Here is a 57487-nt window from a genome sequence, read left to right on the forward strand (position 1 = left end):
CTGTGGGAGCGGGCTTGCTCGCGAATTCGGTGTATCAGCCACCAAATTCATCACTGACCCACCGCCTTCGCGAGCAAGCCCGCTCCCACAAAAATCAGCCCCCACAGAGCGGAAACATAGGCGGCCATCACTGAAATAACGGGTATGTACACACCCTCAACCCAACCCAATCTGCTCCCTGGCCACCTTCACAACATTCTCAACAGTAAACCCAAACTTCTCCTGCAGCTTGGGCAGCGGTGCCGAAGCGCCAAAGCTGTTCATCACCACCTTGGCTCCCGTCTGCCCCACGTAACGATCCCAGCCCAAAGGCCCAGCCTGTTCCACCACCACCCGCGCTTTCACCGCCGGTGGCAAGACGCTGTCGCGATACGCCTGATCCTGATCCTCAAACAATTCCCAACTCGGCATCGACACCAATTGCGCCGCCACACCGTCTGCCTTCAGTTGCTCATAAGCCGCAACCGCCAGGCTGACCTCGCTGCCCGTCGCCAGTAACAGCACTTTCGGATCTTCGCCACTGGCCAATACATAGGCGCCCTTGGCCGCCCCGGACGCGGCCGCATATTTCGTACGGTCCAGCGTCGGCAGCGCCTGGCGCGACAGCACCACACAACTCGGCCGATGCGTCTGCGCCAGCGCCACTTTCCACAGCTCCAGCGTTTCATTGGCATCGCCCGGGCGCAACGTCAGAAGGCCGGGTGTGGCGCGCAATTGGGTCAAATGCTCGATCGGTTGGTGCGTTGGCCCATCCTCACCCACGCCAATCGAGTCATGGGTGAACACAAATATCACCGGCAATTCCATGATAGCCGCCAACCGGATCGACGGTTTCATGTAGTCGCTGAACACCAGGAACGTCGACGTGTAAGGCCGCAGGTACGACAGCGCCATGCCATTGGCAATCGCGCCCATGGCGTGCTCGCGAATACCAAAGTGCAGGTTGCGCCCGCTGTAGTCATCAGCACTGAAGCGCCCGGCGCTGTCGAAAGTGAGGTTGGTTTTGGTCGAGGGCGACAAGTCCGCCGAACCACCGAGCAGCCAAGGGATGTGTTGGGCGAAGGCATTCAGCACTTCACCGCCCGACGCACGACTGGCGACGCCCTTGGCGTCCGCTGAATAACTCGACAACCCGCCCTGCCACTGCTCCGGCATTTCCCCGGCGCGCATGCGGCGCAGTTCGTCGGCGAGTTCCGGTTCGTGTTGTTCGAGCTGCGCCAAGTGCCCGGTCCAGGCCTCATGCAGCGGCTGGCTTCGCTCAAGCAGCGCGTCACGCAAGGCGGTGCGGGCCTCGTCCGGCACCAGAAAGCTGGAATCTTCCGGCCAGCCGTACGCCGCCTTGGTCAGGCGAATTTCTTCCTCGCCCAATGGCTCGCCATGGGCGGCAGAGGTGTTGTGTTTGTGCGGTGAGCCGTAGCCGATCACGCTGTCGACCACAATCAGGGTCGGCGCGCCGGTATTCGACTGGAAGGTCTCCAGCGCCGTGCTCAGGGCCTGCAAGTCATTGGCATCGGTAACGTGCAAGGTGTGCCAGCCGTAGGCCTGGAAACGCTTGATCACATCTTCACTGAACGCCAGCTCGGTGTGACCCTCGATGCTGATGGTGTTGTTGTCGTAGATCCAGCACAGGTTATCCAGCTTCAGGTGCCCGGCCAGCGACGCGGCTTCGCTGCTGATGCCTTCCATCATGTCGCCGTCACCGCACAGGGTGTAGACGTTGTAGTCAAACAGCACCCTGGCGTCGCGATTGAAACGCTCGCCCAGCCAACGCTCGGCCATGGCCATGCCAACGCTGTTGGCGCAACCCTGACCCAAAGGGCCTGTGGTAGTTTCCACGCCGGTGGTCATGCGGTATTCGGGATGGCCCGGGGTCTTCGAGCCGGCCTGCCGGAATTGCTTGATGTCGTCCAGGCTGATCGCAGCGGCGCCGGAGCGCGTGCCGTGAGCGTCAATTTCCACCACACCGGCCAGGTGCAGCAGCGAATACAACAGCATGGACGCATGCCCGACGGACAACACAAACCGGTCACGGTTGGGCCAGTCGGGATGCTCGGGGTGGTAACGCAGGAAACGACTCCACAGCGTGTAGCCCACCGGCGCCAGGCCCATGGGCGTGCCTGGGTGGCCGGAATTGGCCTTTTGCACGGCGTCCATGGCCAGGGTGCGAAGCGTGTTGATGCATTGGGTGTCGACAGCGGTGGCAGCGTGAGTCATGAAACCGGTCTCCCTCGGGTGGCGATTTACAGTGGAGGGCAGGGCGCGGCAAAGGTTTGATTCGATCGCCTGCACTGCGACGAACGGGGATGGATTGATCTCGAACATGACAAGACCCCGTTCAATGGTCTAGCTTCAAGGGCGTAGTCCATTGATCAACATGCGGAGGTATTCCATGCCAGTGAAACACGACCTGTACCAGGATTTGGGGTTGAGCAAGGACGACGTTCACAAACGCAGGGCGGACGATAAACGGCTGGATTCGCTGCTGACTCAATATGACGCCGCCGACGCAGATGTGCTCAAGGCAGAATCGGCCAGTGCCAGTGATGAAGACGTGGAGAAGCTTAAGAAGAAGCGCTTGTTGATCAAAGACAAGGTTGTGGAGCAACTGGGTTAGGGGACGCCCAGGGTCCTACACAGGTAGAAACATTTGTTCAGAATTGTCTGAGGGACAGGGCGCTTTTGACTGAATATGATGCGCCCCGTCCACCTGGCTCTGGGGGCTGTTTCGGCGCAAGGATTGCGCTGTTGAGCCAGGTGGGCCTCGCTATTTCACGCCAGCAGCGCCCCGGTGCATTCGGCTATCGAGCGCTGCTGTGTCTCGGCATACAACGTTAATTCATCAATCGTCTGACGGCCCAGCGCCTTCTCGAACTGCGCCCGGTTTGAATTGGCCGCGTAGTGACTCTGCGCCGCGTCGCCCAGGTTCGATTGAAAAATCCCCGCCGCGCTCACCGGCAGAAAATCTTCATACACCAACGGTTCCACATCGACGTGGCTGGCCGCGATCAGCGCGTCCAGCGTGCGCGGTTGGTCCCGCGTGCCGCGTGCCGCCAAGCCTCTTTCGGTGACGAAGTAGCGGAAATACGCCAATTCCTGTTCACGCATCTGCGCGTAGTCATCAGGAAAGGCCTCGAAGTGCTGCTCCATCAATTGCGTGTAACGCGCGGCGTTGCCCTCATTCGGGAACGCGCCCAGTTCGTCGCGCGCGGCGTTCAGTAGCCTGTCGTACAGCGCGCGGCCTTTGGGCGTCAGCGCCACACCGCGTTGTTCGATTTCGCCAAAGCGCGCGCTGTGGCTGCCTTTGGCGTCAGTAAATGCGATGGGCTCGTCGAGGGCCTTGAAGCTGGTCTGGCGCAGCAGGATCGGGCAGTGGCGGCGCGGCGGGCCTTCGATCACCGCTTTTGGCGTGATGCCTTTGCCGGGCATGGCCGCCTGGACCTGGTCGATATCCAGGGTACGCGGGGTCAGGTGGTTGATGTGCGGGCCTTTGAAGGCGACCACGTCGGCGATCAGCCGATGCTGGTCGCTCAGTTGCTGATACTGCGCGCCGGTGACGGTGGCGGTGTGATGCCAGCGGAAGGTTTCCAGGGCCTGGCGGATAAATTCATCGGCATCTTCAGCGTTGAGTCCACCGTCCCTTTCAGCACTCTCGATCAAGGCCAGGGCGGCGGGCGTGAAGATCGAGCGCTTGGCCAGGGCGCTGTCGGCAAAGGCGCGCAGTTCAGGGTTTTCGATCAGTTCCAGACGCAACAGCGAGGTGAACACGCGAAACGGGCTGGTGTTCAGTGCGTGTTCATGCACGGCGCGAAAGGCGGTGGAATGCACCGGCACGCCCGCTGGCGTCAGGTCGTAATACCCCACGGGCTGCATGCCCATGACCGCAAACAAGCGGCAGAGGGTGGCCAGTTCCGCAGCGGTACCCAAGCGGATGGCGCCGTGGCGTTCCATGTCCAGTCGGGTGATTTCCCCGGTGCGTTGCAGGTGCTGGGCCAAGCCCTGATCGCTGGCCAAAACCCGGGCATTGGTGTCGGCCACCAGCGCCATCAGCGCGCCGTAAAGTGGAACTTCATCTCGGTACATGTCGGACATGGCCCTGGAGAAGCCTTTACGGATGTCATCGGGGCTGACAAAAGCGGCGGTTGGCATAGAAAAATTCCTGAACGCGGTAGAGAGGGGCGAGACCGTTCTCTGGATTTTGTTGGGCTGTGCGCCTGTGTGCAAACGAAGAATCCTCAGGACTTCATTCTGCAAATGAATGAAATGACGCAAATATGACAAAAAACGCCGGACGAGAAATTTCATTTTTCAGGGCTGTTTCTAAAAAAATCTTCACGAGGTGCGCCGAGGTCGTCATGAAACAATCGTCACGTTTGTTAGGGATGAAAGCTGTTCTGCACACAACGCACATAAAAATATGTTTAGGGGCCGTCGTTAATGAAAATTTCTACACTGGCGTTATCCATCACCGCCGCCTTGCTTGCACAACAAGCGTGCGCCGATGATTTTGGACTCGGCTCTCTGGGCACAGGTACCGGTCACAGCGGTTTCCTGGAAGACAGCCACGCAGCGATCAGCTCGCGGTCCATGTACTACAGCGCAGACAATCGTTCGGGGACCAGTAACGATTTGCGCGAAGCTGCAACACTGCTGCGTTTTGACTACAAATCCGGCTACACCCAAGGCACCCTCGGCGTCGGTTTTGACGTGATGGCGTTCGGCGCTCTGCGCCTGGACGGTGGCGATGGCCACGCCGCAGGCCCAGGCCTGGCGGGTAATGGCAACAGTTTCTTCCCAACCAAAAACAACGGCACCGAGCCGGCTGATTCCTTCGGCCGTGCTGCAGGTAACGTGAAGTTCCGCATCTCTCAGACCGAGTTGCACGTCGGTGGTGGTTTGGCCCCGGTGCTGCCTATCCTGGTGTCGAACGACAGCCGTGTTGCGCCGCAGACCTTTGACGGCGGCATCCTGACTTCCAGCGACATCCCGAACGTGACCTTCACCGGTGGTGAACTGAACCGCGCCGAAGGCCGTGCTTCCAGCAACTCCACAGGCTTGAGCGTTGCCGGCGGCACCCGTGACAGCGACAGCTTCAAGTTCGGTGGCCTGGACTACAAACCGTTCGGTTCGTCCGACAACGCCATCGCTAAAAACCTGACGTTGCAGTACTACTACGCCAACCTGCAAGACTTCTACAAACAGAACTATTTCGGCCTGGTTCACCTGCTGCCGCTGGGCAACGATCAGTCGTTCAAGACTGACCTGCGCTACTTCGACAGCACCAGCGACGGCAAGAACGGCTCGGCGGGCTACGCGTTCAACAACAACGGCGGCTATGCCAAACACGCCGGCGAAGTGGACAACAAAACCTACAGCGCCGCGTTCACCTACCAGTTGGGTGGCAGCAGCCTGATGCTCGGCCACATTGGCGTGAGTGATGACGGTGGCTTCGTCTGGGTCAACCAGGGCAGCATCGCCGACCCACAAGCACAAGGCGCGGGCGGCAGCGACTTCTACCTGTTCACCGACGCCGTGGTGGGTCAGTTCTCCCGCGCGGGCGAGCAAGTCAACTTTGGTCAGTACACCTATGACTTCAAGGCCTACGTACCGGGCCTGAAAGCATCCATCGCCTACCTGGACGGTACCGACATCAAGTCCAAAGTGGCGGGCGGCTCCGATCAGAAAGAAAACGAAACCGACTTCCGCCTGGATTACGTCGTGCAGCAAGGCCCCCTCAAGGGCTTCGGCACCACCTTCCGCACCGGTACTTACAAGGGTCACAACACCGGGACCGCCGATCAGGACCAGACTCGCCTGATCTTCAACTACACCTACGCGATCTTCTAAGACCGCGCGGGACGATCTCCCCCTCTGGAGAGCTGGAAAACTGAAGGCCGCCTAAACAGCGGCCTTCAGTCTTTTTGGCACACGGGTAACTCTTCATGTGCATCCGGGGGTGGATGGGTTTTACACTGGCCGCCACTGTGTCAGTGATGGAGGACCCGATGCCGGCCACGCCCACCCACATCCTCGAAACGATCGAAGGCCAACGCCTGGCCACCCCGGACGCCGAACGCTGGCGCGAGTGGGGCCCTTATTTAAGTGAACGTCAGTGGGGCACGGTGCGCGAAGACTACAGCGCAGACGGCGACACCTGGACGTACTTCCCCCATGAACATGCCCGCAGCCGCGCCTACCGGTGGGGCGAAGACGGCCTGGCCGGTTTCAGCGACAAGGCGCAACGCTGGTGCCTGGGCCTGGCCCTGTGGAACGAGCGCGACGCGATCATCAAGGAGCGTTTGTTTGGCTTGAACAACGCCGAAGGCAACCACGGTGAAGACGTCAAGGAACTGTACTTTTTCGTCGATGGCGTGCCGAGCCATGCCTACATGCGCATGCTCTACAAATACCCGCACGCCGCCTTTCCCTATGCCGACCTGATAGGCGAAAACGCCCGGCGCGGCCTGGAAGATGCCGAGTACGAAGTGCTCGACACCGGCGTGTTTGAAGACAACCGCTATTGCGATGTCAGCGTTGAATACGCCAAGCACCAGCCTGACGATATTTTCATGCGGGTCACCGTGCACAACCGTTCCGACCAGCCGACACGCCTGCAGGTGCTGCCCCAGTTGTGGGCGCGTAATGACTGGAGCTGGTTCGTTGACGCCACCAAGCCACGGCTGACGCTGGACGGTGATCAGGTGCTGGCCCGTCATCACGAACTGCCCGATCGCCACTTCAGCGCCTGGGGCCAGGACGGCGTGGAATGGCTGTTCTGCGAGAACGAAACCAACTACCCGAAGCTGGATGGCCAACCGACGCCCGGCCCATTCAAGGACGGCATCAACGATTACGTGGTGGACGGCGTTCAATCGGCGATTCGCCGCGACGCGGGCACCAAGGTGGCGGCAAGGTTCACCCTCGCACTGGCGGGCCAGGAAAGCAAAACCCTCTACCTGCGCTTTGCCCCTACGGATGCGCCCGAGGTCAACGCGCGCAAGCTATTCGAGACGCGCCGGCAGGAAGCTGATGACTTCTACGCAGCCCTGCAACAAGGCATCGCCGATCATGATGCGCGCAACGTGCAGCGCCAGGCCCTGGCCGGTTTGCTGTGGTCCAAACAGCTCTACTATTTCGACGTAAACCAATGGCTCGACGGCGACCCGGCCCAACCCGCGCCGCCGCCTGAGCGGCTGCATATCCGCAATACCCATTGGCGGCACCTGTCGAACTTCGACATCTTGTCCATGCCCGACACCTGGGAATACCCGTGGTACGCCTCATGGGACCAGGGCTTTCAGGCGGTGGCGATTGCGCTGATCGACCCGGGCTATGCCAAGCAACAATTGTTGCTGCTGGTGAAAGACCGCTTCATGCACCCCAACGGCCAGTTGCCAGCCTATGAATGGCGCTTTGACGACGCCAACCCGCCGGTGCATGCGTGGGCCAGTTGGCGCGTGTATCAGCAGGACAAAGCGCTGACCGGCGTAGGCGATATGGATTTCCTCGAACGGATTTTCCATAAACTGCTGCTGAATTTTTCCTGGTGGGTCAACCGCAAGGACGCCGAAGGCCGCAACCTGTTTCAGGGCGGCTTTCTGGGCCTGGACAACATCGCCTTGTTTGACCGCTCGGCCACGCTGCCGCCGGGCTATCAGTTGGATCAGGCCGACGGCACTGCGTGGGTGGCCGCCTATGCGCTGGACCTGATGCGCATCGGCCTGGAACTGGCCAAGCGCAATCCGGTGTACGTGGATATCTCGGTGAAGTTTTTCGAACACTTCCTCTATATTGCCGGCGCCATCAACCGCGTCGACGACAATGCCGAAGGCTTGTGGGATGAGCAGGACCTGTTTTTCTACGACGTGCTGCACCGTCCTGACGGCCAGAACGAGCCGGTGCGCCTGCGCTCCATCGTCGGCCTGATGCCGCTGTTTGCGGTGCTGGTGCTGGAGCAGCGTGAACACGAAGGGCTGGAGGGGTTGCGCGAACGCTTGTTGGGCTTTATGAAACACCGGCCGGACCTGGCCAAACTGGTGTCGCGCTGGAACGAGCCGGGGCAGGGCAACCGCCTGTTGCTGGCGCTGTTGCGGGGCGAACGTACCAAGGACCTGCTGCGGCGCATGCTCGATGACACCGAGTTCTTGTCGGCCTTTGGTGTGCGCTCCTTGTCCAAGTCGTTCGCCGAGCAACCGCTGGCGCTCAAGATGAACGGTGACACGCTCTGTGCGCGTTACCAGCCCGGCGAATCCGATTCCCGCCTGTACGGCGGCAACTCTAACTGGCGTGGGCCGTTGTGGATGCCGGTGAACTACATGTTGATCGAATCGCTGCGTGAGTTTCACCGGTACTACGCGGATAACTTCTCGGTGGAGTACCCGACGGGCAGCGGTTACCTGGCTTCTTTGGAAGAGGTGGCGGACAGCCTCAGTCAACGCCTGACGCGATTGTTTCTACGCGATGAAAACGGCGTGCGGCCGTCGATGGCGGGGTATGCGCAGTTGGAGGCGGATCCGGCGAGTCGCGATCTGGTGTTGTTCCATGAGTATTTCCATGGGGAAACCGGGCGAGGCTTGGGGGCTTCGCATCAGACGGGATGGACTGCGTTGGTGGCGTTGTTGCTGCATATACCGTTCAAGGCGTGAATCGGGTAAATTCGCCGGCCCAGCCCTTACAAGGATGTAGATCATGGCGAATAACGCCACTGCGTTATCCCCCGTCAAACTCTTCAGCGCCTTGGCGATTGGCGCCAGTGTTTTAGTTGCGTACCTGTACGCTGGCGGCGCCAGTGCAGGCTCGACGAGGGCAATGTGCCTGGAGTGTCAGGAGTCCAGCAGCGCCGATGCGGCGAAGTGGGTCAAAAATGGTACCTACCGTCTTGACGCCGTTACGCTTACGGATGACGAAAAAGAGTTGGAGGTAGACCCTGATTCGTTGCGCAAAATGACCCGGATCAAGCCGCCACTCCTCAGCGCCAGTGAAAATGATGCGCTGGTCGAACAAACCATCCGTGCAATAGACAATTTCGGTGAAACAGGCGATTCCACGGTGCTGGAAAACCAGTGGCCTGAACTGACACGTCGAGCACGCTACGCTTATAGCTTCTTCATGACGGCTGACCAACCGATTGACTGCTACAACGTGTATGTGCGCGTGGGCCGCAACAAATACTTGGTTGTGGTTGGCCGGGACTTGGAGTCCGGAGAATTCAAGTGGAGACCGGGTGAGGGGATGCTGATTAACCGCTACGGCACGGAAGGCAAGCCCGTGTACCTGGAGGAGTTCCAGAAAGTCGACGCTGCTGTGGGCCGCTGATTGGTTATCCTGGGCCTGAAATGAAAAATCCCGCCATTGGCGGGATTTTTTTTGAACGCGCTGTTATCAGGCCGGGAACAGTTCGCTCAGCTTCATCGCCAGCATCATGTCGCCTTCAGTGCGCAGTTTGCCGCCCATGAATGCCTGCATGCCATCGGTCGAGCCGTCGACGATGCCTTCCAGGGTTTCGCTGTCCATGACCAGGGTCACTTGGGCGTCAGGGTTTTCGCCTTCTTGCAGTTCGCAGGTGTTGTCTTTAACGACCAACGAGAAGTTTTTGGTGTCGTCGATGCGGAAACCGAAGATCAGGTCCAGGCCATCAGCCGCGGCCGGGTTGAATTTGGCTTTCATTGCTTCTACAGCTTTGGCTACGTCAGTCATGGTTTCGATCCTTTTGGGTAGAGTCCAGTGACCTTGGGGTCACGGTTGGCCGCACATCATCGGAAAGTGATGAGCTGCGGCGCCTTCAACAGCTGCAAGTGGGTATGACTGTTGAAGGAAGCCAGGGTCACCTCGCGACCACGAAATTTCAGCTGGTTGAGCGAGGTGTTAACAATTTGCCAGTTCAGTTCGAAGGCCTGGGCGGCAGGCATTCGGGTCAGCAGGTGGAGCAGGGCGGTAATAGTGCCGCCGGAGGTAAACACGGCGATCTTGTCGGCGTTATCCGCCGTTTCCAGAATGCGTTGCAGGCCGCCCTGCACGCGCTCTACAAACCCCAGCCAGCTTTCCAGCCCCGGTGGATCATACGTGCCGGCCAGCCAGCGTTCGATGATCAGGGCGAAAATGCGCTGGAATTCGCTGCGGTTCTGCGCGCCATTACGCAGCACGTCCACGGCGTGGGGTTCAGTGCTGAGCAGGTCGGGGAGCAGGGCACGAATAATCGCTTCGGCGTCGAATTCGTTGAAGGCGCTGTCGACTTCAAGGGGCGGTACCGGCAGGCCAAGGGCGGCGTACTGATCGAAGGCGGCGGCGGCGGTGTGCTGCTGGCGACGCAGGTCGCCGGCGATGCAACGCTCGAACGTCAGGCCCAGGTCGGCCAGGTGACGACCGAGCACCTGCGCCTGTTCCACGCCGACGGGCGACAGGACGTCATAGTCGTCTGCACCGAAGGAGGCCTGGCCATGTCGAATCAGGTAGATGCTGCCCACGTCCGTTTTCCCGGTACGTTGAAAGTCTGGCGAGGTTAGGAGGATGCCTGCGAGCTGTCAATGAAAAAACATACGCTTGTTTTAAAAGCCCGTTAGAGCCCCTTTGGTGGCGGTTTGATGACTGGCTGGAACGCCGTGCCCTCGGTATGCTGGGGCGATCCGCGCCTGGCGCACTGCATTTGTAAGGAGAAATATGGATTTTTTGGCCGAATACGCGAGCTTTTTGGCGAAGACCGTCACCCTGGTGGTCGCTATTCTGGTGGTACTGATCAGCTTCGCGGCCCTGCGCAGCAGAGGTCGTCGCAAATCCGCCGGCCAATTGCAGGTCAGTAAGCTCAACGACTTCTACAAGGGCCTGCGTGAGCGCCTGGAGTCGAGCCTGCTCGACAAGGACCAGCTCAAGGCCCTGCGCAAATCCGAAAGCAAAACCGAAAAGAAAAAAGGCAAGAACAAGCCCGAGGCCAAGCCACGGGTGTTCGTGCTGGATTTCGACGGCGACATCAAGGCCTCGGCCACCGAAAGCCTGCGCCATGAAATCACCGCGCTGCTGAGCCTCGCCACACCCAAAGACGAAGTGGTACTGCGCCTGGAAAGCGGCGGCGGCATGGTGCACAGCTACGGCCTGGCGTCTTCGCAACTGGCGCGTATCCGCCAGGCGGGCGTGCCGTTGACCGTGTGCATCGACAAGGTCGCAGCCAGCGGCGGCTACATGATGGCGTGCATCGGCGAGAAGATCATCAGCGCACCGTTTGCGATCCTCGGTTCCATCGGTGTGGTCGCGCAGTTGCCCAACGTGAATCGCCTGCTGAAAAAGCACGATATCGACTTCGAAGTGCTCACCGCCGGTGAGTACAAACGCACCCTGACCGTGTTTGGCGAAAACACCGAGAAGGGCCGCGAGAAGTTCCAGGAAGACCTGGACATCACCCATCAACTGTTCAAGAACTTCGTGTCGCGTTATCGCCCACAGCTGGCGATCGACGACGTAGCGACCGGCGAAGTGTGGCTGGGGGTTGCAGCCCTCGATAAGCAATTGGTGGATGAGCTGCAAACCAGCGACGAATACCTGGCAACCAAGGCCAAGACCGCCGAAGTGTTCCACCTGCACTACGCCGAGCGGAAAAGCCTGCAAGAGCGCGTGGGCCTGGCGGCCAGCGGCTCGGTGGACCGAGTGTTACTGACCTGGTGGAGCCGGTTCACTCAGCAGCGTTTCTGGTAGTCAAAGAACGTAGTTAATCCCTCTGTGGGAGCGGGCTTGCCCGCGATGGCGGTGTGTCAGTCAATCTATTCATTGGCTGGCACACCGCATTCGCGAGCAAGCCCGCTCCCACACCGGTTTTGCACAGGCCTTTGAGTACAGATTTTGTAATAGTTTTGCGTTGTGGGAAATTTGTGTTTCGGTTGTACGATTTGAGTCCTTTTTGCCATTGCAGGACTTGCATGAACACCCTCTCGGAGCCTCCCAGTGGTCTTTCTCCAAGACATCCGCTGCCGCTGTTCCCGCTGAAGCACCCCGTATTCCGATTGCTAACCTCTTCCCGGTCCACTGATCGCGTTTTGCCGTGTCCGGCATTCTGAAAAAATTATAAAGAGACTCTCTAAATGGAATGGTTAGCGGACCCGACGGCCTGGCTTGGCCTGTTGACGTTGATTGTGCTGGAACTGGTGCTCGGCATCGACAACCTGGTGTTTATCGCGATCCTGGCGGACAAGCTGCCGCCAGAGCAGCGCGACCGTGCGCGGCTGATCGGTTTGTCCCTGGCACTGCTGATGCGCCTTGGCTTGCTGGCGAGTATTTCCTGGCTGGTGACCCTCACTCAGCCGCTGTTCGAGGTGTTCGACAAGAGCTTCTCGGGCCGTGACTTGATCATGCTGTTTGGCGGCGTGTTCCTGCTGTTCAAGGCCACCATGGAATTGCACGAGCGGCTTGAAGGCCATGTGGCCCAGCGCAGCGGCAACGTGGCGTACGCGATGTTCTGGCCGATCGTGGCGCAGATCGTAGTGCTGGATGCGGTGTTCTCCCTTGATGCGGTGATTACTGCCGTGGGCATGGTGGACGAACTGGCGGTGATGATGATCGCGGTGATTGTGTCCATCGGCCTGATGATTGTGGCGAGCAAGCCGCTGACCCGTTTCGTCAACGCGCACCCGACCGTGATCATGCTGTGCCTGGGCTTTTTGATGATGATCGGTTTCGCGCTGACTGCCGAAGGCTTGGGTTTTCATATTCCCAAGGGCTACCTGTACGCGGCGATTGGTTTCTCGATTCTGATCGAAGTGTTTAACCAGATCGCCCGTGCCCGTCGCAAGAAGTCGGCGCAAGGCACGTTGCCGGTGCGTCAGCGTACGGCCCACGCGGTCATGCGCTTGCTGGGTGGCCGCAGCCTGGCCGTAGAAGGTGTGGATGATGAGGTGGCCGATTTGCTCGGCGAGCCGGATGCGAACCAGGGCCCGTTGTTCGATCGACGCGAGCGCGTGATGATCAGCGGCGTGCTGCAATTGGCCGAACGGCCGATCCGCACCTTGATGACACCTCGGGCCCAGGTGGACTGTATTGATCTGGCGGACGATCCCGACACTATCCGCCTTAAATTGATGCATTCGTCCTATTCCCGGCTGCCGTTGATCCGCAACGGTGCTGTCGATGAACCCTTGGGTTTCGTGCATAAAAAGGAGTTGCTCAAGGAATATCTCGCCGGCAATGAACCCAATCTCGAGCATTTGGTGCGTCGGGCAATCAACCTGCTGGAGAGCTTTTCGATCCTCAATGCGCTGGAGCAGATGCGCCAGGAGTCGACCCACATCGCCTTTGTGATCAACGAATTCGGTGACTTCATGGGCGTGTTGAGCATGACCGACATTCTCGAATCCATCGCCGGTGAGCTGCCGGACGCCAGTGAAATCGAAGGGCCGGATATTGTCGAGGAGGGTGAAGGGTTTCGCGCCAACGGTGCCTTGAACCTGAACCTGATTTGCCAGCGTACGGGCTTCAAGACACTGCCCAGCGAGGATTACCAGACGCTGGCGGGTTTGGTGATGAGCTTGCTGGACCGTTTGCCAAGGGTAGGCGACAGCCTCGAGCATGAAGGCTGGCGCCTGACGGTGGCGGCGGTGGAGGAGCGGCGGGTGACGCAAGTGGTGTTGGCGCCGGTGTAACCGGGCCTGAATCAACTACCAATAGACTGGAAGGACAGGAAGCGCTGTGCCCAACAGGTGGTGGGAGAAAATTTCCCCCAGGTACTCTACTCGGTCTTCCGGGTGGCCGATTCCCAAGTACCTTTTTTCCTCATCGCCATTTTTGTACACCACAAGGGTAGGTGTCCCGATGTCTCCCAGAGCCTCGATTTTCGGAGTTTGTCCCACATCCAGAATGATGACTCTCACCCTGCCGTCATAGTCTTTGCTAACGAGCTCAAAGCATTTGTTGGCGCCTTGGCACGCTGCGCAGTACTCGGAAACAAACAGCACAAATACCCACGGATCCTGTTTTACGATCTTCCAATACTCGTCGGGATGGTTGAGGACCGTATTTGCCACTCCCATGGTGATCTCCTTGCACGCGTAGCGAAATGTTGCTTTCGGGTACGCTAAATCCAGAGATCACCCCCGTCTACTGTCAACTTTGACAGGTAGCCCTGTTCAGGCGTCGCTGCCGCGCTCCACGCGTTCGCGCGCCTTGCGTGCCTGGCTCGCACACTTTCTGTATTCCTCATTGTCCCTGGAGGCCTTGGCCTTGCGATAGCCGTGGTGGTTCTGGCTGGTGTAGTTGGTGCTGAAGGCTTCCTTGAGCTTGCGCAGTTCTTCCTTGCATTCACGGCGGTCTTTACTCGCCGACGCATTGCCAGCGACACACAAACAGATCAGGAGGAGGGCGAGGCTCGGTTTCATCGGGGCGCGATCCTTATCGACAGGGATGTGCAAAGGCTAGCCCAGCGCCGGAATTTTTCCACGCCCAGGCGCGCACCCGGAAGGTGCGCAGTAACACCGGTTTTGCGCACTCAATCGGGGCTGTCACCGAGGTCTGGGGCTTTGGGTAGCATCTCTGCGCTGCGCGATGACTTGTCGCCTTATGGCGCATCAATATTTATCCCGTTGATTTTTAAACGCTTTATACCTTTCATATTTTTCTGTTACTGCGTGTGGCACACTTTCTGCTGTCTATTCCGTTGTTACATACTAAGTTCCGGTATAGCGGAATACACAACTCCTGGAGTGCTTGTCATGCATCACCGACCTTCCGTGTTTAAAGCGTGTGTTTTTCTCTTCGCCGCATCGGCTTCCCTCGCAAGCGTTGCGCACGCGGCGGACAGCAAGCTCGATGATGTGCTCAAGCGTGGGCATCTCATCGTGGGTACAGGCAGTACCAATGCGCCGTGGCACTTCCAGGGAGCGGATGGCAAGTTGCAGGGTTTTGATATCGACATCGGCCGCATCGTGGCCAAAGGCTTGTTCAACGACCCGAGCAAGGTCGAGTTTGTGGTGCAGTCTTCCGACGCACGCATTCCCAACCTGCTGACCGACAAGGTCGACATGAGTTGCCAGTTCATCACTGTCACCGCCAGCCGTGCGCAACAGGTTGCCTTTACCCTGCCGTACTACCGCGAAGGTGTGGGCCTGCTGCTGCCGATCAACAGCAAGTACAAGGAAATCGAAGACCTGCAAGCCGCCGGCGACGGCGTCACCGTGGCCGTGCTGCAAAACGTCTACGCCGAAGAACTGGTGCACCAGGCACTGCCAAAGGCCAAGGTTGATCAGTACGACAGCGTCGACCTGATGTACCAGGCCGTGAACTCCGGCCGCGCCGATGCCGCTGCCACCGACCAGTCCTCGGTCAAGTACCTGATGGTGCAGAACCCAGGCCGCTACCGCAGCCCGGCTTACGCCTGGAGCCCGCAAACCTACGCGTGCGCCGTCAAGCGTGGCGACCAGGACTGGCTGAACTTCGTCAACACCGCGCTGCATGAAGCCATGACCGGTGTGGAATTCCCGACTTACAAAGCCTCGTTCAAGCAATGGTTCGGTGTGGACTTGCCAGAACCTGCGATCGGTTTCCCTGTTGAATTCAAGTGATGTGTAAACCGGGGGCGCAGCGTGTTGCGCCCCGTTTCAGGTACTGCCGACCATGAACTATCAGTTGAACTTTGCCGCCGTGTGGCGCGATTTCCCCAGCTTGCTGGCGGGGCTCGGCCTGGGCCTCGAGCTGGCCCTGCTGTCGATCGCCATTGGCTGCGTGATCGGCTTGATGATGGCGTTTGCCATGCTGTCCAAACACCGCGCGCTGCGAATCTTCGCCTCGGTGTATGTGACGGTGATTCGCAATACGCCGATCCTCGTGCTGATCCTGTTGATCTACTTCGCACTGCCGTCGCTCGGGATTCGTCTCGATAAAATCCCCTCGTTCATCATCACTTTGTCGGCGTACGCCGGTGCCTACCTCACCGAAGTGTTCCGTGCAGGGCTGCTGAATATTCCCAAGGGGTTGCGTGAAGCCGGGCTGGCCATTGGCTTGGGCGAGTGGCGCATCCGCGCGTACATCACCGTGCCGGTGATGCTGCGCAACGTGCTGCCGGCGCTGTCGAACAACTTCATTTCGCTGTTCAAGGACACCTCGCTGGCGGCCGCGATTGCGGTGCCGGAGCTGACCTATTACGCCCGCAAGATCAACGTCGAAAGCTACCGGGTGATTGAAACCTGGATGGTCACGACCGCGCTCTACGTGGCTGCCTGTTACCTCATTGCCATGCTGCTCCGTTACCTGGAACAGCGTCTGGCGATCCGTCGTTAAGGAGGGGTTTGCATGTACGAGTCCCCCAGCTGGTTGCATGAGTTGTGGATCGCCCGGGATACCCTGTGGGCGGGCTTTCAAACCAGTGTGTATGTGTCGGCGCTGGCCATTATTTTCGGCACCCTGATCGGCATCGTTGCCGGGTTGATCCTCACCTACGGCAAGTTCTGGATGCGTGCGCCGTTTCGCCTGTATGTCGATTTGATCCGCGGCACGCCGGTGTTTGTGCTGGTGCTCGCGTGTTTTTACATGCTGCCGGCGCTTGGTTGGCAAATCACTGCATTCCAGGCCGGCGCGGTCGGGTTGACGCTGTTCTGCGGCTCCCACGTGTCGGAAATCGTGCGCGGCGCACTGCAAGCCATTCCCCGTGGGCAACTGGAAGCGGGCAAGGCGATTGGCCTGACGTTCTACCAGTCCCTGGGCTACGTGTTGTTGCCCCAGGCGCTGCGCCAGATCCTGCCGACCTGGGTCAATTCCTCCACGGAAATCGTCAAGGCCTCGACCCTGCTGTCGGTGATTGGCGTGGCCGAGTTGCTGCTGAGTTCCCAGCAAGTGATCGCGCGCAATTTCATGACCCTGGAGTTCTACCTGTTCGCCGGGTTTCTGTTCTTTGTCATCAACTACGCCATCGAGTTATTCGGGCGCTACATTGAAAAGCGGGTGGCCTTGCCATGAACCAACCTCAAAAAGAACAACCGCTGCTGAACATTCGCGGCCTGCGTAAACAATACGGTCAGGTGGAAGTGCTCAAGGGCGTCGACCTGTCCATGCAGCGCGGCAACGTGGTGACGTTGATCGGCTCCAGCGGCTCGGGCAAGACCACGCTGTTGCGCTGCGTCAACCTGCTGGAAGAGTTTCAGGGCGGGCAGATTACTCTGGATGGCGAGTCGATCGGCTACAGCGAGATCGCCGGCAAACGCGTGCGCCACCCTGAGCGAGTGATCTCCCAGCACCGCGCGATGACTGGCATGGCGTTCCAGCAATTCAACCTGTTCCCGCATTTGACGGCGCTGCAAAACGTCACCCTGGGCCTGCTCAAGGTCAAGAAAATGGGCAAGGACGAAGCGGTTGCATTGGCCGAAAAATGGCTGGACCGCGTAGGCTTGCTGGAGCGTCGTAACCACTTTCCCGGCCAACTCTCCGGCGGCCAGCAACAGCGAGTGGCAATTGCCCGCGCCATTGCCATGAACCCAAGCCTGATGCTGTTCGACGAGGTCACCTCGGCCCTCGACCCGGAACTGGTGGGCGAAGTACTCAGCGTGATCAAGGGCCTGGCGGAAGAGGGCATGACCATGTTGCTGGTCACCCACGAAATGCGCTTTGCCTATGAAGTGTCCGACAAAATCGTGTTCATGAACCAGGGCCGCATTGAAGAGCAGGGCAGTGCGAAGGACATCTTCGAACGCCCGCAATCGCCACGCCTGGCAGAATTTTTGAAGAATATTCGTTTTTAATCAGGAGTTATTTTTATGAGCATTACTCGTTACGGCACCGGCAGCACCGCCGGCGGCGGCCAGCCTCGTCCTTTCGCCCGTGCGGTGGAAGCAGACGGCTGGCTCTACGTCTCGGGCCAGGTGCCAGCGGTAGACGGTGAAATCATCAACGGCGGCATCGTCGAGCAAACCCGCCAGACCATGCGCAACGTGGTGGCGATTCTCGAAGAAGCCGGCTACGAACTCAAAGACGTGGTGCGCGTGGGCGTATGGCTGGAAGACCCACGCGACTTCTGGAGTTTCAACAAAGTCTTCGGCGAATACTTCACCCCCGAACACGCCCCGGCGCGTGCCTGTGTGCAGGCCAACATGATGGTCGATTGCAAGGTCGAGATTGATTGCGTGGCGTACAAGAAAAAAGGCTAAATGCCAGGCTGTGAAAGCCACAGTAGATCTAATGTGGGAGCTGGCTTGCCTGCGATAGCGGAGTGTCAGGCAACCCATGTGTGACTGAACCACCGCCATCGCGGGCAAGCCCGCTCCCACAGGGTTTCACTGTGCAGCATTACCACTTTGACCGGACCGACACTGCCATGACCGAAGACACCATCAAACGCCGCGCCAAAGGCCTCGACCGTGCGTTCGATATCCTCGATTTTCTCAAGGAGATCGGCCAGCCCCTGCGCCCGAATGATATCGCCAGCGGCATCGGCAGCCCCAAATCCACGGTCTACGAACTGGTTGCCTCGTTGCTTGAGCGACGCATCCTCGAAACGGTGGGCAAGGACGGTCACGTCTACCTCGGCCGCCAGCTGTACTTCCTTGGCCAGGCGCACCTGCGCCATTTCGACCTGACCCGCGAGGCCGATTTTGCCTTGCAGGAAATCGTCAGCCAAACCCACGAAACCGCACAAATGTGCCTGCTCAACGGGCGCAAATACACGGTGGCGTTGATGCGCGAGGGCGAGCGGCATTTTCGTATTTCCTCTGATATCGGCGAAAACGCGCCCATCCCGTGGACCGCCTCCGGGCGCCTGCTGCTGGGGCACCTGAGCGATCAGCAAATCATCGACCTGATCGACTACGAGGACTTCATTCTGCCAGACGGCCAGCGTTTGCCGCTGGAGACGTTCCTGGCGCAAATCCGTCAGGCCACCCTCGATGGCTTCTTTTCCTTCGACAGCGTGGCCGACACCTTTACCCATTGCTTTGCCGCCCCGGTACGGGACGCGCACGGCGTCAGCATTGCGACCTTGTGCATCGTCGCCCCGCGCGCCGACGCGATCAAAAATTACAACGACTATCGCCGGGTGTTGATCGACAGCGCCAACAACCTGGCCCGGCGCATTAACGAATAGGAGTTTTCCATGTCTGCCTTCAACGCCGTTGAAAAAGGCGCCGCTGCCGTTGGCGCGTATCTGGTCCGTGACGTCAGCCTGCCGGCCCTCGTGCTGCACCGCGACGCCCTGGAACACAACATTCGCTGGATGCAGGACTTTGTCAGCAAGAGCGGCGCAGAACTCGCACCCCACGGTAAAACCAGCATGATGCCGGCGCTGTTTCAGCGTCAGGTCGAGGCGGGCGCCTGGGGCATTACCCTGGCCAACGCGGTACAAACCCGTGCCGCCTATGCCGGCGGCATTCGCCGCGTATTAATGGCTAACCAACTGGTCGGCGCGCCGAACATGGCGTTGATCGCCGACCTGCTGGCCGACCCTGATTTTGATTTCCACTGCATGGTCGATCACCCGGACAACGTCGCCGACCTGGGCTTGTTCTTCGCCGCCCGTGGCCTGCGCCTGAACGTGATGATTGAGTACGGCGTAGTGGGCGGCCGTTGCGGTTGCCGCAGCGAGCAAGAAGTGCGCGACCTGGCCAAGGCCATCAAGGCCCAGCCAGCGTTGGCCCTCACTGGCATCGAAGGCTACGAAGGCGTGATTCACGGCGAGCATGCCATCAGTGGTATCCGTGCTTTCGCCGCCAGCCTCGTGCGGTTGGCGGTGGACCTGCAAAACAATGGTTCTTTCGACCTGCCCAAACCGATCGTTACCGCGTCGGGTTCGGCGTGGTACGACCTGATCGCCGAATCGTTCGAGGAACAAAACGCCGCTGGCCGCTTCCTCAGCGTATTGCGCCCAGGCAGTTACGTGGCCCACGACCACGGTATCTACAAGGAGGCGCAATGCTGCGTCCTCGACCGCCGCAGCGACCTCAACGAAGGCCTGCGCCCGGCGCTGGAAGTCTGGGCGCATGTGCAATCGCTGCCCGAGCCTGGCTTTGCGGTCATTGCCCTGGGCAAACGCGACGTGGCTTATGACGCGGGTTTGCCGGTGCCGCTCAAGCGCTACAAGGCGGGCGTTGTGGCGGCTGAAGGCGATGACATGACCGCGTGCAAGGTCACGGCGGTGATGGACCAGCACGCGTTCATGACCGTGGCGGCGGGCGTGGAGCTGCGTATCGGCGACATCATTTCGTTCGGTACTTCTCATCCGTGCCTGACCTTCGACAAGTGGCAAGTGGGTTGCCTGGTGGATGAGCAGTTGCAGGTGGTTGAGTCCTTGCATACTTGCTTCTAGACCGAGTCGTGGCCATCGCAGGCAAGCCAGCTCCCACATTTTGAGCGCTGAATACAGTTCAAATGTGGGAGCTGGCTTGCCTGCGATGGGGCCCTCCAGAACACCCGAGACAACAACCATGACCACCCAACCGCGCATCGCCCTCATCGGCGAATGCATGATCGAACTGCAACACCGCGCCGACGGCAGCCTGCACCAAAGCTTCGGCGGCGACACCCTGAACACGGCCGTCTACCTGCGCCGTGAGCTGGGCGACAGCGCCAGCGTCGATTACGTCACCGCCCTGGGCGATGACAGTTTCAGCGACGCCATGTGCCAGCAATGGACCGACGAAGGCCTGGGCATTGGCATGGTCCAGCGCCTGCCCGGCCGCCTGCCGGGCTTGTATTGCATTCAGACCGACGCCAACTGCGAGCGCAAGTTTCTCTATTGGCGTAACGAAGCGGCTGTGCGCGACTGCTTCACCACGCCAGCGGCTGAGCCGATCCTGGCGGCATTGCCGGGCTACGACGTGGTGTATTTCAGCGGCATCACCCTTGCGGTGCTGGGTGAAGTTGGCCGCGAGCGGTTACTCAACACCCTGATTGAAACCCGCAGGCGTGGCGGCAAAGTGGTGTTCGACAACAACTACCGTCCGCGTCTGTGGGCCAGCGTTGAAGTGGCGCGCGCGGCGTATCACGCCGTCATGGCCGAGGTGGATATTGCCTTGCTGACCGAAGATGACGAGCGCGCGTTGTTTGGTTATGAAGACAGTGAGCAGGTGTTTGCGGCATACCCGGCGATTGCCGAAGTGGTGCTCAAGCGTGGCGCGGATGCGTGTTTGATTCGCTGCGCGGGCGAGCGCTTCGGCGTGCCGGCGCTGAAGGTCGAGAAGGTGGTGGACACCACGGCAGCGGGGGATTCGTTCAGTGCGGCGTATGTGGCCAGTCGGATCCAGGGCGGGTCGCCGGAGCAGGCTGCATTGGCGGGGCATCGGTTGGCCAGCCGTGTGATTCAGGTGCCGGGGGCTTTAATTCCCAAGTGAATGGCCGCCTCTGGCGGATCGCGGGCAAGCCCGACTCCCACAGTTTGGCGGGTGTACACCGCCCAATGTGGGAGCTGGCTTGCCTGCGATAGCAGTCTCAAGCCAGGGCCTCAATCGCGGTAAAACACCTGCACCAGGTGATACCCAAACTTGCTCTTGATCGGCCCATGCACCACCCGCAACGGCTTCTTGAAGATCACCGCATCAATCGCCCCGACCATCTGCCCTGGCCGCACCTCGCCCAAATCTCCACCGCGCTTGCCGGACGGGCAGGTGGAATACTTCTTGGCCAACACATCAAAGGCTTCGCCCTTGGCGATGCGCTGCTTGAGCTGTTCGGCTTCTTCGCCGGTTTTTACCAGGATGTGACGGGCTTGGGCTTTCATCTTGTTACCTTGCAACGCTCAAACGGAAGGGCGCGCGAGTATGCCTGAACTCACTCGACGACGTTGATCATGCTGCGGATTTTCGTCGCCAGCAGGTCGATGGAAAACGGCTTGGCGACCATGTCCATGCCTTCTTCCAGAAAGCCCTGACGCTCAGCGGCTTTTTCGGCGTAACCGGTCATAAACAACACGCGCAAGCCGGGGCGATGCTGGCGGGCGATCTCGGCCAGTTGCCGGCCGTTCATGCCCGGCAGGCCGACGTCGGTCACCAGCAAGTCCACGCGCAAGTCCGACTCCAGCAACGGCAGTGCCGTGCGCGCATCGGCCGCCTGGTGCGCGGTGTAGCCCAGTTCATCCAGCACATTGACCACCAGCATGCGCACCGCCGGGTCGTCCTCGACCACCACCACCGCTTCGCCGGCCAGCGCCAACGGTACGTCGCTGGAGTGGGCCGGCAAACTGCTTTCCAGCGCGGTGCCGTGCAAACGCGGCAGATACAGGCGCACGCAGGTGCCTTGACCGGGTTCACTTTGAATCGTCACGTGGCCACCGGATTGCTGGGCAAACCCATAGATCATCGACAGCCCAAGGCCCGTGCCCTGGCCAATCGGCTTGGTGGTGAAGAACGGGTCGAACGCCTTGGCCAGAATCTTCGGCGCCATGCCGGTGCCGTTGTCGCATACGCCGAGCATCACGTAGTCACCGGCCTTCACCGGCTCCAGGGTGCTGATGTCGGTGCCGTCGAGGTAGCTGTTGGCGGTTTCAATCAGGATTTCGCCGCCATCGGGCATGGCATCACGGGCGTTGATCACCAGGTTGAGCAGAGCGTTTTCAAGTTGGCTGGCGTCGGTGTTGACCGGCCATATGTCGTGGCCCAATTGCACCTTGAGCCCGATGTGCGCGCCTTTTGTGCGCCGGAACAAATCCTCCAGTGACACCACCAACTGGTTCGGGTCGAGCGGGCGACGGTCCAGCGACTGGCGCCGGGAAAACGCCAGCAGCCGGTGGGTGAGGGCGGCGGCGCGGTGGGCGGAGGACACCGCTGCGTCGGTAAACCGACCGATTTCGTCGCTGCGCCCGGCGGCGATGTAGCGCTGCATCAGGTCCAGGCTGCCAATGATGCCAGTGAGCATATTGTTGAAGTCATGGGCAATGCCGCCGGTGAGCTGGCCCACTGCTTCCATTTTCTGCGCATGGCGCAGGGCATCTTCGGCGCGCTCGCGCTCGAACATCTCGTTTTGCAGGCGTTCGTTGGCCTCCGCCAGCGCCTGGGTGCGCTGGGCTACGCGTTCTTCAAGGTTTTCGTTGAGGTGGCGCAGGGCTTCTTCGGTGAGCTTGCGTTCGGTTTCATCGATCACAAAGATGTAAAAACCGTTCACCGAGCCGTCGCTGCTGAAGCGCGGCAGGTACTTCATCAGCGCATGGCGCGGGCGACCGTCGCGGTGTGGCGTGATGGTCATGAAGCTGCAGGCCTTGCCCCTGAGTGCGGCGGCGATCTTGTCTTCGCGCCCGGAATACACGTCATCGCCCAGCACTTCGCGGATGGTCTTGCCGTACAGCTCCTCGGGCGTCATGCCGTACCAGTCCAGGTACGCGCTGTTGTTCAGGCGAAAACGCTGTTCGTGGTCGACATAGCCGATCAGCACCGGCATGGCGTTGATGATCAACTGCAGCTCGGTCTGGCTTTGGCGCAGGGCCTGTTCAGTGTGCTTGCGATCGGTCAGGTCCAGCGCGGCACCCAGAAACCGCGCCGGGCGGCCCTGATGATTCTTATAGCACCGGCCTCGGGCGAACACCCAGCGCACCTGGCCGTCGGCTTGCAGCAGGCGATATTCTTCAGCGTATTCGGTGCCAAAGGTGATGCAATGCTTGATGCTGCGCGCCACCGTGCCGCGGTCTTCAGGGTGCACGCCTTGCAGGTAGTCGCTGATGGGCAAGCGGCCGGCGTCACTGGGGTCGACGCCATGCAGGTAGGCGAAGTGGGCGTCGGCGATAAAGTGGTCTTCACCGATGTCCCAATCCCAGGTGCCCACTGCATCCGTGGCGGCCAGCGCGAGTTGCAGGCGTTGTTCGGTATTGTGCTGGGCTTTCAGGCTGTCTTCGGAGCGCTGTTGCAGTTCAAGGGTTTTGCTGCGGCGCTCGTTGGTTTCGATGGCCGTGACCAGGATGCCGGCCACGTTGCCACTTTCATCGCGGACCGGGCTGTACGTCAGGTCGAGCCATATTTCGGTGTCGCGGTTATTGCGCTGCAGGACGAAGCGCTTTTCGCTGAACGTGCGCACCTGGCCGCCGAGGACCGCCTCATAGACTGGTGCAGTAAAGCTTCGCAGCTCCGGCCAGGTTTCATGCGTTGCCTGGCCCATGGCCGCAGGGTGCTTGTTACCTGCCAGCACGGCAAAACTGTCGTTATACAGTTGGGTGAGTTGGTCGCCCCACAGCAGCAGCATCGGCATCGGCGAGTGGACGACAATGTCGACCGCCGTGCGCAGGCTTTGCGGCCAGTCATTGGCCTCACCGAGTGGGCTTTGCGCCCAGTTCAGCCGCGCGATCAAGGCGGCAGCGCTGCCGGTGGATGTTCCATTCATGAAAAAGCCCTACGCGTAACGCTTTGAAAAATGACAAAGACCGATTATCCCGCGAGTCGGGAACGGCTGACTACCCCCGAAAAATAGCATGACTTGGGGCATTTTCTTCAAATGAGTGCGCCAGCGCTGAAGCCTTTCATCAAAACGCCCAACTGTAGGAGCTGGCCTGCCTGCGATGGCGGCGTGTCAGTTGGCTAATGTGTTTCTGATACACCGCCATCGCAGGCAAGCCAGCTCCCACATTTTGATCCGCTGTGTGTTGGACATCGGGGTTTACTGGGCCAGCCACCCGCCATCGATGTTCCACGCCGCGCCGCGCACTTGGGCGCCGGCTTCGCTGCACAGAAACAGTACCAGTTCGCCCAACTGCGGCGGCGTCACAAACTCCAGCGATGGCTGCTTCTCTGCCAGCAAATCCTGCTGCGCCTGCTGTGGGTCCACGCCTTTGGCCACGCGGTCATCAATCTGCTTCTGCACCAGCGGCGTCAGCACCCAACCCGGGCAAATCGCATTGCACGTCACATTACTGGTGGCCGTCTCCAGCCCTACCACTTTGGTCAACCCGATCACCCCATGCTTGGCTGCCACATACGCCGCCTTGCCCACCGAGCCCACTTGGCCATGCACTGAAGCAATGTTGACGATACGTCCCCAACCCTTGGCTTTCATGCCCGGCAAACTCAAGCGCGTGCTGTGAAACACCGAAGACAGGTTGATCGCGATAATTGAGTCCCAACGCTCAGCAGGGAAGTCTTCCACGGCGGCCACATGCTGGATGCCGGCGTTGTTCACCAGAATGTCCACGCCGCCGAACTCACGCTCGGCGTAGGCGATCATGTCGGCGATCTGCGCCGGGTCGCTGACGTCCGCCGGGTGATGCCCAACCTTGACGCCAAGCGCCTGCACCTGGGCGACTACCGCGCTGGCGTCGCCGAAGCCGTTGAGGATCAGGTTCGCCCCGGCCTTTGCCAGGCTCAGCGCGATGCCCAAACCGATGCCGCTGGTGGAGCCGGTAACCAGAGCCGTCTTGCCGTTCAATGTCGTCATAAAAACCTCACACAATGCCGGTGGCGTAGAAAGTACCAATCACCACGAAGGTCTTGATGATCGTGATGCCTAAAATAGCCTTGCAGGCTTCGCGGTGGCGCAAACCGGTCACCGCCAGCAACGTGATCACCACGCCGTTGTGGGGCAGGGTGTCCATGCCGCCGCTTCCACAATGGAACGCGCCTACATAGGCATATGCGCCGCTGCCAAAAGCTCTTTGGTGTAGGCATGCTGCGGTGCTTCAAACACATCATGGCTGGCGCCGCGCTCCACCACCTTGCCGTCCTTGATCACGATCATGTCGTGGGCCATGGCACGCACCACGGCCAGGTCGTGGCTGATAAACAGGTAGGTCAGGCCATACTTTTCCTGCAGTTCGCGCAGCAGCGCCACCACTTGTTTCTGCACCGTGCGGTCCAGCGCGGAGGTGGGTTCATCCAGCAGCATCAGCGCCGGCTTGAGCACCAGCGCGCGGGCGATCGCAATGCGTTGGCGCTGGCCGCCGGAAAACTCGTGGGGGTAACGGTGGCGGCTGTCGGGGTCGAGGCCGACGTCCTTGAGCACCTGAACCACCTGCGCATCACGCTCGGCCAGGCTGCACGGCGCGTGCACTTCCAGGCCTTCGCTGATGATCTGTTCCACGCTCATGCGCGGGCTGAGGCTGCCGAACGGGTCCTGGAACACTACCTGCATCTGCTTGCGCCACGGGCGCATTTGCTGGTGAGTCAGCGGGTCGAGCGCCTCGCCCTGAAAGCGGATGCTGCCAGTGGAATCCAGCAAGCGCAGGATCGCCTGGCCCAGCGTGGATTTACCCGAACCGGACTCGCCGACAATCCCCAGGGTTTTGCCACGCTGTACGCTGAGGCTGATGCCGTCCACGGCCCGCAACCAGGTTTTACGCGTGAACAGGCCGCCACTGAGCGGGAATTGCACGGTCAGGTCGTCAACCTGCAGCACCGTCCCGCGTGCGTCACTGCACAACGGCTCACCCGCCGGTTCCGCGTCCAGCAGCAAGCGGCTGTAGGGATGCTGCGGCGCGTTGAACAAAGCCTGGCAGTCAGCCTGCTCGACAATTTCCCCGGCGCGCATCACGCAGACGCGTTGGGCAATGCTGCGTACCAGATTCAAGTCATGGCTGATCAACAGCAGTGACATGCCCAGGCGCTTTTGCAGAGACTTGAGCAGCAGCAGGATCTTGCGCTGCACCGTCACATCCAGCGCGGTGGTAGGTTCGTCGGCGATCAGCAATTCCGGCTCACAGGCCAGGGCCATGGCGATCATCACCCGTTGGCGCTGGCCACCGGACAACTGATGCGGGTAAGCCTTGAGCCGCTCCCGGGGTTTTTGAATGCCCACCAGTTCGAGCAGTTCGAGGATGCGCGCCTGCGCCGCTTTGCCGCCCAGGCCCTTGTGCACCAGCAGGGTTTCGCCAATCTGCTTTTCGATGCTGTGCAGCGGGTTGAGCGAGGTCATCGGCTCCTGAAAAATCATCGCAATGCGGTTGCCACGCAGTTTCTGCAAGGTGCCGGTGGAGGCGCCGACCATTTCCTGGCCGCGATAGCGGATCGAACCTTTGGTTTCGGTGCCGGCCTCAGGCAGCAATTGCAGGATCGAATGCGCCGTCACCGACTTGCCCGAGCCCGACTCGCCGACCAGCGCCAGGCATTCTCCGGCGCGCACATCCAGGCACAGGTCTCGCACCACGGTCTGGCCGTTGAAGGCGACGCTGAGGTCGCGGATCTCGATCAGGTTGTCGCTCATAGGGATTCACTCATGACCGTGGGTCGAAGGCGTCGCGCAACGCCTCGCCGATAAATACCAGCAGCGACAGAATCAGCGCCAGGGTGAAAAACGCCGTCAGGCCGAGCCACGGTGCCTGCAGGTTCTGCTTGCCCTGGGCGATCAGTTCGCCCAGCGACGCGCTGCCGGCGGGCATGCCAAACCCGAGAAAATCCAGGGCGCTCAATGTCGAAATTGCGCCGGTCAAAATAAACGGCAGGTAGCTCAAGGTGGCGGTCATGGCGTTGGGCAGGATATGCCGGCGGATGATTTTGCCATCGCTCAAACCCAGCGCTCGCGCAGCCTTGACGTATTCCAGGTTGCGCCCGCGCAGGAACTCGGCGCGTACCACGTCCACCAGCGCCAGCCAGGAAAACAGCGCCATGATGCCCAGCAGCCACCAGAAGTTCGGCTCTACAAAACCCGACAGGATGATCAGCAGGTACAGCACCGGCAGCCCCGACCACACTTCCAGAATGCGCTGGCCAAGCAAATCGACCCAGCCGCCGTAGTAACCCTGCAACGCCCCGGCGGCAATGCCGATGGCTGCACTGATGGCGGTCAGGGCCAGGGCAAACAGGATCGACACCCGCGCACCAAAGATCACCCGCGCCAACACATCCCGCGACTGGTCGTCGGTGCCCAGCCAGTTCACCGATGAGGGCGGGCTGGGGGCAGGGCGGCTCAGTTCGTAATTGGGTGTGTCGTCGCTGAACGGTATCGGCGGGAACAGCATCCAGCCGCCGTCCTGTTTGATCAGCTTTTGCACATAGTCACTGCGGTAGTCGGCCTGGAACGGCAACTGCCCGCCGAATTCCTGCTCGGTGTAGCGCTTGAACACCGGGAAATACAGCTCGTTCTTGAAGCTCAGCACCAAGGGCTTGTCATTGGCAATCAACTCGCCGCCAAGGGTCAGGATAAACAGGCCGATAAACAGCCACAGCGACCACCAGCCACGCCGATTCTTTTTGAACCGTTCAAAACGCCGACGGGCTACCGGAGACAGATTAAGCATCAGGCGTTCCTCGCGGCAAAATCGATACGCGGGTCCACCAGGGTGTAGCAGAGGTCGCCGATGAGTTTTATCAAGAGGCCGAACAGGGTGAAGATAAACAGTGAGCCAAACACCACCGGGTAGTCTCGGGACACCGCCGCTTCGTAGCTCATGCGGCCCAGGCCATCGAGGGAGAAGATCACTTCTATCAGCAAGGAGCCAGCGAAGAACACGCTGATAAACGCCTGGGGAATCCCCGAAATTACCAGCAACATTGCGTTGCGAAACACATGGCCATACAGCACGCGACGCTCGCTCAAGCCTTTGGCACGGGCGGTGACCACGTATTGGCGGGTGATTTCATTCAGGAAGGAGTTTTTGGTGAGGATGGTCAAGGTCGCAAACCCGCCGATCACCAGCGCCGTGACAGGCAATACCAAGTGCCAGAAATAATCGGCAATCTTGCCGACGGTGCTCAGTTCCTCAAAGTTCTCCGACACCAACCCGCGCACTGGAAACCAGTTCAGCGACGTGCCGCCGGCAAACACCACAATCAGGAACATCGCGAACAGGAACGCGGGCATCGCATAACCGATCACGATCGCCGTACTGCTCCAGACATCAAAGCTGCTGCCGTGGCGCACCGCCTTGCGAATGCCCAGGGGGATCGACACCAGGTAGGTGATCAACGTGGCCCACAGGCCCAGCGAAATGGTCACCGGCATCTTTTCCAGGATCAGGTCGATGACCGTCGAGCCGCGAAAGAAGCTGTTACCAAAATCCAGCCTGGCGTAGCTCTTGAGCATCAGCCACAGGCGTTCCGGGGCGGGCTTGTCGAAACCGTATTGTTTTTCGATGTCTTTGATCAGCTTGGGGTCCAGACCACGGCTGGCGCGCGAGCCGCTGCTGACGCCTTCGCCGGACGAACCACCGACGTTGCCGCCGCCAATGCCTTGCAGGTGGGCGATGGCCTGTTCAACCGGCCCACCGGGCGCGGCCTGCACGATCACAAAATTCACCAACAGGATGATCACTAGCGTCGGAATAATCAGCAGCAGGCGCCGCACGATATAGGCGAACATCAGCGCGCACCTCCGCGTTTTTTCAACTCGGCTGTCATTTGTTCATTCGTCAGTGGCGTGGGGCTGATTTCCCACCAGGTTTCCAGGGCTTCATCGTTTTTCGCTTCGATGGCCGGTCGGCCGAAGCGGTTCCACCATGCGGCGGACGTGCCGGGCGGGTAGTAGTTGGGGATCCACAGGTAACTCCATTGCAGCACCCGGTCCAGAGCGTGAGCGTAGGTGAGCATCTGCGCCTGGTTATTGGCCTTGACCAGGCCTTTGATCAGGCTGTCGACGGCCGGGTCCTTGAGCACCATGTAGTTGTTGGCGCCCGGGTCGAACGCGGCGCTCGAACCAAAATAGTTGTACAGCTCCAGGCCGGGTGACGTGGTCACGGGAAAGCCGATGACGATCATGTCGTAATCGCGCGTCATCAGCCGGTTCACGTATTGCGACGAATCAATACGGCGGATGTTCAGGGTAATGCCGATTTGCGCCAGGTTGCGTTTGTACGGCAACAACAGACGCTCCATGCCGGGCTGCGTATTAAGGAAGGTGAACTCAAGCGGCTCACCTTCGGCGTTCACCAGTTTGTCGCCTTTGGGTTTCCAGCCGGCTTCTTCGAGCAGGGCCAGGGCTTGCAACTGTTTGTCGCGAATCATGCCGCTGCCATCGGTGACCGGTGCCTTGAAAACCTGGGTGAACACTTCGTCGGGCACTTGGCCGCGCAGCGGTTCAAGAATCTCCAGCTCCTCCTTTGTCGGCAACTGGCTGGCGGCCAGCGGGCTATTGGAGAAGTAGCTCTGCTGGCGGATGTACAGGTTGCGCATCATCTGCCGGTTGGCCCATTCGAAATCCCACAGCATCGCCAGGGCCTGGCGCACGCGGCGGTCCTTGAACATCGGTTTTTGCACGTTGAACACATAGCCCTGGGCCGGTTGCGGCATCTCTTTGGCCAGGTGCGCGCGTTGCAGTCGGCCATCGTCGAGGGCCGGACCGTTGTAGCCGATGGAATAACCGGTGGCCGAGAACTCACGGTTGAAGTCATAGGCGCCGCCGCGCAGCACCTGGCGCGCCACTTCGGTGTCGCCGAAATACTCAAGGCTCAGGTGATCGAAGTTGTACAGGCCACGGCTGACCGGCAAGTCCTTGCCCCACCAGTTCGGGTCGCGGGTGAAGGTAATGGTGTTGCCTGCGTCGATCTTGCTGACCTTGTACGGGCCGCTGCCCAGCGGGGCTTCGTAGCCGCCACCATTGGCAAAATCGCGGGTCTTCCACCAATGCTCGGGAAACACCGGCAAGGTGGCAATATCCAGGGGCAGGGTACGGTTTTCGTTGCTGGAAAAATCGAAACGCACCTGTCGCTCGCCTTCGACTTCGACGTGTTTGACGTCAGCAAACAGGGTGCGAAAGCGCAAGCTGCCCTGGGTCATCAGCAGGTCGAAGCTGTAGCGCACATCTTCGGCGGTGATGGGCGTGCCGTCGGCAAAGCGTGCCTTGGGGTTCAGGTAGAAGCGCAGCGACAGGCCATCATCGGCGCGCTCCATCTTCTCGGCGACCAGGCCGTAGACCGTATAGGGCTCGTCGAGGGAACGCTGGGCCAGCGGCGCATACAGCCAGCCGTCAATTTGGGAAACGCCAATGCCTTTATCGATATAGGGCAGTACATGGTCGAAACGCCCGATCTCGATGGCCGAACGCTTCAGGCTGCCGCCTTTGGGCGCATCGGGGTTGGCGTATTCAAAATGAGTGAAGCCGGCGGGGTACTTGGCCGGTTCGCCGTATACCGTGAGGTAGGGCTGCGGGGCCGCGATCACGGCCGAGCTGGCCAAGAGCAGGGCCAGCGCAGTGCAGAGCAGTGGTGTGAAAAAAGCCAATCGCATTATCAGCCTTGAGCGCCGGGTAGAGAAAATAAGGACCTGTACGTTAACGTCATCTGCCTCGCCAGTCACCACATGCACAACGGCCCGCCAAAAGGCGGGCCGTTGTTTATAGCATCAGCGCAGACAGGATCAGTCCTGGCGGCTGGTGACTTCCAGCAGGTGGTAACCGAATTGGGTCTTCACCGGGCCTTGCACGGTATTGACCGGGGCGCTGAACACGACGGTATCGAATTCTTTAACCATCTGGCCTGGACCGAACGAACCCAGGTCACCGCCTTGGCGGCTGGATGGGCAGCTGGAATTGGCTTTGGCGATTTCTGCGAAATCAGCGCCGCCTTCGATCTGGGTCTTCAGTTCGTTGCACTTGTCTTCAGTGGAAACGAGGATATGACGGGCGGTGGCTTTTGCCATGGTGAGTAACTCCTTGAATTAAAAAGGGTGAGCCTACCCGATTCAGGTGGTTATTTCCTGGCAAAGTTCCCGCCGATTGCTTGAGCGGTTCAAGAGCGGGCCATGGCGCCGCTGCGAGTCAGCCAACCTATAAACAGCGCAAACAGTCCAGCCTGAGAATTGATCGCCCGCTTGGGGTTTAAAATCTTGCAATGCCTTGGGCGCGTTTCCGGTGAGATGTCCAGCAAGCGCCGTTCGGGAAGGGTTCAGGCCAGCACGATATAGTCGTTCTGCTGGACTATCGGCCGGTGAGGGCCCTGTACCAAATGGATATAACGACCGTCTACCAAATCGATGGGCAGGCAATCGTCGATATCCATCACAGCGTCTGTATGCGGCTGGGACCACTGACGCAGCATCTGCTGCTTGCCCAGGTTCATGGCTTCGCGCGCAGTGCGGGCCACCACCAGCAGGTAATGGTGCGCCTCGCCAAAAGCGTTGGCCTCATAACCGCCCAGGTTGATGAAGTACAGGTGATGCGCGCCGGCCTGGGGCGCCAGAGGGCTGAGTTCGACTTTCCAGCCGTCGACGCCATCGACCATCATCCACGAATCGATGTGCACACCCTTGGGGCTGCCAAACCAACCGTCGCGCAATTGTGAATAAGTGCCCTGCAGCGTATCCGCCACAGCAAACACCACATCGTGAACTTCAATTTTGGCCCGTGGGTGCTTGCCCCCGAGCATGACGACAAACAGCATTGCAGGTGCTTCCCCGTGACTTGGCAGGGGCTAACCATACTTCGATTGAACCCTTTTGTCCGGTCAGTGCCACACTGTTAATCCGCCAATTCATCAGGAGATTGTCATGCGTACCATTGATCTGGCCGGCGTTCCCGTCCCTGTCATCGGCCAAGGGACCTGGCGCATGGGCGAAAACCCGGACCATCGCCGCGCCGAAGTGGCAGCGTTGCAACTCGGCATCGACGAGGGCATGACCCTGATCGATACCGCTGAAATGTACGGTGAAGGCGGCGCGGAAGAAATCGTCGGCGAGGCCATTCGCGGTAAGCGCGACCAGGTTTTTCTGGTGAGCAAGGTTTACCCGCACAACGCCAGCCACAAAGGTGTACCACGCGCCTGCGACGCCAGCCTGCAGCGACTGGGCACGGACTTCATTGATTTGTACCTGCTGCACTGGCGCGGCCAGTACCCGCTTGAAGAAACTGTTGAAGCGTTCGAACGTCTGCGTGAAGCCGGCAAAATCGGCCGTTGGGGTGTCTCCAATTTTGATGTGGCAGACCTGCAGGAACTCGCGTCCCCCGTGTGCGCCACCAACCAAGTGCTCTACAACATCGAAGAGCGCGGTATCGAATTCGACCTGTTGCCCTGGTGGCAACAGCATCATTTGCCCTTGATGGCTTACTGCCCGATTGCACAGGGCGGTGAGCTGTTGGCCAGCCCCACGCTCAAGCAGATCGCCCATCGCCATGACGTCACGCCTGCGCAAGTGTCTCTCGCCTGGGTCCTGCGCCAGGACGGCGTGATCGCGATTCCCAAGGCTGTCACACCTGAACACGTGCGGCTCAATGCCCGCGCGGCAAACCTCGTACTGGATGAGCACGACCTGGAGGCCATTGACCGCGTCTTTGGCGCGCCCAAACGCAAGCACCCGCTGGCGATGGTCTAGCCGCAACCCGGCAGGCACGGCGCCGTCCCTGGCGACCGTCCCTGCCGGTTTTGACCTTAACCGGCTACCGGGCTGCGCCAGTCATCCGAGCCGGAAGTGCCAGCCACTTCGTGGGTCCAGATGATCTTGCGATACGTGAAATACACATCCTCCAGATGGGTGAAGTGGGCGTTGTCCGGGTCCTGGCAGTTGGGCATGCGCGATTGAATGTCCACGATGGTCGCGCCCTCCAGCTCAATGGTGAAGTAGTGCTCCTGAGTGCCGGCAGAAGAAGTGCGCAACCATTCCAGCCGGCACGACACTTCTTCGCCCGAGGTCAGCGCGCTGAACAGCAACGGTGAGGATTTATCGAACACCTTGCTGATCATCAGGGGTTTATGAACCCGTTGGCCGGTGGGCTGGCCCGACTGTGGGTCGCGGGGGATGATCACCTGATGCGCAAACGCCTGCACGAGGATCTGGTCCTCGTGACCTTCCTGATAAATGTTGCCTACTGAGTCCTGGGTAAAAGTACCTGCCGTAATTAAACCTTGTTTGACGCCGGTGATTGAGAGGTACGCGGGTGTTGGCATTATTGGTTTCCTTGCCTGAATAAGTAGGTAGCCCCCACGGCGAATATACCGGGTGGGCAATGACCTATAACAAGAAGCGTGCCTGAAATATCGAAAGCCAATGAAATAAGGGAGGTGGGGTTTTATTGGATTATATGTTTATAGGATAACCCGATTTTAGAAGATTTTTTGTGTTGTGCGTTGCACAAGTGTGCGCAGTTAGTTGCTCATGCGGATTTCGCGGGTGATTGATATCGTTGGACGAGTGAATAGGGTGATTCTCAGAAAATAACCTGTGCAGATATCTGCGCAGGCCTTGATTCGCGTGGCTTGTAGGAAATTACTTAAGTGCGGTTGCCGCCCTTGCTCAAAACTTTTCAAGTGGCTAAGGTTCGCTAACTTCGCTGCAGGCCGAGCGAATATTAAATGGCATTCTGATGCGTCATTGTATTGCGCTAAGTTGGCCGTCTCCGTCTTGCATAGTTATGTGCGGTCCACAATGGTGTATTCAGACAAGCTTTGCGCTTATTACCTTGAACTTGCCCGGCATCCTTGTTCGACAACGGAGTTTGCCGGCTGTGATATGCGCTTTTCTATCGAATACGAAACGCTGGAAGCCGAACTGTGCAAGGCACAATCGATTCATGGTGCCAGTCTGCCGGATTGGCAAAAGGTCAGCGATATCAGCGAGCGACTGCTGCGCGAACACTCCAAGGATCTTCGGGTTGCCGTCTGGTTGACCTGGGCCTTGCACCAGCGTGATTCATTTTCGGGGTTGCTGGCAGGCCTCGGTCTGTTGCTGGAACTGTGTGAGCATCATTGGGCAAGCGTTTACCCGATCAAGTCGCGTACCCGATGCGCGGCCTTTGGTTGGTTGGTGTTGCGGCTTGACCAGCTGTTTGTGCAAAACATTTCGTTGACCGATCAATTACCCGTATTCCAGGCACTCCTGGAACGCATCGTGTGCCTGGATGAACTTTGGGGTAAGCGTCTGGGGGACGAAGCGCCTCTTTTGTTACCGATTCGCCGGCAGTTGTCGGAACGTTTGGCACTGGCCACCCAAGCCGTTTCTGAACCTGCAGGTGTTGCTGGCGTTATCGCTCAGGTCAAGCAGGTCACTACGCAACTGCTCAAGCCTGAGCAGCCGATCAATAACGAAAAAGACGCCCAAAAATCAGTGCGTGCGTTGCAGGAGCAAGCCCGTCCCTTGTGTGCCTGGTGGCTGCGCCAGAGCGCGACTGACCTGCGTGCATTGCGCCTGAGCCGAACGCTGGCGTGGCTCACACTCATCAACTATCCGGACGCCAACAGCGAGCGGATAACGGCACTGCGTGCTCTTGCGCCAGACAAGCTCAAGCGTTACCAGGCACGTTTTATCCAGGGACAGTACGCCGACCTGTTACTTGAACTTGAGGTCAGCGTGAGCGGTGCCTTGTTCTGGTTTGACGGCTTGCGCATGGTCTGGGAATGCCTCGAGGCCCTGCACGCACAGCTGGCCATGACCGAACTGGAAATGAATTTCGCCCTGTTGTTGCAGCGCCTGCCCAGCTTGCCTGAGTTCAGGTTTGACGACGGCACGCCCTTTGCCGACCCCGCGACCTGTGACTGGATAGCGCTGCATGTGGCTCGCCACCTGCCTAAAGCCGAACCTGCCAGCGTCGTGACCGATGCGAGTGCCGAGCCCTGGGAGGTTGCCTTGCAAGAGGTGATGTTCAGCCTGCGCCAGGACGGGCTCAAGGCCGCGGTTGCCACGCTCAAGCTTGGCCTGCAGGCGGCGCGCGGAGAGCGTGCCCGATTTCACTGGCGCCTGGCGCTCGCCAGGTTATGCGTGCGTGCCGGCAAACATGAGCTGGGCAAAATTCAGCTTGAACAGCTTGACCTTGAATTGCAGCACGCAGGCCTGGACCGCTGGGAGCCCGACCTGGCTTTTCAGGTCACCCGGCTCTTGTACCGCTGTTATGACCTTTTGCCGCAAGACCACGCCGTGCGCGAACGCCGGGAAGTCACCCATCGCAGGTTGTGCCACTTCGATCTGGAAGCAGTACTTGAATAGGCCTTCGAGCCCACTAAAAAAGGAGAAATACCATGGCCAAAGACGGTTCGGTTGCACCCAAGGAACGTATCAATATCACCTTCAAGCCCGCCACCGGCGGCGTGCAGGAGGAAGTGGAGCTGCCACTGAAGTTGCTGGTTCTGGGTGACTTTTGCGGGCGTGAAGACCCGCGCAAGCTTGAGGATCGAAAACCCATTGGTATCGACAAAAACACCCTTGATGACGTGTTGGCCAAGCAGGCGTTGAGCTTGACGTTAAGCGTACCCAATCGCTTGCAGGAACATGCCGACGTCGAGGAATTGGCCATCCAGGTCCGTATCAATTCAATGAAAGATTTCAACCCCGCCAATCTGGTCGAGCAAGTACCCGAATTGCAAAAGTTGATGGCGTTGCGTGAGGCATTGATGGCGCTGAAGGGACCTCTGGGTAATACCCCGAGCTTTCGCAAAGCCATTGAGCAGGCGCTGGCCGATGACACCTCTCGTGCGCGTGTACTCGCCGAGCTGGGATTGAGCAGCCCCACCGCCTGAACCTTTCAGTAAAAGGACACTGACACCATGACGATTACCCAGCACACCCCGCAGCCCGCACATACAGAGGGTGAGTACAGCATCCTCGACAATATCATCGCCCAGACATTGCTGAATGCCGACGATGAGGCGTACAGCATCGCCAAGCGCGGCGTCTCGGCGTTTATCGAGGAACTGGTCAAGCCGCATAACCGTGCGGAGCCGGTGAAGAAACGCCTGGTCGACCGGATGATTGCCGAGATCGACACCAAGCTCAGCCAGCAAATGGACGAGATTCTTCATCACCCGGAGTTTCAGGCAGTGGAGTCGGCCTGGAAGGGCTTGCAATTGCTGGTGGACCGGACCAATTTTCGCGAAAACATCAAGATCGAGCTGCTAAATGTCTCACGGCAGGACCTGCTGGATGATTTCGAAGATTCTCCCGAAATCACTCAGTCGGGGCTCTACAAGCATATCTACAGTGCCGAATACGGTCAGTTTGGTGGTCAGCCTGTAGGCGCCATCATCGCCAATTATTTCCTGTCACCCAGTGCACCTGACGTGAAGCTGATGCAATACGCTTCCAGCGTTGCGTGCATGGCTCACGCGCCCTTTATCGCGGCTGCCGGGCCGAGCTTTTTCGGCTTGGAAAGCTTCACCGGCTTACCCGATCTCAAAGACCTTCGGGACCATTTCGAAGGGCCGCAGTTTGCCAAATGGCAAAGCTTTCGCCAGAGCGAAGATGCGCGTTACATCGCCCTTACGGTGCCGCGCTTTTTACTGCGAACGCCTTACGATCCTTTGGAGTGCCCGGTCAAAACCTTTGCTTATCAGGAGAACGTGGTCAACAGCCACGAACACTACCTGTGGGGTAACACCGCCTACGCGTTTGCCACTCGCCTGACCGACAGCTTCGCGCGGTTTCGCTGGTGCCCGAACATCATCGGGCCACAGAGCGGCGGCGCCGTTGAAGACCTGCCCTTGCATCACTTCCACAGCATGGGCGAGATCGAAACCAAGATACCGACCGAGGTCCTGGTGTCTGACCGGCGCGAATACGAGCTGGCGCAGGAGGGGTTTATCGCCCTGACCATGCGCAAGGGCAGTGATAACGCGGCGTTCTTTTCCGCCAGTTCCGTGCAGAAACCCAAGACCTTCGGCATCAGCGAGGAGGGCAAGGCGGCCGAGCTCAACTACCGTCTGGGTACCCAGCTGCCGTACATGATGGTGGTCAATCGTCTGGCCCATTACCTCAAGGTATTGCAGCGCGAGCAGTTGGGGTCGTGGAAAGAACGCACAGACCTGGAGCTGGAGCTCAACAAGTGGATTCGCCAGTATGTTGCCGATCAAGAGAACCCCAGCGCCGAAGTGCGTGGGCGCCGGCCCCTGCGGGCTGCGCGCATCGTCGTCAGTGACGTTGACGGAGAGCCAGGCTGGTATCGGGTTAACTTGAGCGTGCGTCCGCATTTCAAATACATGGGCGCAGACTTCACGTTGTCCCTGGTTGGAAAGCTCGATAAAGAATGAGCAGAGGCCAGGGGATGCACCTCAACAACAGCCTGTTTGAACGGCTCGATCGCGATGCGCCAACCCAGGCCGGGAGCGTGGCGTCCGTCGCCGCGCACCTGGGGAAAATGCTCAGTACCCGCGCGGGCAGCGTCCTGACACTGCCTGACTACGGTTTGCCGGACCTCAATGACATGCGCCTGAGCCTGCATGAGTGCCTGACCCAATCGCGCGTATTGATCGAACGTTTCATCCAGGCCTACGAGCCGCGGTTGGCGAATGTGCGCGTCAGCGTTTCGCCGCGCGTGGGTGAACCTTTGGCGCTGGCCTTTGCGATCGAAGCCGCGCTGATGGTTGACGGTGTTACCCAGCCTGTTGTGTTTCATGCGCACCTGTTGGATGCCGGGCGGGTGGAGGTGCGTACGGATGAGCTTTAATCGCTACTTCCAGAGCGAGCTCAGCGCGCTGCGCCAACTTGGTCGGCGCTTCGCCGAGCGCAACCCCGCGTTGGCACCCTTTCTCGCACAAACGGGGCAGGACCCGGATGTCGAGCGATTGCTGGAGGGGTTTGCGTTTCTGACCGGTCGCTTGCGCCAAAAACTGGACGACGAGTTGCCCGAGTTGACGCATTCCTTGATGCATTTGCTTTGGCCCAACTACATGCGGCCGCTACCGGCTTTCAGCATTCTGCAATTTGATCCCTTGAAAACCGCAGGGCCTACGGTTCGCGTCGCCCGGGATACCGCCGTGGAAAGTGCAGCGGTTGAAGGTGAACGGTGTCGTTTCCGGACCTGTTACGCCACCGACGTTATGCCGCTGCAACTCAGTGGCCTGGATTATATAAGCCAGGGCGAAGGGGCATGGCTCGACCTGCGCCTGAGCCTGAGTGCCGAAGGCAGTTTTGCCGATCTGACGTTTGACGCCTTGCGATTGCATCTGGCCGGTGACCGCTACGTCAGCCAGGGTTTGTACCTCAGCCTGCTGCGGCATCTTGACGGCATCCGCTTGCTGATGCTGGGCCGTGATGGCTTGCCGATTCACGGCGCCGGCGGGGAACCCGTGAGCGTGCGCCTGCAGGCAGGTCAGGTCCGGCCGGTGGGGTTTTCGGAGGAGCAGGCACTGATCCCCTATCCGCAGAATACGTTCCGTGGCTATCGCCATCTGCAGGAGTACTTCGCCTTTCCCGACAAATACCTGTTTGTCGATGTCGAGGGGCTGAATGTGTTGCACACACTGCCCCATGACCTGCTCCAGCAGGTGCATGGCATGGTGCTGCGCTTCGAACTCCAGGCCGAGGGATACAAGGCCCAACGCCCGACGCTGGACAATGTGAAGTTGTATTGCACACCCATCGTCAATCTGTTCAAGCATGACGCAGTGCCCATTCGCCTGGATGGAAAGAGGGACGAGTACCTGCTGGTGCCGGGGGAATATAAGCCGGGGAATGCGGGAGTATTTTCCGTGGACAGCGTCACCGGCTGGCGCCCGGGAGGGTTGGGTTATCAAGCGTACGTTGCGTTTGAATCCTTTGAACATGATTGCGATATCAACCCGTCAACGGCGCCTCCCAGCTACAGCATTCGCCAGCGCTCATCGTTGCAACACGGTGGTCTCGATACCTGGATGGGGTTTGGCGGCCACAAGGGCACAGGTCAGGAAACCCTGTCGATTGAACTGACCTGTACCAATGGCGACCTGCCCAGGCAATTGAAAGCTGGCGACATCGACCAGCCCTGCGAGCAGGCGCCGGAGTCACTGACCTTTCGCAATATCACTGTGCCTACCGCGAGCTTTGCACCGCCGCTGGATCAGGATTTTCTGTGGAAGCTCATCAGCAACATGTCGCTCAACTATTTGTCGTTGACCGACATCAACGCGTTGAAAGTGATCCTCGACACTTACGACCTGCCTCGCTATCACGATCGACAAGCGCAAAAAATCAGCCAGACCCGGCTCAATGCCTTGCGCTCGATCAGCCATCAGGCAGTTGACCGGCTGCACCGTGGGTTGCCCATACGCGGTGTGCGGGTGGACCTGACCGTCGACCCGCAGGGGTTTCTCGGTCAGGGCGACATGTTTGTGTTCGCGTGCGTCCTCAATGAGTTTTTTGCGCTCTACGCCAGCCTCAATTCGTACCACGAGTTGCGAGTCATCAGCACACAAGGAGACGTGTACCTATGGCCATCACGGATGGGCCAACAGCCCCTGCTTTGAACCCGTTGTGCCGAGTTATTCGCGAGCACACGCTGTTTCAGGCCGTACTGCAGGTGATGGAGCGATTGCGCGAGGCCCACCCGCTGATGGATGAAGACGCGCTGTATGACCAGCTGGAGTTTCAGGCCAATCCAGGGCTGGGGTTTGCTGCGCACGATATTGATCGCGTGGAATTTTTTGTGGAGCGTGGGCAAATGCGGGCGCGTCTTCGGCTCAATATTCTGGGGTTGTTCGGGGCCGGATCGCCACTGCCGGCGTTTTACGGTGAACAGGCATTTGCCGAGCACCCAGGCGGCAATCCGACCCGTGATTTTCTCGACGTGTTTCACCACCGCCTGCAACGGCTGATGTTGCCGATCTGGCGCAAATACCGCTATCGCGCACGCTTTCAAACGGGCGCCCGTGATGCGTTTTCCGAGCAGATGTTTGCGCTGATCGGCCTGGGTGGCACCGCGATACGTGGCGCCGTGCAACTGGACTGCAAACGCTTGTTGCCCTACTTGGGACTGCTGAGCTTGAGGGCTCATTCGGCCGCGTTGATCGAGACCGTGCTGCGGTACTACTTCAAGCATCCCTTGTTGTTCATCGAGCAATGGGTTGAGCGCACGGTGGAGGTCGCCTCCTGGCAACGTAATGATCTGGGCCGCGCCAACAGCGAACTTGGTCAGGACCTGGTGTTGGGCCAGCGGGTTGCCGACCGTAGCGGCAAGTTCAGGGTGCACGTCCTGGCACTGAGTTGGCAGCGCCTTCACGAATTCCTGCCTACGGGAGAGGGCTATCAGCCGCTGTGCTCGCTGGTGCGATTAACCACCCGGGACCCATTGGAGTACGACGTACGGCTGGTGTTGGCCGAGGGCGAGATCAGGGCGTTGCACATTGGCGCGGCCAATGTCTGTCGCCTGGGCTGGACCAGTTGGTTGGAACACGAGCACGCCGATGGTGTGGTCACGCTTGCTGGCAACTTTCATTAGGGATCGATGATCATGATTAATGTGGACCTGCAACACCTGATACGCACCTTGACGATCCAGGCACGCCGCGATCTTGAGCGCTCGTCTGAGCGCTGCGTCCTGCGCGGTGGCTGTGAAGTGTTGGTGGAAGATTTGCTGCTGACGTTGCTCGAGCAACCGGATGGGCTGTTGGCCAAGGCATTGGCGGACGCCGGTGTGCAAATGGGCGAGTTGCAAGCGGCACTGCAACCTCGCAGCGAGCACAGTGCAACACGCAACCCGGTCTTCGCCCAGGCGTTGGTGCAATGGTTGCAACAAGCGCTGATGGTTGCTCACGTAGAGCTGGGGCAACCGTTTGTTGATCACGCAGCCCTGTTGCTGGCGTTGTTGCGTCACCCGCTGGAGTACTCAGGCGCTGGGTTTCACGCAATATTGAAGCGCCTGGATGCAGGCCGGGTACGTGATTTTGTATCGAGCCTGGCACCTGAACGTGAACCCGTGGCGACAGAATCATTGTTGCAGCGTTTCACCCATGACCTGACGCAACAGGCCCGCGAAGGCTTGATCGATCCGGTGCTGTGCCGCGACAGTGAGATCCGGCAACTGATTGATATTCTCCTGCGGCGGCGCAAGAACAACCCGATTCTGGTCGGGGAGGCGGGCGTGGGAAAAACCGCGATCGTCGAAGGCCTGGCACTGAAAATCGTCGCCTCGCAGGTACCCGAGCCCCTTAAGGCTGTGCGTGTACTGACCCTGGATATGGGCCTGTTGCAGGCGGGCGCCAGCCTCAAAGGGGAATTTGAACGGCGCCTCAAAGGCCTGATCGATGAGGTCAATGCCTCGCCCCAGGCAGTGATCCTGTTTATCGACGAAGCCCATACGTTGGTTGGCGCGGGAGGCACGGCGGGCGGTTCAGACGCGGCAAACCTGCTCAAGCCTGCCCTGGCGCGCGGTGCACTGCGCACCATCGCGGCCACCACCTGGTCGGAGTACAAGCAATACATCGAAAAAGACCCGGCGCTGGCGCGACGCTTTCAGCCGGTGCTCGTCGATGAGCCAAGTGTCGAGGCGGCGGTGTCCATCCTGCGTGGGCTGGTGCCGGTGTATGAGGCGGACCACGGCGTCTATGTCCGTGACGATGCGGTGGTTGCAGCGGCACATATGAGTGCGCGTTACCTCGCCGGCCGCCAGTTACCGGACAAGGCGGTCGACGTGCTGGACACCGCTTGCGCACGGGTGCGTACGCGCCAGGCCATGCCACCTGCGGCGCTGCAGGCGCTGTGCGCAGAGCAGGCCGAAAGCCTGCGCCAACACACGGCATTGAGTCGCGACAGGGATGCCGGGTTGCCAGTGGATGCACCGGCGCTACAGGCGTTGAGCCTGCGATTGAACGCGATGGAGCCCGAGCGTCACGCGCTGGAGCAAGCATGGCGTGAACGCGAGCCATGCTCCAGCGACCTTGAGGTGTGCCCACGGTTGGTGGCGCAGGTTATCGGCGCCTGGACCGGCATACCCGTCGAACAATTAGCCCTTGAACCCAGCGAAAAAATCCTCGGCTTTGCCGCCGCCCTGCGCGAACGCATCCTGGGCCAGGAACAGGCCGTGCAAGCCCTTCATCGTGCCTTGCGGGCGGTCGCCGCGGGCCTCAACAAGGCAGATGCGCCAGTGGGGGTGTTCCTGCTGGTGGGCCCCAGTGGGGTCGGCAAGACAGAAACGGCACTCGCGTTCGCCGATCTTTTGTACGGCGGCGAACGGTTTATCACCACGATCAACATGTCGGAATACCAGGAAAAACACGCCCTTTCCCGATTGATCGGTGCGCCACCCGGCTACGTGGGTTACGGCGAGGGCGGGATCCTGACGGAAGCCGTGCGTCAACGGCCCTATTCAGTGGTATTGCTCGACGAGGTCGAGAAGGCCGATCCCGAGGTGTTGAACCTGTTTTACCAGGTGTTTGACAAAGGCCGCGCCAATGACGGTGAGGGCCGCGAAATCGATTTTCGCAACACCCTACTGTTGATGACTTCCAACCTGGGCAGCGACAGCATCAGCGAGTTATGTGCAGACGGCGAGCGACCTGATGCCCAGGCATTGCAAGCGGCCATCCACCCCGTTCTGCGCGCTCATTTCAAACCGGCATTGCTCGCTCGCATGCGTGTCGTGCCGTATTACCCGCTGAAGGGGCAAGTGCTGCACGACGTTGCGAGGCTCAAACTGGCAGGCCTCGGTGAGCGTCTGCATCGGCGCAAGCTGGCATTCACCTATTCACCCGAGCTGATTGCGCACATGACTGAACGTTGCGCGCACGGCGACAGCGGCGCGCGGTACATCGATCAATGGATCGAGCAGCACTTGCTGCCACAGATGGTGGATCGTCTGCTCAGCGCTATGGCTGCGGGCGAAACCTTGTCCTCGGCTCACGCCGGGCTGGATGACAACGGCCAACCCACCTGCGAGTTCAGCCAATGACGAACAGTCTGTTTACCGATGTTTGCGACCCGTTGGATTATGCGAATGAGCTGTTGCACTGCTTGATGCGCCTGGGATGTGCCAGTGATGAAACAACCCTGCCTGACGTGTGCGTCGCAGGCGCCGCTCAACTGAGCCAGTGCGAGCTCAGCCAGTTGTATCTGCGTGACGAGGCAGATGGCCGACTTTATCTGGTCGCCCAGCACTTGCCGGTGACGCTGGCATCGAAAGCGCTGCCTTCAGGTCGTGCTTTACATGAGGAACAGGTGTTGCATTACGTCCTTGAGCAAGGGCGTTCTCTCAGTCTCGATGATGTAAAAAACAGTCTCTACGACACCGGTTTTCTCCCGACAAGCGGGGCACCCTGGTGCTCTTTGCTCAGTGTGCCGCTGTTCAACCGTCACAAGGTGGTTACGGGTGTGCTGCTCTGCGCCAGTCGGCGTCCGGCGCAGTTGCATGTTTATGCGGCGTCACTGGGCCAGCTGGGCAGTTTTGCCTTGAATCAGTTGCTCATGTTGCGGGGCCGGCAGCCTGCACCAGGCGACACTCGACCACTGCGTGGTGCGCCGATGACGGGCGCGTATGGCTTGATCGGCAACAGTGCGGCGATGGAGCAAACCTGTCACTTGATCGGTAAGGTCCTGCACACCCCTTACACCGTGCTGCTGCGAGGCGAGACCGGCACCGGCAAAGAAGTGGTGGCGCGTGCTATTCACGCCGCCGGGCCGCGCGGAGCCCAGGCGTTTGTTGTGCAGAACTGCGCCGCGTTCCCGGAAGGGCTGCTCGAAAGCGAGCTGTTTGGCTACCGCAAAGGTGCGTTCACCGGTGCCGAACGCAATTACGCGGGGCTGTTTGACGCCGCAGATGGCGGCACGTTGCTGCTGGACGAAATCGGCGATATGCCGCTGTCATTGCAAGCCAAGTTGCTGCGGGTGTTGCAGGAGGGTGAGGTGCGCCCTTTGGGGGCCAGTGCCGCCCATAAGGTTGACGTGCGCATTATCGCCGCCACCCACCGTGATCTGGCGGCGATGGTGGCAGAGGGCAGCTTTCGCGAAGACCTCTACTACCGGCTCGCACAATTTCCCATTCAACTGCCGGCCTTGCGTGAGCGGGACGGCGACGTGTTGCAGCTGGCACGGCATTTCGCAGACAAGGCCTGCGCAGCGCTTGGCAGGGCGCCGGTTGCCTGGTCAAACCCCGCACTGGATCAACTGTCGAGTCACGCCTTCCCCGGCAACGTGCGCGAGCTCAAGTGCCTGGTGGAGAGGGCGGTGCTGATGTGTGACGACGACGTGATTCTGCCGGCGCACTTGTCACTGCCTCCCGCCCCAGCTGCAAGCGCCACCGACGATGTGACGCTGCGCCAGCGCATGGAACGGGTGGAACGGGTATTTCTGATCGATTGCCTGCACAAGAACCGCGGCAATCGCACCCGAACGGCGCGTGAACTCGGGGTCGCTCGTCGCACGCTGCTCTATCGCCTTGCACGCTTGAACATCCCGTTTGGCGACGCCAGGGGTGAATGTTGAATGCCTCGTTTGACTGTTGCCTTTCATTACCGCCGACTGCGCCGAATCGCGTGTGGCCGCTTTATTTCTGTGGGAGAAACCTGATGCCTGATCGTCCGTGGCAAGCCGTCGTGCTTGTGCTGTGTTTGCTCAGTGGCTGCAGCGCCAACTATGTGTTTGATGACGCCGACTACCGCCCTTTGGGTGAGCCGGCGGCAGTCACGCGTAGCCAGTGAACGAGGAGAGCCAGACCATGCAACTTGTGTTTGAGGCATGCGATGCCGAGGGCGGTAGTGCCATACCCTCGGCCCGCAAAACGTTTGACGGTGCGGGCGGTGTCATTGGCCGTGGCGCTGGCTGTGACTGGGTGATTGCTGATCCCAGTCGCTTGCTCTCCAGCCATCATGGGTTGGTCGCGTACCGTGAGGGGCGCTACTTCCTGACCGATATCAGCAGTAACGGTATCGCAGTGGCAGGCAGTGCTGAACGTCTGCGCAAAGGGCAGGCACGGGAGATCAGTGACGGCGACGAGTTCCGAATGGGGACGTTAACGATCCGCGCGCGACTGATCGCACCGTTTGGGGCTGACAGCGGGAGCGTCGTGGGCCCGTGCGAATCGATTCCCGATGATGCCTTCCTGGCACTGGACCCCCTGGATTCGTTTGATCGCGAACAGCGGCGAGAGACCTCCTCCCACGAATTGGAGGCGTTGGAGGAGGCCGTTGCTGAGCCTGAACCGTGGACGGGTCACAGCGCAGTCGAGAGGGATCATCTGGTGGTTCCGCGACGGGCTGAACCCGCTCCGCAATCGTTCTCGACTCAACCCGCCTGCACAGCACCGCCGGTTGATGAAGCGTTTTGGGCACAGTTTGCAGAGGCGCTCGGCATTGGCGTGGAAGCCCTCGAAGCATCGGGTCGCGAGGTCCTGGCGATCAAGGTGGCGCGCCTGCTTCGCCTCGGTGTCGAGGGCTTGCAGCAAAGCGTGCGCACCTGTGATGAGCTTAAAAGTGAACTCAGTCTGCGGCGTGACGAAAGCCTGCTCGAGAGCCGGAACCCCTTGAAGGATTGCCCTGACACGCACGCGGCGTTGACGGCAATGCTGGGGCCGGGTGAGTTGGGCCAACTCTCTGCCGAGCGGTCCTTGATACAGGTTCATCGGGAGCTTCAGGTGCATCAGGTGGCATTGCTGGCTGCCTGTCGCAGCGCGTTGCGCACTGCACGCAGCACCTTCTCACCGGGTCACTTGCTGATGTGCTTCGACTCTCAGGGCAAACGGCCCCGATTTTCCACCGACGGTGGGCACTGGCGCGCGTATCGGCGTCACTACCAGCGCCTGATCGCGGATCAACAGGGCTCTGATCAGCTGTCGTGTGGCGACTTCGCCAAGGCCTACGAAGAGCAGGCACGCCTGATCTCAACCCTGCACGTCGACTATTCAGGATGATGCTTATGTTTCGTGTTGCGCGCTTATCAATACTGCTCTGCCTTGGCCTGATGGTCGGTTGCAGCGCTGTGTCGCCTTTTTCCACGCTGACCAAACTGGACCTGTCGCTGGCCGCCAGCGAGCAAGTCAACCCAGACCTCAACGGTCGCCCCTCTCCGGTGGTGGTGAATCTGCTTGAGTTGCGACATGCCGTGGCCTTCGAGAATGCTGATTTCTTCAGCCTCTACAGCCATGCCGAGCAAGCGATGCCCAAGGACTGGGTCAAAGGCGCTGAACTTGAACTGCGCCCTGGAGAACAGCAAACCCTGAAACTCAGGCTGGAGCCTGAAACTCGCTACATAGGGGTTCTCGCCGCCTATCGAGACCTGCCCCACGTTCAATGGCGGTGGGTGGTTCCCGTCACGGCGCAGCAACTGACCCGTGCCGATCTGGTGCTGGACCAGGCCGGTATTCGTGCGGCCTCGAGCGGTTCTGACAGGGAGGCTGAGTGATATGCACGTTCACAAAGTCATCTGGCAAGAAGGCATGCTTCTGCGGCCCCAGCATTTGCAGCACAACGACCGCTATTGGCACCAGCAACTCAATCGAACTCGATTGCTGGGCGATGATGCGTGGGGGTTTCTTACCCTGGAAGTCGACCTGGAACATCTCAATTTCGGCAAGGTCGTGGTCAATCAGGCCAGCGGCGTGCTGCCGGATGGCAGCCTGTTCGAGCTGAGTGCAGCAATGGAACCGCTGGTTTTGCAAGTCCCTGCGAATTCGGGGAAACAAGCGATTTACCTGGCGTTGCCGCTGGCCACGGGTAACCAGATTGAGGTTCGTCGTCAACAGCAAACCGAGGTGCTGGCACGCTATCTCGCCTGTGATATCGAGGTGGGTGATTCCAACGCCGGAGCCGACTCCCGATGCCACATCAGTTGTGCACGGCCTGACCTGCGTCTGGTGTTGGGCGAGCAGCAAAGCGAGCAGGGTTTCGTCAAACTCAAAGTTGCCCAGGTAATCGACTCGACCCGTGAGGGTGGCGTGAGCCTGGACGCGGATTTCATCCCCAGTTTCATTTTTCTTCAGGGCAGCGGGTATGTGTCGTCATGCCTCAAGGAGGTGATCAGCCTGCTCGCCAGCCGTGGCGATGCGATTGCGGCAGGTATCCGGGGAGAGGGCACGGCGGTCGGCACGCAAATCGGCGATTTCCTGATGTTGCAGCTGATCAACCGTACCGAGCTGGAGCTGCGTCATTACCTGAGCCAGACCCAGGTTCGCCCGCAAACCCTGTTCCGAGCGCTATTGGCGTTATTCGGTGAGTTATCAACCTTTGCCAATGACAGCAAACGCGCGCACCTGGAGGTGTATTACCGGCATGGCGACCAGGGTGAGAGTTTTCGTGGGCTGATGGAAGGCGTTCGGGCTGTGTTGTCGATGGTGCTGGAGCAACACGCCATCGAGTTGACCCTGCAGCAGCGCCAATATGGCGTGCTGGTGTGCCCGGTGGGCGATTTGAAGTTGCTGGGCAGCGCGACGTTCATTCTGGCAGCCACTGCGCAATGCGATTCAGAAGCTCTGCGTCAACGCCTGCCGGCACATTTGAAAGTCGGGCCGGTGGAGCGCATTCGGGAATTGGTCAACCTGCATCTGGCGGGTATCAAGGTCAAGCCACTGCCTGTGGCGCCGCGACAGATTCCATTTCATGCCGGCAAAACCTATTTCATGCTCGACCTGAGTGCTCGCGACATTACGCAGCTGGAGCAGTCGGGTGGTTTCGCCTTCCACGTCAGCGGGGATTTTGCGGCACTTGAACTTAACTTCTGGGCCATCAGGAATTGAACGCTATGGACAGTGAATACCCGCAGGATGAGAAAACCATTCTGCTCGACCATGAAGGCCGTGGACCGACGCAGTCGCCCGTCACGGATTTCCCTTCGCCGCCACGTATTGAGCAACTCGAAGACCGGATGATCTACGCCGCCCGCGTGCACGAGGTAACGCGTTTTGAGATGGGACCCAATCCCTTGGTGGTCGCGGCGTCGGGCGTATTGTCCCAGGTGGTCCAGCTTAAGGGCTGTTCCGGTCGCGAAAGCATCACGACGGTGAATGACCGGTTGGCAGCGGCCGTTACTGCATTTGAAAGCCGCGTCTCGCAGCGGGGCGTTGAGAACAGCCAAGTCATCTCTGCGCGCTATGTGTTGTGCAGTGTCATTGATGAAGCCGTGGTCACCACGGCCTGGGGCAATCGCAGTGACTGGTCGAAGATGAGCCTGCTGAGCCGGTTTCACAATGAAACCTTCGGAGGAGAGAAGGTGTTCCAGCTGTTGGAGCGGCTGTCTCGCGACCCGGTCAAGCATTTGGCCATGCTGGAGCTGATGTACCTGTGCCTGTCGATTGGATTCGAGGGTAAATACCGGGTTATGGAGCGAGGCGTGTCACAACTTGAGGCCATTCGCGATGCCTTGTATCGGCAGATCAGGCAAGTGCGCGGTGACCCGCCACCGGAGCCTGCATCAACAGCCGGCGCCGGGCCGTTACGCCGCACGCGATACCCCACGATTTCGGCGCCTTGGGCCACGGTGTTTGCCCTGGCCTGTGTGGTGGGGATGTACGCAGGGTTTGCCTGGACGCTGGGAGAGGCGCGTGAAAATACGCTGCAAACCCTTCAATTTTCGGCGTCGGAACTGACTCAGACGCCCTTGTAAACGCTGGGAGCAATCAATGAACGCATTCTTCAAGAACGCGCGCACCGTGCTGGGCACAATTTGGGTCTGGAGCTTGTTGCTGGTGCTGACCTGCGCGGTTCTGGTGTGGTGCATCGGGCCGCTGCTGGCGGTGGATGACTACCGGTTCTGGCAGGGCGCGACGGCTCGCCTGGTGACGATCAGTGCACTGTTATTGCTGTGGGGATTGGCGATGGCCCTCGTTGGTGGGCGTCGCACCGCAGGCCTTGTAAGGCCCGAGAACAGCGTGCGCGATCAGCAATTGGGTTGGGTTGAGGACGAGCAGAAGCAGGTCCGTGGCCGCTTCAAGGAGGCAGTCGACGTGCTGAAAACTGCCCAGCGTTACGCAGCGCATACTGCCCGTTGGCGCAACGACTTGCCCTGGTACGTATTGATCGGTGAACAAGGCAGTGGCAAGACCCAACTGTTGGCGGCAGGCGGATTGGCGTTACCGCTTGACCGCGTCGAGGCGAGCCAACAGGGCGACACCGCTCACTGTGAGTGGTATTTCGCCGACGAAGGCGTACTGATCGATACCCCCGGGCGCTACCTGACGCAACCTGACAGCAGGGTTGACGCCGAGGGCTGGAAAACACTGTTGAACCTGCTCAGGTTGCGGCGCCGGATACGTCCACTCAACGGGGTGGTAGTGGCACTGTCGGTGGATACCCTGTTGAGCAGCAATGAACACGACCTGGATCACCACGCACGCCATGTGCATTCGCGCCTGCAGGATATTCAGCAGACGTTGCGAATGGATGTGCCCATTTATCTGGTGCTGACCCAGGCTGACAGGCTGCCGGGTTTTTGCGAGTTCTTCGATGCATCGCCCACAGAGGATGCCGATAGCGTGCTGGGCCAGCGCCTTGAAGTGGGTAGCACGGGCATCGATGTCGGTCAGGTCCGCGAGGCGTACGAGGCACTACTGCAACGCTTGAGTGCTCAACTGATTACCCGGTTGCACCAGGAACGCAGCGTTGAACGGCGTGGCCAGATGCTTGAGTTCGCGCAACAGGCGGCGCAGGTCGGTGAACGTTTGTGCCAGTACGTAGAGTCAGCCTTTTCTGCGCATCGTTATCAGCGTATCAATGGTTTGCGCGGGTTCTATTTGACCTGTGCGGGGGAGAGGCGCAGCCGCTTTGTCCAGGGGCTGTTCAGCCGGGTGATATTTGCCGGCGCGCATTTGGCTGGCCTGCAGACTCAGGAGCAGCGCCGCATTAATCGGCGTCAGGGCATGTTGGTAATGGCAGTGGCACTGGTCGTCGGCGGTGCCGGATGGCTGTGGACGCACAGTTACGGAGTCAACCTGCAACGCTTGGCGCAGTTGGCAGCGCTGGCACCACAACCTTCGCCCGCTGCGCACGAAGGCGACGAGACCCTGACACTCCTGACGTGGCTGGATGCGCGGCTGGCGGCGACGCAGGTATTCCCGGCGCCGAGTGACGTCCGGTTTGTGGACAGTGCGGGCCTCTACCAGGGCGAAGTGAGCCGTCCAGTCTTGACGCGTGCCTACGAGCAAGCACTGCAACAGCAATTCCTGGCGCGGACTACGGCAGTATTGGAAGAGCAAGTGCGCGCAAGCCTGGGGGATCGCGAGCGGTTGCTGCAAAACCTGCGCGCGTACCTGATGATCAAATTGCGTGATCGCCGTGACACCCGGTGGCTGGCGCAACACATGGCCGATCATTGGTCGGTGCGTTATTCGGCGGATACATCGGTGCAGACGCGGTTGAATGAGCACTTGGCGCGGCTGCTGGAACAACCGTTTACCGCGCCCATTAACGAAGAATTGGTGGCCAGGGCACGTGAAGAGCTGCGGGGCGAATCGATGGCCGATGCGGTATATCGCGTGTTGCGGGAGCAGTCCCGAAACCTCGAACCTTTGCGTCTTGGCGACGGCAAGGTATTTGCGGCGATTGAACCACCGATTCCCGGCTTCTATACCAAACGGTATTGGCAGTACTTCGAGGCGCAGGGCCCCAGGCTGGTGAATGGCATTGCGCAGGACAACTGGGTTGTCGGGGAGGGCGCCGACCTGAGTGTGATGGACTTGCGCCGGCTGATGGTGGAACTGCAACAGCGCTATTTCAGTGAATATGCCGATGCCTGGAGCGACGCCCTCGGCCGTGTCAGCCTGCAGCAGACTGACAGCCTCAGGCAGGACGCCGAGCAGCTTGCGAGCCTGACGTCGGCCCAGTCGCCGTTGATGCAGCTACTGCTGACGCTTCGTGAAAATACCCGCTTGCTCCCAGCCCCGGCAGTGTTGGCCAACGTCGCCGATCAGGCCGGTGAGGCTGGCGCGATCGCTCAGTCGGTAGTTGCTGCCGCGCAGTCTGCGGCACTGCCCGACTCCGCTCGCCGCGCATTGCAACGGCGTTTTGAACCGTTGCACCGCTTGCTGGATGAGCAACACAACCCGGGTGTCGAGTTGACCCAGGCGTTACGCCTGTTCGACGAGCTGCACCTGCAACTGGCGGGGTTGAACCGAGAAAGCTCGCCGGAGCAGGCAGTCTTCCAGAGGGTCAAGCGGCGAATGGAAGGGCAGCAGGATGTGCTCGGCAACCTGCGAAATGCCGCTGCGCGTTTACCGGCGCCGCTCGCCGGCTGGTTTGACAGGGTCGCTGACGACAGTTGGCGCCACCTGCTGGAAGGGGCGTATGCGCACGTCAATCAACGCTACCAAAGTGAGGTCTATGGCCTCTACAGCAAGGCCATTCGCCAGCGTTATCCGTTCAATGCCCACGCCGCCAGCGATGTTGCTCTCAACGATTTTCAGGAGTTTTTCAAACCTCAAGGTGTTATGGCGCGCTTTTATGAGGGCTACCTGCGGCCGTTTATCAGCGCCGATGGCAGCCGTTACAAGTTGCGAGGAGTGGATGGCAACAGCCTTCCGGTGTCGCGCGCGTTGCTGGATCAGTTGATGAAAGCCCAGGTCATCCGCCGTGGCTTTTTCAACGAGGCGCAAGGCGAGTTGTCTGTGCGGTTCACTTTGGCGCCCTACAGCCTCGATCAGTCGGTCAGCAGGGCGATCCTGCGACTGGGCGAAAAGCAGCTGGAGTATCGCCATGGGCCCATCGTGCCCATGGTATTTGAGTGGCCTATCGAGGCGGACAACGGCCGCAGCAGCCTCGTGCTGGAGAGAGGCTCGCAGCAGCGGCCTCTGGGCCTCGAGAAAAATACCGGGGCCTGGTCATTGTTCAGGCTTCTCGACCTGCTGCAGAAAGAAGCCGCCAGTGGCCGTAATGCGCAGATATACAAGGCCGACCTCGCCGGTTTGCGCGCCAATTTCCTGCTCACCACTCAGGGTTCAACGGGGCCGTTTGAAATCGACACCTGGCGCACTTTTCGGCTGCCGGAGCAATTGTGAGCCGCGTGCACAGTCATTGGCGCAGCGCCGGACGCACGCAGCGGGGCCAGGCGAGGTCGCGTAACGAGGACGCATTCCTCGACGCCCCCCGGCACGGGTGCTGGGCAGTGGCGGACGGCATGGGCGGCCATCAGGATGGTGATGTCGCCAGCCAGTGGGTGGTCAGCAGCCTGGCCGCCTTGCCGGCCGAGGGCAGCCTTGATCAACGCGTCAGCGCAGCAAGGCAATGCTTGCAAGAGGTCAGCCAACGACTGAGGGCGGCAGCAACGCAACGCTCCATGGGGGCGCACGTCACCATGGGCAGTACCGTCGTGGCGCTGTTGATTGAGAAGGGGCGCGCGGCTTGTGTGTGGGCAGGAGACAGTCGCTGTTACTTGTGGCGTGGCCAGCGGCTGTACCAGCTGTCGAGGGACCATTCTGTGCTGCAGCGCCTCATGGATGAGCGCCAACTGAGTGTGGTGCAAGCCCAGGCTCATCCGGATGCCAGGGCGTTGACCCGCGCGGTGGGGGCTCGGGCGCCATTGCGGCTTGAAGTGCTGGAGCTCAACACCCGGCCGGGCGATGTATTCCTGCTGTGCAGCGACGGGCTGTATCAGGTACTGAGCCATCGTGACCTGGGCCGGGCGCTGAGCATGGGGTCACCGCAGCACGTGGTGGATCGGTTATTCGCGCTGGTAGCGCGCAGGCTGGTTCGGGATGATTTCACTGCCGTGGTGGTGCAGCCATGAGTGCAGCAATCACTGCGCCCAGCTTGCTTGCCGGGCGCTATCACCTTGAGCGCGAATTGGGACGGGGCGGGATGGGCGTGGTGTATCGTGCCCGCGACCTGCTGCACGAGCAGTTCGGCGAGCCAAGCCCAGGCGTGGCGATCAAGCTGTTGGGCGATGCGTTTTCCCAATGCCCTGACGCACACCTGTTGCTCTACGGCGAGTTTTCCGTGACACGAAGCCTGCGCCATGAAGGTGTGGTGCGCGCGTTTTCGTTCGAGGTCGATGCCACGCACGAAGCCGCCTTCTTCACCATGGAGTTGCTGCACGGCATTACGCTCGACCGACTGCTCCCGGAATGCCCGGCTGGGTTGCCCTGGCGAGAACTGCAGCCAATGGCCTTACAGTTATTGGACGCGTTGGTGTACACCCATCAGCAAAACGTTCTGCACGGCGACATTAAACCGGCCAACATCATGCTGGGCGAGGAGGGTGTGCGTTTGTTCGATTTTGGCCTGAGTGTGGCGCAGGCGCAGGTGACGGCGGGTTTGCCGGGCTTGAGTCGCAACCGTTTTAACGCCTGGACACCGGCTTACACCGCTCCCGAGCTGCTGGAAGGTGGCGTGCTTACCGGCGCCGCCGACCTGTATGCCGTGGCCTGTGTGGTGTATGAACTGGCCCATGGGCAACGTTTGGATGCGTACAAACCGTGGGAAAGGCTGGCACGACCCCGGCAATTGCCAGGGCGTTACTGGCCTGCGTTGCGTACGGCCTTGGCGGTTGACCCTGAGCGGCGATGCATCAGCGTCCGTGAGTTGCGCCACGTGATGGGCTGCAACCGACGCTTCTGGAACCTGTAGCAAAACCCCTAGCTGGCCAATTCATGCAACTTGCAGTATTCAACCCAACTCAACCCCGCCATCTGCGCAACTTCCTTATGCACTTCCAGGCGTTGCGCTTCGAAGGCAGCGGGGGATTCAGCAGTTAACTTCAGGGTCAGCTCCCAGGCAAACATATCTTGTCGCTCAGCTTCGGCTTCAAAAGCTTCATGCAAGCGCTCGGCACGGTACTGCGCGAGGGTTTCACCTTTGGCCTGTGCGGCCAGGGGGTTGAGGGTGTCGAGTTCGAGGGCGACGTCCGGGTGTTCGATCAAAAATCGGTCCAGGGCGCGCTGATGGTTATCGCCGGGTGGTGACAAAAGTTAGCTCCTGTGACGATTTTCTCGGCGCCGGGCACGTTTTTCCAGGCGACGATTTATTCGTTTGCGTATCGGTTCAAGCAAAAACAATAGCACGTAGGCGCAGAGCGCCACGCCGAGGTCCAATTGCAGCCAATTATCTTCATCGACTTCGAAGGTCCGCGCGATCGTGTCCTTGACGATGATCAGTAACGCAACCCCAATAACCCACAGCAATGCGTTGAACGCCACGGGTGGCATGGGGTTTGATAGCTTGCCTTGCATGTTCAACCGACCTCCTTTATGTCCGGCCCGGATCCTTTGGGAAAAACGCCGACTCTACACAATGAAATGAACCTGCCGTTTGCTGCAGATCATCAAATCCAACGTTGGGAGACGTTCAGCCCCCGGCGTTTCAACTGACTATCGTCAGAAGGGGCAACGGCCAATTTCCGTTGCCGTGTCGGAAGTTTACCCTTGCGGTGCGGGAAATTCCCATGATGTGAGGTAAGACCCTCTTACAAAGGCCGTAGTTCTAATCATTGTTAATCCTGAAAATTCAGGCGTTCCGTGGCAAAACCCTTTCGCTCCCGGTATCAGGGCGTGTAGCGTTACCCAGGGTTTTCGTGCCTGCCCACCAGGGGCAGTGAGCGATGGGCAGAGGGACGGGTCATGGCGCAGACGCTGTTTAAACTTTTCCTGACTCAGCGCCTCGCGGCCCTGGCGAGTACCGAATCATTGCGTGCCATTCGTGAAGGGTTGCTGTGGGTCCTGCCGTGCCTGCTGGTGTCGGCGGGTTTTCTGATGCTGTCCGAGTGCGCCAGGGCGCTGGGCTTTGACCCGCAAGTGGTGGCCTTTTTTTCTGGGCTGCACAACCAGATCAGCTCGGTGATCCCGCTGTTGGTGGCGGCATCAATCGGCTACATGCTGGCAATCCAGCATCGCCTGCCACAATTGCCCGTGGCGTTTTTGTGCCTCGCCCACGTGGTGGTCGCCACATTCGTCCTGCGCGAGTATCCACGCGCCTCGGCCACTTTCGTGTTGTTCATCGCCATCGCTTCCCCCTTGATCAACGTGCCGGCGATTGCCTGGCTGCACCGTTTTCGCTGGACCCGCTTGGTCAATGAAGACCTGGTGGGGCACAACCTGCGCGGCACCATCAATATGGTGGTGCCGGGCGCCATTGCTGCGCTGTGCCTGGTGGTGCTGTTGTCGTTGCTGTTACAGATTCCCTATGTGGCGCAACTGCAGGGGCCGCAGGTAATCGACGCGCTGCAATCGCCCTACGGCAGTGGCTTGTTTGTAACCCTGATGAATTCGCTGCTGTGGTTTTTTGGTATCCATGGCGTGTATGCCATGCAGCCGTTGTTCGATGTGCTGGATCAGGCCGTGGCACTCAATGGCGCCGCACTGGCCGCCGGTGAGCCCGCCAAGTACCTGCTCAACGGCGGCCTGCTGGGCTGTTTTGCATTTATCGGCGGCTCGGGCGGGGCGTTGTGCCTGTTGGTGGCAGTGCTGTTGTTTTCCAGGAGCCAGTCCATGCGCCTGCTGGCGATGGCCAGTTTGCCGCTGTCATTATTCAATGTCAGCGAGGTGCTGCTGTTCGGCCTGCCGATCATTCTTAACCCGCGCTTGTTCATTCCGTTTCTGCTGGTGCCGGCACTCAACGCGACGGTGGCCCTGATGGTGGTACAGCTGGGATGGGTCTCGCCCGCCGTCGCCAGCGTACCGTTTACCTCGCCGGTGCTGCTCAACGCCTACCTCAGTACCCATGGCGATGTGGCTGCCGTGGTGCTGCAAGTGCTGCTGTTGGGCCTCGGGACGCTGGTGTACGCACCCTATGTTCGGGCGATCCATCGCCAGCCCAGCGAAGGTGGCACGGTATACCTCAAGTCGCTGGACATGACCTTTCGCGGCCTCGAAGAGAAGGGGCGCTTGCTTGAATTGGACCCGGTGCTGGCCTCCCACAAGATCCTCGCGCGTCAGGCCAGCGAACTGAGCCACATCCAGCAGATCTGCGACTACGAGTTCTACCTCGAATTTCAGCCGCAGATTTCCACCCGCACCGGGCTGTGCACGGGTTGCGAAGCCCTGATGCGTGCCCGGGACAATCAGGGCACGGTGCACTCACCCTGGGAGTTCCTGCAATGGCTGGCCCAGGCGCGGCTGATGCCCGACGTCGACGTGTGGGTGGCCTCCCAGGCGGTGCGCCAGTATCAGAAGTGGCAGAAGGCTGGCTTCGCCTTGCCGATGACCATCAATATTTCCAGCGCCACCCTGACGAACGCCGTCTATGGCGATCGCCTGGTGGGCATCCTCGCCCAGGCCCATGGTCAGGTGTCGGTGGAAATCACCGAAGACGCGCTGGTCAGTGACGTGCCGGCCACACGCCAGACCATCCAGAAACTCCAGGCCATTGGCGCCAAAGTGTATATCGATGACTTTGGCACCGGGTTTTCCGCATTGAGCTATCTGCACCAGTTTCCGGTGGACTTCATCAAGATCGACCGCAGTTTTGTGGTGGCTCAGCACGATCCCAAAGGCGCCCAGGTGTTGACCGGCATGCTGCGCTTTTGCGAGGCGCTGAACCTGGGCGTGGTGGTCGAGGGCGTGGAAACCGCCGAGCAACTGGCCTTCTTGAATACCGGTACTGAGCTGTTTATTCAGGGCTGGTATTTCAGCAAGGCGCTGCCCGGCGATCAGGTGCCAGGCTTTGTGCGCGAGCGTGCGCAGGCATCTCGTTAAGCAAAGACGTGGTGGCGTTGCACCCTGGCGCGGGGGATAAGGTCAAAATCATCGTGGGCTAAGTCCTTTGTGGGAGCCGGGCTTGCCCGCGATGGCGGTGGTGGCTGCACCATTGCTATCGCAGGCAAGCCAGCTCCCACAGGGGGCAGTGTTGAGGGTTAGACCGAGTTCACTTCAACCCAACGTTCTTCTTCAGCCGACACGCGAATCGCCGTGGCCAGGCGCTCTACTTCCCAGGCCGACTCAAAATCCGTGCCGTCGGCGCCTTGGCCCGCCATTGCCATGATCAACTCGTGTACCTCCAGCGTCTTCAGTTCGTTGTACCCCAGCTGATGGCCTGCGGCCGGACTGAAGGCTGCATAGCCGGGCAAGGCGGGGCCAGCCAGCAGCAATTGGAAGCCCGGCTGGCCGACGCGATACAGGCGCAGTTCATTCAAACGCTCCTGGTCGAACGCCAGCGTGCCTTGGGTGCCGCTGATCTCGAAGCTCA

At 59.9% G+C, this 57487-nt stretch carries 51 protein-coding genes and 1 pseudogene (1 of these 52 cut by a window edge); 32 read left to right on the top strand and 20 right to left on the bottom strand.

Annotated elements, in window-relative coordinates; genetic code table 11:
- Window positions 1-156 precede the first annotated feature (156 nt).
- Complete coding sequence (gene tkt, locus ACP7A2_RS17010) at window positions 157-2214, bottom strand: transketolase (RefSeq protein ID WP_426135150.1); 2058 nt, start codon at window positions 2212-2214, stop codon at window positions 157-159.
- Window positions 2215-2389: 175 nt separating this feature from the next.
- Between tkt and ACP7A2_RS17015 the strand changes: the two genes are divergently transcribed.
- Window positions 2390-2614 carry a DUF465 domain-containing protein gene (locus ACP7A2_RS17015; protein WP_426135151.1) on the top strand — a complete coding sequence of 75 codons (225 nt, stop codon included), beginning with the start codon at window positions 2390-2392 and terminating at the stop codon, window positions 2612-2614.
- 155 nt (window positions 2615-2769) lie between these two features.
- Here the strand turns inward: ACP7A2_RS17015 and hglS are convergent, their stop codons facing one another.
- Complete coding sequence (gene hglS / locus ACP7A2_RS17020; protein ID WP_426135152.1) at window positions 2770-4146, bottom strand: 2-oxoadipate dioxygenase/decarboxylase HglS; 1377 nt, start codon at window positions 4144-4146, stop codon at window positions 2770-2772.
- A gap of 288 nt (window positions 4147-4434) precedes the next feature.
- On the opposite strand from hglS, the gene ACP7A2_RS17025 reads away from it, so the two are divergent.
- The 3 genes from ACP7A2_RS17025 to ACP7A2_RS17035 all read left to right on the top strand — a co-directional run bounded on the left by ACP7A2_RS17025 (window position 4435) and on the right by ACP7A2_RS17035 (window position 9312).
- On the top strand, window positions 4435-5844 hold the full coding sequence (locus ACP7A2_RS17025) for an OprD family outer membrane porin (protein ID WP_426135153.1): 1410 nt from the start codon (window positions 4435-4437) through the stop codon (window positions 5842-5844).
- Window positions 5845-6002: 158 nt separating this feature from the next.
- Window positions 6003-8642 (top strand): MGH1-like glycoside hydrolase domain-containing protein, encoded by a 2640-nt coding sequence (locus ACP7A2_RS17030; protein WP_426135154.1) that lies wholly within the window; start codon window positions 6003-6005, stop codon window positions 8640-8642.
- 43 nt (window positions 8643-8685) lie between these two features.
- The gene (locus tag ACP7A2_RS17035; RefSeq protein ID WP_426135155.1) at window positions 8686-9312 is read left to right on the top strand and encodes a hypothetical protein; all 627 of its coding nucleotides are present in this window, start codon (window positions 8686-8688) and stop codon (window positions 9310-9312) included.
- 66 nt (window positions 9313-9378) lie between these two features.
- Here ACP7A2_RS17035 and ACP7A2_RS17040 read toward each other — a convergent pair whose 3' ends face one another.
- Window positions 9379-9693, bottom strand: a complete 315-nt coding sequence (locus ACP7A2_RS17040; RefSeq protein WP_426135156.1) for an SCP2 sterol-binding domain-containing protein — start codon at window positions 9691-9693, stop codon at window positions 9379-9381.
- 56 nt (window positions 9694-9749) lie between these two features.
- Window positions 9750-10460: a histidine phosphatase family protein gene (locus ACP7A2_RS17045; protein WP_426135157.1), complete on the bottom strand. Its 711-nt coding sequence runs from the start codon at window positions 10458-10460 to the stop codon at window positions 9750-9752.
- Window positions 10461-10653: 193 nt separating this feature from the next.
- Between ACP7A2_RS17045 and sohB the strand changes: the two genes are divergently transcribed.
- Together sohB and ACP7A2_RS17055 are read left to right on the top strand one after the other, a co-directional pair.
- Window positions 10654-11679 carry a protease SohB gene (sohB, locus tag ACP7A2_RS17050; RefSeq protein ID WP_426135158.1) on the top strand — a complete coding sequence of 342 codons (1026 nt, stop codon included), beginning with the start codon at window positions 10654-10656 and terminating at the stop codon, window positions 11677-11679.
- 383 nt (window positions 11680-12062) lie between these two features.
- Complete coding sequence (locus ACP7A2_RS17055; RefSeq protein ID WP_426135159.1) at window positions 12063-13616, top strand: TerC family protein; 1554 nt, start codon at window positions 12063-12065, stop codon at window positions 13614-13616.
- 15 nt (window positions 13617-13631) lie between these two features.
- Here ACP7A2_RS17055 and ACP7A2_RS17060 read toward each other — a convergent pair whose 3' ends face one another.
- Both ACP7A2_RS17060 and ACP7A2_RS17065 read right to left on the bottom strand, forming a co-directional pair.
- Window positions 13632-14003 carry a thioredoxin family protein gene (locus ACP7A2_RS17060; protein ID WP_426135160.1) on the bottom strand — a complete coding sequence of 124 codons (372 nt, stop codon included), beginning with the start codon at window positions 14001-14003 and terminating at the stop codon, window positions 13632-13634.
- 96 nt (window positions 14004-14099) lie between these two features.
- The gene (locus ACP7A2_RS17065; protein WP_426135161.1) at window positions 14100-14348 is read right to left on the bottom strand and encodes a hypothetical protein; all 249 of its coding nucleotides are present in this window, start codon (window positions 14346-14348) and stop codon (window positions 14100-14102) included.
- Between the two features lie 333 nt (window positions 14349-14681).
- On the opposite strand from ACP7A2_RS17065, the gene ACP7A2_RS17070 reads away from it, so the two are divergent.
- From ACP7A2_RS17070 to ACP7A2_RS17105, 8 genes are all read left to right on the top strand, one after another.
- Window positions 14682-15530: a transporter substrate-binding domain-containing protein gene (locus ACP7A2_RS17070; RefSeq protein WP_426135162.1), complete on the top strand. Its 849-nt coding sequence runs from the start codon at window positions 14682-14684 to the stop codon at window positions 15528-15530.
- 52 nt (window positions 15531-15582) lie between these two features.
- A complete protein-coding gene (locus ACP7A2_RS17075; protein ID WP_375070991.1) occupies window positions 15583-16245 on the top strand; it encodes an amino acid ABC transporter permease in 663 nt (220 codons plus the stop codon).
- Between the two features lie 12 nt (window positions 16246-16257).
- Window positions 16258-16920 carry an amino acid ABC transporter permease gene (locus ACP7A2_RS17080; protein ID WP_426135163.1) on the top strand — a complete coding sequence of 221 codons (663 nt, stop codon included), beginning with the start codon at window positions 16258-16260 and terminating at the stop codon, window positions 16918-16920.
- A complete protein-coding gene (locus ACP7A2_RS17085) occupies window positions 16917-17699 on the top strand; it encodes an amino acid ABC transporter ATP-binding protein (RefSeq protein WP_375070993.1) in 783 nt (260 codons plus the stop codon). The genes ACP7A2_RS17080 and ACP7A2_RS17085 overlap by 4 nt, the downstream gene beginning before the upstream one ends.
- Window positions 17700-17714: 15 nt before the next feature.
- Window positions 17715-18104: a RidA family protein gene (locus ACP7A2_RS17090; protein WP_078742925.1), complete on the top strand. Its 390-nt coding sequence runs from the start codon at window positions 17715-17717 to the stop codon at window positions 18102-18104.
- A 167-nt stretch (window positions 18105-18271) separates the two neighbouring features.
- Complete coding sequence (locus ACP7A2_RS17095; protein ID WP_426135164.1) at window positions 18272-19036, top strand: IclR family transcriptional regulator; 765 nt, start codon at window positions 18272-18274, stop codon at window positions 19034-19036.
- 9 nt (window positions 19037-19045) lie between these two features.
- A complete protein-coding gene (locus ACP7A2_RS17100) occupies window positions 19046-20254 on the top strand; it encodes an amino acid deaminase (protein ID WP_426135165.1) in 1209 nt (402 codons plus the stop codon).
- Window positions 20255-20372: 118 nt separating this feature from the next.
- A complete protein-coding gene (locus ACP7A2_RS17105) occupies window positions 20373-21278 on the top strand; it encodes a sugar kinase (RefSeq protein ID WP_426135166.1) in 906 nt (301 codons plus the stop codon).
- A 110-nt stretch (window positions 21279-21388) separates the two neighbouring features.
- On the opposite strand, the gene ACP7A2_RS17110 is transcribed toward ACP7A2_RS17105, so the two are convergent.
- The 10 genes and pseudogenes from ACP7A2_RS17110 to ACP7A2_RS17155 form a co-directional block, all read right to left on the bottom strand.
- Window positions 21389-21664, bottom strand: a complete 276-nt coding sequence (locus tag ACP7A2_RS17110; RefSeq protein WP_348060649.1) for a peptidylprolyl isomerase — start codon at window positions 21662-21664, stop codon at window positions 21389-21391.
- 50 nt (window positions 21665-21714) lie between these two features.
- Window positions 21715-24249: a PAS domain-containing protein gene (locus ACP7A2_RS17115; RefSeq protein WP_426135167.1), complete on the bottom strand. Its 2535-nt coding sequence runs from the start codon at window positions 24247-24249 to the stop codon at window positions 21715-21717.
- 273 nt (window positions 24250-24522) lie between these two features.
- Complete coding sequence (locus tag ACP7A2_RS17120) at window positions 24523-25296, bottom strand: 3-hydroxybutyrate dehydrogenase (RefSeq protein WP_426135168.1); 774 nt, start codon at window positions 25294-25296, stop codon at window positions 24523-24525.
- 7 nt (window positions 25297-25303) lie between these two features.
- Window positions 25304-25462 (bottom strand): annotated as a pseudogene (locus tag ACP7A2_RS17125) (GntP family permease); the annotation flags it as partial.
- Between the two features lie 17 nt (window positions 25463-25479).
- Window positions 25480-27057: an ABC transporter ATP-binding protein gene (locus ACP7A2_RS17130; protein WP_426135169.1), complete on the bottom strand. Its 1578-nt coding sequence runs from the start codon at window positions 27055-27057 to the stop codon at window positions 25480-25482.
- A gap of 10 nt (window positions 27058-27067) precedes the next feature.
- Entirely contained in the window at window positions 27068-28090 is a 1023-nt protein-coding gene (locus ACP7A2_RS17135; RefSeq protein WP_426135170.1) for an ABC transporter permease, read from the bottom strand.
- Window positions 28090-29151 (bottom strand): microcin C ABC transporter permease YejB, encoded by a 1062-nt coding sequence (locus ACP7A2_RS17140; protein WP_348062084.1) that lies wholly within the window; start codon window positions 29149-29151, stop codon window positions 28090-28092. Before ACP7A2_RS17140 ends, ACP7A2_RS17135 begins: the two co-directional genes overlap by 1 nt.
- Window positions 29151-31013 carry an extracellular solute-binding protein gene (locus ACP7A2_RS17145; RefSeq protein WP_426135171.1) on the bottom strand — a complete coding sequence of 621 codons (1863 nt, stop codon included), beginning with the start codon at window positions 31011-31013 and terminating at the stop codon, window positions 29151-29153. The genes ACP7A2_RS17140 and ACP7A2_RS17145 overlap by 1 nt, the downstream gene beginning before the upstream one ends.
- 129 nt (window positions 31014-31142) lie before the next feature.
- Complete coding sequence (locus ACP7A2_RS17150) at window positions 31143-31424, bottom strand: peptidylprolyl isomerase (RefSeq protein ID WP_375069597.1); 282 nt, start codon at window positions 31422-31424, stop codon at window positions 31143-31145.
- Between the two features lie 245 nt (window positions 31425-31669).
- The gene (locus tag ACP7A2_RS17155; protein ID WP_375069599.1) at window positions 31670-32164 is read right to left on the bottom strand and encodes a DUF1543 domain-containing protein; all 495 of its coding nucleotides are present in this window, start codon (window positions 32162-32164) and stop codon (window positions 31670-31672) included.
- 106 nt (window positions 32165-32270) lie between these two features.
- On the opposite strand from ACP7A2_RS17155, the gene ACP7A2_RS17160 reads away from it, so the two are divergent.
- Window positions 32271-33092: an aldo/keto reductase gene (locus ACP7A2_RS17160; protein ID WP_426135172.1), complete on the top strand. Its 822-nt coding sequence runs from the start codon at window positions 32271-32273 to the stop codon at window positions 33090-33092.
- A gap of 56 nt (window positions 33093-33148) precedes the next feature.
- Here ACP7A2_RS17160 and ACP7A2_RS17165 read toward each other — a convergent pair whose 3' ends face one another.
- Entirely contained in the window at window positions 33149-33664 is a 516-nt protein-coding gene (locus ACP7A2_RS17165) for an Hcp family type VI secretion system effector (RefSeq protein WP_078742905.1), read from the bottom strand.
- Between the two features lie 478 nt (window positions 33665-34142).
- Here ACP7A2_RS17165 and tssA point away from each other — a divergent pair, with 478 nt between their 5' ends.
- The 16 genes from tssA (at window position 34143) to ACP7A2_RS17245 (ending at window position 53935) form a co-directional block, all read left to right on the top strand.
- Window positions 34143-35696 (top strand): type VI secretion system protein TssA, encoded by a 1554-nt coding sequence (gene tssA / locus ACP7A2_RS17170; RefSeq protein WP_426135208.1) that lies wholly within the window; start codon window positions 34143-34145, stop codon window positions 35694-35696.
- Between the two features lie 32 nt (window positions 35697-35728).
- Window positions 35729-36226: a type VI secretion system contractile sheath small subunit gene (gene tssB, locus ACP7A2_RS17175; protein ID WP_348057786.1), complete on the top strand. Its 498-nt coding sequence runs from the start codon at window positions 35729-35731 to the stop codon at window positions 36224-36226.
- 27 nt (window positions 36227-36253) lie between these two features.
- The gene (gene tssC, locus ACP7A2_RS17180; RefSeq protein ID WP_375069605.1) at window positions 36254-37732 is read left to right on the top strand and encodes a type VI secretion system contractile sheath large subunit; all 1479 of its coding nucleotides are present in this window, start codon (window positions 36254-36256) and stop codon (window positions 37730-37732) included.
- A gap of 14 nt (window positions 37733-37746) precedes the next feature.
- Window positions 37747-38148, top strand: a complete 402-nt coding sequence (gene tssE, locus ACP7A2_RS17185) for a type VI secretion system baseplate subunit TssE (protein ID WP_426135173.1) — start codon at window positions 37747-37749, stop codon at window positions 38146-38148.
- Window positions 38138-39925, top strand: coding sequence for a type VI secretion system baseplate subunit TssF (gene tssF, locus ACP7A2_RS17190; RefSeq protein ID WP_426135174.1), 1788 nt, complete (start codon window positions 38138-38140; stop codon window positions 39923-39925). The genes tssE and tssF overlap by 11 nt, the downstream gene beginning before the upstream one ends.
- Window positions 39889-40896, top strand: coding sequence for a type VI secretion system baseplate subunit TssG (gene tssG / locus ACP7A2_RS17195; protein WP_426135175.1), 1008 nt, complete (start codon window positions 39889-39891; stop codon window positions 40894-40896). Before tssF ends, tssG begins: the two co-directional genes overlap by 37 nt.
- Window positions 40897-40908: 12 nt before the next feature.
- Window positions 40909-43344, top strand: a complete 2436-nt coding sequence (locus ACP7A2_RS17200; protein ID WP_426135176.1) for an AAA family ATPase — start codon at window positions 40909-40911, stop codon at window positions 43342-43344.
- The gene (locus ACP7A2_RS17205) at window positions 43341-44873 is read left to right on the top strand and encodes a sigma 54-interacting transcriptional regulator (protein ID WP_426135177.1); all 1533 of its coding nucleotides are present in this window, start codon (window positions 43341-43343) and stop codon (window positions 44871-44873) included. The genes ACP7A2_RS17200 and ACP7A2_RS17205 overlap by 4 nt, the downstream gene beginning before the upstream one ends.
- 83 nt (window positions 44874-44956) lie before the next feature.
- Window positions 44957-45088, top strand: a complete 132-nt coding sequence (locus ACP7A2_RS17210) for a type VI secretion protein (protein ID WP_426135178.1) — start codon at window positions 44957-44959, stop codon at window positions 45086-45088.
- A gap of 17 nt (window positions 45089-45105) precedes the next feature.
- Entirely contained in the window at window positions 45106-46296 is a 1191-nt protein-coding gene (gene tagH, locus ACP7A2_RS17215; RefSeq protein WP_426135179.1) for a type VI secretion system-associated FHA domain protein TagH, read from the top strand.
- A 5-nt stretch (window positions 46297-46301) separates the two neighbouring features.
- Window positions 46302-46787 carry a type VI secretion system lipoprotein TssJ gene (gene tssJ, locus ACP7A2_RS17220; protein WP_426135180.1) on the top strand — a complete coding sequence of 162 codons (486 nt, stop codon included), beginning with the start codon at window positions 46302-46304 and terminating at the stop codon, window positions 46785-46787.
- A 1-nt stretch (window position 46788) separates the two neighbouring features.
- Window positions 46789-48117 carry a type VI secretion system baseplate subunit TssK gene (gene tssK / locus ACP7A2_RS17225; RefSeq protein ID WP_426135181.1) on the top strand — a complete coding sequence of 443 codons (1329 nt, stop codon included), beginning with the start codon at window positions 46789-46791 and terminating at the stop codon, window positions 48115-48117.
- Between the two features lie 5 nt (window positions 48118-48122).
- Window positions 48123-48983, top strand: coding sequence for a type IVB secretion system protein IcmH/DotU (gene icmH, locus ACP7A2_RS17230; protein WP_426135182.1), 861 nt, complete (start codon window positions 48123-48125; stop codon window positions 48981-48983).
- 16 nt (window positions 48984-48999) lie between these two features.
- Window positions 49000-52368, top strand: coding sequence for a type VI secretion system membrane subunit TssM (tssM, locus tag ACP7A2_RS17235; protein ID WP_426135183.1), 3369 nt, complete (start codon window positions 49000-49002; stop codon window positions 52366-52368).
- A gap of 5 nt (window positions 52369-52373) precedes the next feature.
- Window positions 52374-53096 carry a PP2C family protein-serine/threonine phosphatase gene (locus ACP7A2_RS17240; protein WP_426135209.1) on the top strand — a complete coding sequence of 241 codons (723 nt, stop codon included), beginning with the start codon at window positions 52374-52376 and terminating at the stop codon, window positions 53094-53096.
- A complete protein-coding gene (locus ACP7A2_RS17245) occupies window positions 53093-53935 on the top strand; it encodes a serine/threonine-protein kinase (RefSeq protein WP_426135184.1) in 843 nt (280 codons plus the stop codon). The genes ACP7A2_RS17240 and ACP7A2_RS17245 overlap by 4 nt, the downstream gene beginning before the upstream one ends.
- 8 nt (window positions 53936-53943) lie before the next feature.
- Here the strand turns inward: ACP7A2_RS17245 and ACP7A2_RS17250 are convergent, their stop codons facing one another.
- Complete coding sequence (locus ACP7A2_RS17250; RefSeq protein ID WP_426135185.1) at window positions 53944-54273, bottom strand: DUF6388 family protein; 330 nt, start codon at window positions 54271-54273, stop codon at window positions 53944-53946.
- 3 nt (window positions 54274-54276) lie between these two features.
- Window positions 54277-54537 (bottom strand): hypothetical protein, encoded by a 261-nt coding sequence (locus ACP7A2_RS17255; RefSeq protein ID WP_426135186.1) that lies wholly within the window; start codon window positions 54535-54537, stop codon window positions 54277-54279.
- A gap of 387 nt (window positions 54538-54924) precedes the next feature.
- Here ACP7A2_RS17255 and ACP7A2_RS17260 point away from each other — a divergent pair, with 387 nt between their 5' ends.
- Window positions 54925-56997, top strand: coding sequence for an EAL domain-containing protein (locus ACP7A2_RS17260; protein WP_426135187.1), 2073 nt, complete (start codon window positions 54925-54927; stop codon window positions 56995-56997).
- 158 nt (window positions 56998-57155) lie between these two features.
- On the opposite strand, the gene ACP7A2_RS17265 is transcribed toward ACP7A2_RS17260, so the two are convergent.
- Window positions 57156-57487 carry the 3' portion of a Gfo/Idh/MocA family protein gene (locus ACP7A2_RS17265; protein ID WP_426135188.1) on the bottom strand. 784 nt of this gene lie beyond the right edge of the window, so 332 of the gene's 1116 nt are visible here — the last part of the coding sequence; its start codon lies beyond the right edge, outside the window — the gene reads right to left on this strand; it ends in the stop codon at window positions 57156-57158.

It is taken from the genome of Pseudomonas sp. PWP3-1b2 (genome assembly GCF_049896045.1).
Taxonomy (GTDB): Bacteria; Pseudomonadota; Gammaproteobacteria; order Pseudomonadales; family Pseudomonadaceae; genus Aquipseudomonas; species Aquipseudomonas antarctica_B.

Bases quoted from the DNA above. Each gene is read 5' to 3' on its own strand.
- tkt (WP_426135150.1), bottom strand. From the start codon at position 2,214: ATGACTCACGCTGCCACCGCTGTCGACACCCAATGCATCAACACGCTT.
- ACP7A2_RS17015 (WP_426135151.1), top strand. From the start codon at position 2,390: ATGCCAGTGAAACACGACCTGTACCAGGATTTGGGGTTGAGCAAGGAC.
- hglS (WP_426135152.1), bottom strand. From the start codon at position 4,146: ATGCCAACCGCCGCTTTTGTCAGCCCCGATGACATCCGTAAAGGCTTC.
- ACP7A2_RS17025 (WP_426135153.1), top strand. From the start codon at position 4,435: ATGAAAATTTCTACACTGGCGTTATCCATCACCGCCGCCTTGCTTGCA.
- ACP7A2_RS17030 (WP_426135154.1), top strand. From the start codon at position 6,003: ATGCCGGCCACGCCCACCCACATCCTCGAAACGATCGAAGGCCAACGC.
- ACP7A2_RS17035 (WP_426135155.1), top strand. From the start codon at position 8,686: ATGGCGAATAACGCCACTGCGTTATCCCCCGTCAAACTCTTCAGCGCC.
- ACP7A2_RS17040 (WP_426135156.1), bottom strand. From the start codon at position 9,693: ATGACTGACGTAGCCAAAGCTGTAGAAGCAATGAAAGCCAAATTCAAC.
- sohB (WP_426135158.1), top strand. From the start codon at position 10,654: ATGGATTTTTTGGCCGAATACGCGAGCTTTTTGGCGAAGACCGTCACC.
- ACP7A2_RS17055 (WP_426135159.1), top strand. From the start codon at position 12,063: ATGGAATGGTTAGCGGACCCGACGGCCTGGCTTGGCCTGTTGACGTTG.
- ACP7A2_RS17060 (WP_426135160.1), bottom strand. From the start codon at position 14,003: ATGGGAGTGGCAAATACGGTCCTCAACCATCCCGACGAGTATTGGAAG.
- ACP7A2_RS17065 (WP_426135161.1), bottom strand. From the start codon at position 14,348: ATGAAACCGAGCCTCGCCCTCCTCCTGATCTGTTTGTGTGTCGCTGGC.
- ACP7A2_RS17070 (WP_426135162.1), top strand. From the start codon at position 14,682: ATGCATCACCGACCTTCCGTGTTTAAAGCGTGTGTTTTTCTCTTCGCC.
- ACP7A2_RS17075 (WP_375070991.1), top strand. From the start codon at position 15,583: ATGAACTATCAGTTGAACTTTGCCGCCGTGTGGCGCGATTTCCCCAGC.
- ACP7A2_RS17080 (WP_426135163.1), top strand. From the start codon at position 16,258: ATGTACGAGTCCCCCAGCTGGTTGCATGAGTTGTGGATCGCCCGGGAT.
- ACP7A2_RS17085 (WP_375070993.1), top strand. From the start codon at position 16,917: ATGAACCAACCTCAAAAAGAACAACCGCTGCTGAACATTCGCGGCCTG.
- ACP7A2_RS17090 (WP_078742925.1), top strand. From the start codon at position 17,715: ATGAGCATTACTCGTTACGGCACCGGCAGCACCGCCGGCGGCGGCCAG.
- ACP7A2_RS17095 (WP_426135164.1), top strand. From the start codon at position 18,272: ATGACCGAAGACACCATCAAACGCCGCGCCAAAGGCCTCGACCGTGCG.
- ACP7A2_RS17100 (WP_426135165.1), top strand. From the start codon at position 19,046: ATGTCTGCCTTCAACGCCGTTGAAAAAGGCGCCGCTGCCGTTGGCGCG.
- ACP7A2_RS17105 (WP_426135166.1), top strand. From the start codon at position 20,373: ATGACCACCCAACCGCGCATCGCCCTCATCGGCGAATGCATGATCGAA.
- ACP7A2_RS17110 (WP_348060649.1), bottom strand. From the start codon at position 21,664: ATGAAAGCCCAAGCCCGTCACATCCTGGTAAAAACCGGCGAAGAAGCC.
- ACP7A2_RS17115 (WP_426135167.1), bottom strand. From the start codon at position 24,249: ATGAATGGAACATCCACCGGCAGCGCTGCCGCCTTGATCGCGCGGCTG.
- ACP7A2_RS17120 (WP_426135168.1), bottom strand. From the start codon at position 25,296: ATGACGACATTGAACGGCAAGACGGCTCTGGTTACCGGCTCCACCAGC.
- ACP7A2_RS17130 (WP_426135169.1), bottom strand. From the start codon at position 27,057: ATGAGCGACAACCTGATCGAGATCCGCGACCTCAGCGTCGCCTTCAAC.
- ACP7A2_RS17135 (WP_426135170.1), bottom strand. From the start codon at position 28,090: ATGCTTAATCTGTCTCCGGTAGCCCGTCGGCGTTTTGAACGGTTCAAA.
- ACP7A2_RS17140 (WP_348062084.1), bottom strand. From the start codon at position 29,151: ATGTTCGCCTATATCGTGCGGCGCCTGCTGCTGATTATTCCGACGCTA.
- ACP7A2_RS17145 (WP_426135171.1), bottom strand. From the start codon at position 31,013: ATGCGATTGGCTTTTTTCACACCACTGCTCTGCACTGCGCTGGCCCTG.
- ACP7A2_RS17150 (WP_375069597.1), bottom strand. From the start codon at position 31,424: ATGGCAAAAGCCACCGCCCGTCATATCCTCGTTTCCACTGAAGACAAG.
- ACP7A2_RS17155 (WP_375069599.1), bottom strand. From the start codon at position 32,164: ATGCTGTTTGTCGTCATGCTCGGGGGCAAGCACCCACGGGCCAAAATT.
- ACP7A2_RS17160 (WP_426135172.1), top strand. From the start codon at position 32,271: ATGCGTACCATTGATCTGGCCGGCGTTCCCGTCCCTGTCATCGGCCAA.
- ACP7A2_RS17165 (WP_078742905.1), bottom strand. From the start codon at position 33,664: ATGCCAACACCCGCGTACCTCTCAATCACCGGCGTCAAACAAGGTTTA.
- tssA (WP_426135208.1), top strand. From the start codon at position 34,143: ATGGTGTATTCAGACAAGCTTTGCGCTTATTACCTTGAACTTGCCCGG.
- tssB (WP_348057786.1), top strand. From the start codon at position 35,729: ATGGCCAAAGACGGTTCGGTTGCACCCAAGGAACGTATCAATATCACC.
- tssC (WP_375069605.1), top strand. From the start codon at position 36,254: ATGACGATTACCCAGCACACCCCGCAGCCCGCACATACAGAGGGTGAG.
- tssE (WP_426135173.1), top strand. From the start codon at position 37,747: ATGCACCTCAACAACAGCCTGTTTGAACGGCTCGATCGCGATGCGCCA.
- tssF (WP_426135174.1), top strand. From the start codon at position 38,138: ATGAGCTTTAATCGCTACTTCCAGAGCGAGCTCAGCGCGCTGCGCCAA.
- tssG (WP_426135175.1), top strand. From the start codon at position 39,889: ATGGCCATCACGGATGGGCCAACAGCCCCTGCTTTGAACCCGTTGTGC.
- ACP7A2_RS17200 (WP_426135176.1), top strand. From the start codon at position 40,909: ATGATTAATGTGGACCTGCAACACCTGATACGCACCTTGACGATCCAG.
- ACP7A2_RS17205 (WP_426135177.1), top strand. From the start codon at position 43,341: ATGACGAACAGTCTGTTTACCGATGTTTGCGACCCGTTGGATTATGCG.
- ACP7A2_RS17210 (WP_426135178.1), top strand. From the start codon at position 44,957: ATGCCTGATCGTCCGTGGCAAGCCGTCGTGCTTGTGCTGTGTTTGCTC.
- tagH (WP_426135179.1), top strand. From the start codon at position 45,106: ATGCAACTTGTGTTTGAGGCATGCGATGCCGAGGGCGGTAGTGCCATA.
- tssJ (WP_426135180.1), top strand. From the start codon at position 46,302: ATGTTTCGTGTTGCGCGCTTATCAATACTGCTCTGCCTTGGCCTGATG.
- tssK (WP_426135181.1), top strand. From the start codon at position 46,789: ATGCACGTTCACAAAGTCATCTGGCAAGAAGGCATGCTTCTGCGGCCC.
- icmH (WP_426135182.1), top strand. From the start codon at position 48,123: ATGGACAGTGAATACCCGCAGGATGAGAAAACCATTCTGCTCGACCAT.
- tssM (WP_426135183.1), top strand. From the start codon at position 49,000: ATGAACGCATTCTTCAAGAACGCGCGCACCGTGCTGGGCACAATTTGG.
- ACP7A2_RS17245 (WP_426135184.1), top strand. From the start codon at position 53,093: ATGAGTGCAGCAATCACTGCGCCCAGCTTGCTTGCCGGGCGCTATCAC.
- ACP7A2_RS17255 (WP_426135186.1), bottom strand. From the start codon at position 54,537: ATGCAAGGCAAGCTATCAAACCCCATGCCACCCGTGGCGTTCAACGCA.
- ACP7A2_RS17260 (WP_426135187.1), top strand. From the start codon at position 54,925: ATGGCGCAGACGCTGTTTAAACTTTTCCTGACTCAGCGCCTCGCGGCC.